The organism is Dactylosporangium aurantiacum (assembly GCF_000716715.1).
Taxonomy (GTDB): Bacteria; Actinomycetota; Actinomycetes; order Mycobacteriales; family Micromonosporaceae; genus Dactylosporangium; species Dactylosporangium aurantiacum.
In genome coordinates, this window is the sequence record NZ_JNYJ01000029.1 from 57,672 (window position 1) to 113,396 (window position 55,725).

56 protein-coding genes, 1 tRNA gene and 1 pseudogene (2 of these 58 running past the window's edge) are annotated in these 55,725 nt (G+C 71.9%); 25 read left to right on the forward strand and 33 right to left on the reverse strand.

Going from position 1 to position 55,725, the window contains the following annotated elements:
• On the reverse strand, positions 1-395 hold the 5' portion of the coding sequence (locus OP18_RS29280) for a DUF7144 family membrane protein (RefSeq protein WP_033362307.1). The gene continues 22 nt to the left of window position 1, outside the view; only the first 395 of its 417 coding nucleotides appear in the window; it begins with the start codon at positions 393-395; its stop codon lies beyond the left edge, outside the window.
• Positions 396-525: 130 nt separating this feature from the next.
• Between OP18_RS29280 and OP18_RS29285 the strand changes: the two genes are divergently transcribed.
• The 3 genes from OP18_RS29285 to OP18_RS29295 all read left to right on the forward strand — a co-directional run bounded on the left by OP18_RS29285 (position 526) and on the right by OP18_RS29295 (position 2,264).
• Positions 526-882 (forward strand): DoxX family protein, encoded by a 357-nt coding sequence (locus tag OP18_RS29285; protein ID WP_033362308.1) that lies wholly within the window; start codon positions 526-528, stop codon positions 880-882.
• Positions 883-938: 56 nt separating this feature from the next.
• Positions 939-1,439, forward strand: coding sequence for a MarR family winged helix-turn-helix transcriptional regulator (locus OP18_RS29290; RefSeq protein ID WP_052387531.1), 501 nt, complete (start codon positions 939-941; stop codon positions 1,437-1,439).
• Positions 1,440-1,562: 123 nt separating this feature from the next.
• Positions 1,563-2,264: an SDR family NAD(P)-dependent oxidoreductase gene (locus OP18_RS29295; RefSeq protein ID WP_052387532.1), complete on the forward strand. Its 702-nt coding sequence runs from the start codon at positions 1,563-1,565 to the stop codon at positions 2,262-2,264.
• 48 nt (positions 2,265-2,312) lie between these two features.
• Here the strand turns inward: OP18_RS29295 and OP18_RS29300 are convergent, their stop codons facing one another.
• A complete protein-coding gene (locus OP18_RS29300) occupies positions 2,313-3,128 on the reverse strand; it encodes an alpha/beta fold hydrolase (protein WP_033362309.1) in 816 nt (271 codons plus the stop codon).
• A gap of 103 nt (positions 3,129-3,231) precedes the next feature.
• Between OP18_RS29300 and OP18_RS29305 the strand changes: the two genes are divergently transcribed.
• A complete protein-coding gene (locus tag OP18_RS29305) occupies positions 3,232-4,737 on the forward strand; it encodes an aldehyde dehydrogenase family protein (RefSeq protein WP_033362310.1) in 1,506 nt (501 codons plus the stop codon).
• Between the two features lie 666 nt (positions 4,738-5,403).
• On the opposite strand, the gene nucS is transcribed toward OP18_RS29305, so the two are convergent.
• Positions 5,404-6,063, reverse strand: a complete 660-nt coding sequence (nucS, locus tag OP18_RS29310; protein WP_033362311.1) for an endonuclease NucS — start codon at positions 6,061-6,063, stop codon at positions 5,404-5,406.
• A gap of 88 nt (positions 6,064-6,151) precedes the next feature.
• Here nucS and OP18_RS29315 point away from each other — a divergent pair, with 88 nt between their 5' ends.
• A complete protein-coding gene (locus OP18_RS29315) occupies positions 6,152-6,781 on the forward strand; it encodes a DUF4126 domain-containing protein (RefSeq protein ID WP_033362312.1) in 630 nt (209 codons plus the stop codon).
• Positions 6,782-6,788: 7 nt separating this feature from the next.
• Here OP18_RS29315 and OP18_RS29320 read toward each other — a convergent pair whose 3' ends face one another.
• Positions 6,789-8,780, reverse strand: a complete 1,992-nt coding sequence (locus tag OP18_RS29320; protein WP_033362313.1) for a protein meaA — start codon at positions 8,778-8,780, stop codon at positions 6,789-6,791.
• Between the two features lie 78 nt (positions 8,781-8,858).
• On the opposite strand from OP18_RS29320, the gene OP18_RS29325 reads away from it, so the two are divergent.
• The 3 genes from OP18_RS29325 to OP18_RS29335 all read left to right on the forward strand — a co-directional run bounded on the left by OP18_RS29325 (position 8,859) and on the right by OP18_RS29335 (position 12,841).
• Positions 8,859-9,701: an ABC transporter ATP-binding protein gene (locus OP18_RS29325; RefSeq protein WP_156089877.1), complete on the forward strand. Its 843-nt coding sequence runs from the start codon at positions 8,859-8,861 to the stop codon at positions 9,699-9,701.
• Positions 9,698-10,483 (forward strand): ABC transporter permease, encoded by a 786-nt coding sequence (locus OP18_RS29330; RefSeq protein WP_033362314.1) that lies wholly within the window; start codon positions 9,698-9,700, stop codon positions 10,481-10,483. Before OP18_RS29325 ends, OP18_RS29330 begins: the two co-directional genes overlap by 4 nt.
• Before the next feature lie 162 nt (positions 10,484-10,645).
• Positions 10,646-12,841, forward strand: coding sequence for an ATP-binding protein (locus OP18_RS29335; protein WP_052387533.1), 2,196 nt, complete (start codon positions 10,646-10,648; stop codon positions 12,839-12,841).
• Here OP18_RS29335 and OP18_RS29340 read toward each other — a convergent pair.
• Positions 12,826-13,677 carry a 3-hydroxyacyl-CoA dehydrogenase family protein gene (locus OP18_RS29340; protein WP_033362315.1) on the reverse strand — a complete coding sequence of 284 codons (852 nt, stop codon included), beginning with the start codon at positions 13,675-13,677 and terminating at the stop codon, positions 12,826-12,828. The two genes, OP18_RS29335 and OP18_RS29340, sit on opposite strands and share 16 nt — an antisense overlap.
• 98 nt (positions 13,678-13,775) lie before the next feature.
• On the opposite strand from OP18_RS29340, the gene OP18_RS29345 reads away from it, so the two are divergent.
• Positions 13,776-14,090 (forward strand): hypothetical protein, encoded by a 315-nt coding sequence (locus OP18_RS29345; protein ID WP_033362316.1) that lies wholly within the window; start codon positions 13,776-13,778, stop codon positions 14,088-14,090.
• A 215-nt stretch (positions 14,091-14,305) separates the two neighbouring features.
• Here OP18_RS29345 and murA read toward each other — a convergent pair whose 3' ends face one another.
• Positions 14,306-15,589, reverse strand: a complete 1,284-nt coding sequence (gene murA, locus OP18_RS29350) for a UDP-N-acetylglucosamine 1-carboxyvinyltransferase (protein ID WP_156089878.1) — start codon at positions 15,587-15,589, stop codon at positions 14,306-14,308.
• 28 nt (positions 15,590-15,617) lie between these two features.
• Here murA and OP18_RS29355 point away from each other — a divergent pair, with 28 nt between their 5' ends.
• Positions 15,618-16,190, forward strand: coding sequence for a cob(I)yrinic acid a,c-diamide adenosyltransferase (locus OP18_RS29355; RefSeq protein ID WP_033362317.1), 573 nt, complete (start codon positions 15,618-15,620; stop codon positions 16,188-16,190).
• On the opposite strand, the gene OP18_RS29360 is transcribed toward OP18_RS29355, so the two are convergent.
• On the reverse strand, positions 16,187-16,642 hold the full coding sequence (locus OP18_RS29360; protein ID WP_033362318.1) for a DUF2550 domain-containing protein: 456 nt from the start codon (positions 16,640-16,642) through the stop codon (positions 16,187-16,189). The genes OP18_RS29355 and OP18_RS29360 overlap by 4 nt on opposite strands.
• 16 nt (positions 16,643-16,658) lie before the next feature.
• Entirely contained in the window at positions 16,659-16,940 is a 282-nt protein-coding gene (locus tag OP18_RS29365; RefSeq protein ID WP_033362319.1) for a F0F1 ATP synthase subunit epsilon, read from the reverse strand.
• A 216-nt stretch (positions 16,941-17,156) separates the two neighbouring features.
• Here OP18_RS29365 and OP18_RS59865 point away from each other — a divergent pair, with 216 nt between their 5' ends.
• Positions 17,157-18,047 (forward strand): calcium-binding protein, encoded by an 891-nt coding sequence (locus OP18_RS59865; protein ID WP_211273714.1) that lies wholly within the window; start codon positions 17,157-17,159, stop codon positions 18,045-18,047.
• 56 nt (positions 18,048-18,103) lie between these two features.
• Here OP18_RS59865 and atpD read toward each other — a convergent pair whose 3' ends face one another.
• From atpD to OP18_RS29410, 8 genes are all read right to left on the reverse strand, one after another.
• A complete protein-coding gene (atpD, locus tag OP18_RS29375; RefSeq protein ID WP_033362320.1) occupies positions 18,104-19,531 on the reverse strand; it encodes a F0F1 ATP synthase subunit beta in 1,428 nt (475 codons plus the stop codon).
• Positions 19,531-20,457, reverse strand: coding sequence for a F0F1 ATP synthase subunit gamma (locus OP18_RS29380; RefSeq protein ID WP_033362321.1), 927 nt, complete (start codon positions 20,455-20,457; stop codon positions 19,531-19,533). The genes atpD and OP18_RS29380 overlap by 1 nt, the downstream gene beginning before the upstream one ends.
• 3 nt (positions 20,458-20,460) lie before the next feature.
• On the reverse strand, positions 20,461-22,098 hold the full coding sequence (gene atpA / locus OP18_RS29385; RefSeq protein ID WP_033362322.1) for a F0F1 ATP synthase subunit alpha: 1,638 nt from the start codon (positions 22,096-22,098) through the stop codon (positions 20,461-20,463).
• 38 nt (positions 22,099-22,136) lie between these two features.
• Positions 22,137-22,958, reverse strand: a complete 822-nt coding sequence (locus tag OP18_RS29390) for a F0F1 ATP synthase subunit delta (RefSeq protein WP_389253010.1) — start codon at positions 22,956-22,958, stop codon at positions 22,137-22,139.
• Positions 22,955-23,506 (reverse strand): F0F1 ATP synthase subunit B, encoded by a 552-nt coding sequence (locus OP18_RS29395; protein WP_389253013.1) that lies wholly within the window; start codon positions 23,504-23,506, stop codon positions 22,955-22,957. Before OP18_RS29395 ends, OP18_RS29390 begins: the two co-directional genes overlap by 4 nt.
• A 40-nt stretch (positions 23,507-23,546) precedes the next feature.
• Positions 23,547-23,771: an ATP synthase F0 subunit C gene (gene atpE / locus OP18_RS29400; RefSeq protein ID WP_033362324.1), complete on the reverse strand. Its 225-nt coding sequence runs from the start codon at positions 23,769-23,771 to the stop codon at positions 23,547-23,549.
• Positions 23,772-23,865: 94 nt separating this feature from the next.
• Complete coding sequence (atpB, locus tag OP18_RS29405; RefSeq protein WP_033362396.1) at positions 23,866-24,636, reverse strand: F0F1 ATP synthase subunit A; 771 nt, start codon at positions 24,634-24,636, stop codon at positions 23,866-23,868.
• 32 nt (positions 24,637-24,668) lie between these two features.
• Positions 24,669-24,884, reverse strand: coding sequence for an AtpZ/AtpI family protein (locus OP18_RS29410; protein WP_033362325.1), 216 nt, complete (start codon positions 24,882-24,884; stop codon positions 24,669-24,671).
• 226 nt (positions 24,885-25,110) lie between these two features.
• On the opposite strand from OP18_RS29410, the gene OP18_RS29415 reads away from it, so the two are divergent.
• Positions 25,111-25,575, forward strand: a complete 465-nt coding sequence (locus tag OP18_RS29415) for a hypothetical protein (protein ID WP_033362326.1) — start codon at positions 25,111-25,113, stop codon at positions 25,573-25,575.
• On the opposite strand, the gene OP18_RS29420 is transcribed toward OP18_RS29415, so the two are convergent.
• Positions 25,572-25,970, reverse strand: coding sequence for a Cg1360 family ATP-synthase-associated protein (locus OP18_RS29420; protein WP_052387535.1), 399 nt, complete (start codon positions 25,968-25,970; stop codon positions 25,572-25,574). The two genes, OP18_RS29415 and OP18_RS29420, sit on opposite strands and share 4 nt — an antisense overlap.
• Positions 25,967-27,217 (reverse strand): serine hydroxymethyltransferase, encoded by a 1,251-nt coding sequence (locus OP18_RS29425; protein WP_033362328.1) that lies wholly within the window; start codon positions 27,215-27,217, stop codon positions 25,967-25,969. The genes OP18_RS29420 and OP18_RS29425 overlap by 4 nt, the downstream gene beginning before the upstream one ends.
• A gap of 43 nt (positions 27,218-27,260) precedes the next feature.
• Here OP18_RS29425 and OP18_RS29430 point away from each other — a divergent pair, with 43 nt between their 5' ends.
• Complete coding sequence (locus OP18_RS29430) at positions 27,261-28,745, forward strand: SDR family oxidoreductase (protein ID WP_033362329.1); 1,485 nt, start codon at positions 27,261-27,263, stop codon at positions 28,743-28,745.
• 388 nt (positions 28,746-29,133) lie between these two features.
• Here the strand turns inward: OP18_RS29430 and OP18_RS29435 are convergent, their stop codons facing one another.
• The 3 genes from OP18_RS29435 to prmC form a co-directional block, all read right to left on the reverse strand.
• Entirely contained in the window at positions 29,134-29,742 is a 609-nt protein-coding gene (locus OP18_RS29435; RefSeq protein WP_033362330.1) for an arsenate reductase/protein-tyrosine-phosphatase family protein, read from the reverse strand.
• 724 nt (positions 29,743-30,466) lie between these two features.
• Positions 30,467-31,105, reverse strand: a complete 639-nt coding sequence (locus tag OP18_RS29440; RefSeq protein ID WP_033362331.1) for an L-threonylcarbamoyladenylate synthase — start codon at positions 31,103-31,105, stop codon at positions 30,467-30,469.
• Between the two features lie 7 nt (positions 31,106-31,112).
• On the reverse strand, positions 31,113-31,937 hold the full coding sequence (prmC, locus tag OP18_RS29445) for a peptide chain release factor N(5)-glutamine methyltransferase (protein ID WP_245635561.1): 825 nt from the start codon (positions 31,935-31,937) through the stop codon (positions 31,113-31,115).
• 88 nt (positions 31,938-32,025) lie between these two features.
• Here prmC and OP18_RS29450 point away from each other — a divergent pair, with 88 nt between their 5' ends.
• Positions 32,026-33,564 carry a GGDEF domain-containing protein gene (locus OP18_RS29450; protein ID WP_033362333.1) on the forward strand — a complete coding sequence of 513 codons (1,539 nt, stop codon included), beginning with the start codon at positions 32,026-32,028 and terminating at the stop codon, positions 33,562-33,564.
• 111 nt (positions 33,565-33,675) lie between these two features.
• Here the strand turns inward: OP18_RS29450 and OP18_RS57710 are convergent, their stop codons facing one another.
• From OP18_RS57710 to OP18_RS29470, 5 genes are all read right to left on the reverse strand, one after another.
• The gene (locus tag OP18_RS57710) at positions 33,676-33,882 is read right to left on the reverse strand and encodes a hypothetical protein (RefSeq protein WP_156089879.1); all 207 of its coding nucleotides are present in this window, start codon (positions 33,880-33,882) and stop codon (positions 33,676-33,678) included.
• Positions 33,883-34,011: 129 nt separating this feature from the next.
• A complete protein-coding gene (prfA, locus tag OP18_RS29455; RefSeq protein ID WP_033362334.1) occupies positions 34,012-35,118 on the reverse strand; it encodes a peptide chain release factor 1 in 1,107 nt (368 codons plus the stop codon).
• Positions 35,119-35,219: 101 nt separating this feature from the next.
• Positions 35,220-35,453, reverse strand: a complete 234-nt coding sequence (gene rpmE / locus OP18_RS29460) for a 50S ribosomal protein L31 (RefSeq protein WP_033362335.1) — start codon at positions 35,451-35,453, stop codon at positions 35,220-35,222.
• 90 nt (positions 35,454-35,543) lie between these two features.
• Positions 35,544-36,218 carry a DUF998 domain-containing protein gene (locus tag OP18_RS29465; protein ID WP_033362336.1) on the reverse strand — a complete coding sequence of 225 codons (675 nt, stop codon included), beginning with the start codon at positions 36,216-36,218 and terminating at the stop codon, positions 35,544-35,546.
• Between the two features lie 87 nt (positions 36,219-36,305).
• Positions 36,306-36,962 (reverse strand): response regulator transcription factor, encoded by a 657-nt coding sequence (locus OP18_RS29470; protein WP_033362337.1) that lies wholly within the window; start codon positions 36,960-36,962, stop codon positions 36,306-36,308.
• Positions 36,963-37,047: 85 nt separating this feature from the next.
• Between OP18_RS29470 and OP18_RS29475 the strand changes: the two genes are divergently transcribed.
• From OP18_RS29475 to OP18_RS29485, 3 genes are read left to right on the forward strand one after another with little or no spacing between them, the layout of a single operon-like run.
• Positions 37,048-39,087: a sensor histidine kinase gene (locus OP18_RS29475; protein WP_033362338.1), complete on the forward strand. Its 2,040-nt coding sequence runs from the start codon at positions 37,048-37,050 to the stop codon at positions 39,085-39,087.
• Between the two features lie 42 nt (positions 39,088-39,129).
• Positions 39,130-40,191, forward strand: coding sequence for an RNA ligase (locus tag OP18_RS29480; RefSeq protein WP_033362339.1), 1,062 nt, complete (start codon positions 39,130-39,132; stop codon positions 40,189-40,191).
• On the forward strand, positions 40,191-41,087 hold the full coding sequence (locus tag OP18_RS29485; protein ID WP_033362340.1) for a phosphatase domain-containing protein: 897 nt from the start codon (positions 40,191-40,193) through the stop codon (positions 41,085-41,087). The genes OP18_RS29480 and OP18_RS29485 overlap by 1 nt, the downstream gene beginning before the upstream one ends.
• On the opposite strand, the gene OP18_RS29490 is transcribed toward OP18_RS29485, so the two are convergent.
• The 3 genes from OP18_RS29490 to thrB all read right to left on the reverse strand — a co-directional run bounded on the left by OP18_RS29490 (position 41,084) and on the right by thrB (position 44,699).
• Entirely contained in the window at positions 41,084-41,275 is a 192-nt protein-coding gene (locus OP18_RS29490) for a hypervirulence associated TUDOR domain-containing protein (protein ID WP_033362341.1), read from the reverse strand. The two genes, OP18_RS29485 and OP18_RS29490, sit on opposite strands and share 4 nt — an antisense overlap.
• 61 nt (positions 41,276-41,336) lie before the next feature.
• Entirely contained in the window at positions 41,337-43,469 is a 2,133-nt protein-coding gene (rho, locus tag OP18_RS29495) for a transcription termination factor Rho (RefSeq protein WP_033362342.1), read from the reverse strand.
• Positions 43,470-43,757: 288 nt separating this feature from the next.
• Positions 43,758-44,699: a homoserine kinase gene (thrB, locus tag OP18_RS29500; RefSeq protein ID WP_033362343.1), complete on the reverse strand. Its 942-nt coding sequence runs from the start codon at positions 44,697-44,699 to the stop codon at positions 43,758-43,760.
• 47 nt (positions 44,700-44,746) lie between these two features.
• Between thrB and OP18_RS29505 the strand changes: the two genes are divergently transcribed.
• From OP18_RS29505 to OP18_RS62640, 4 genes and pseudogenes are all read left to right on the forward strand, one after another.
• Complete coding sequence (locus OP18_RS29505; RefSeq protein ID WP_033362344.1) at positions 44,747-45,943, forward strand: MFS transporter; 1,197 nt, start codon at positions 44,747-44,749, stop codon at positions 45,941-45,943.
• A 29-nt stretch (positions 45,944-45,972) separates the two neighbouring features.
• A complete protein-coding gene (locus OP18_RS29510; RefSeq protein WP_033362345.1) occupies positions 45,973-46,824 on the forward strand; it encodes an SPFH domain-containing protein in 852 nt (283 codons plus the stop codon).
• A gap of 11 nt (positions 46,825-46,835) precedes the next feature.
• Complete coding sequence (locus OP18_RS29515) at positions 46,836-47,039, forward strand: type II toxin-antitoxin system antitoxin (protein ID WP_033362346.1); 204 nt, start codon at positions 46,836-46,838, stop codon at positions 47,037-47,039.
• A gap of 257 nt (positions 47,040-47,296) precedes the next feature.
• Positions 47,297-47,395: pseudogene (locus OP18_RS62640) on the forward strand (IS30 family transposase); the annotation flags it as partial.
• A 435-nt stretch (positions 47,396-47,830) separates the two neighbouring features.
• Here OP18_RS62640 and thrC read toward each other — a convergent pair.
• Genes thrC through argS form a run of 4 tightly spaced genes read right to left on the reverse strand, consistent with a single transcriptional unit; the run spans position 47,831 to position 53,214 of the window.
• The gene (gene thrC, locus OP18_RS29520) at positions 47,831-48,880 is read right to left on the reverse strand and encodes a threonine synthase (protein ID WP_033362347.1); all 1,050 of its coding nucleotides are present in this window, start codon (positions 48,878-48,880) and stop codon (positions 47,831-47,833) included.
• Positions 48,881-48,884: 4 nt separating this feature from the next.
• The gene (locus tag OP18_RS29525) at positions 48,885-50,156 is read right to left on the reverse strand and encodes a homoserine dehydrogenase (RefSeq protein ID WP_211273717.1); all 1,272 of its coding nucleotides are present in this window, start codon (positions 50,154-50,156) and stop codon (positions 48,885-48,887) included.
• Positions 50,157-50,164: 8 nt separating this feature from the next.
• Entirely contained in the window at positions 50,165-51,550 is a 1,386-nt protein-coding gene (lysA, locus tag OP18_RS29530) for a diaminopimelate decarboxylase (protein ID WP_033362349.1), read from the reverse strand.
• A 5-nt stretch (positions 51,551-51,555) separates the two neighbouring features.
• Positions 51,556-53,214, reverse strand: coding sequence for an arginine--tRNA ligase (gene argS / locus OP18_RS29535; RefSeq protein WP_033362350.1), 1,659 nt, complete (start codon positions 53,212-53,214; stop codon positions 51,556-51,558).
• A gap of 180 nt (positions 53,215-53,394) precedes the next feature.
• Between argS and OP18_RS29540 the strand changes: the two genes are divergently transcribed.
• The 4 genes from OP18_RS29540 to OP18_RS62645 all read left to right on the forward strand — a co-directional run.
• Positions 53,395-54,306, forward strand: a complete 912-nt coding sequence (locus tag OP18_RS29540) for a thioredoxin-like domain-containing protein (RefSeq protein ID WP_063745628.1) — start codon at positions 53,395-53,397, stop codon at positions 54,304-54,306.
• 11 nt (positions 54,307-54,317) lie between these two features.
• A complete protein-coding gene (locus tag OP18_RS29545; protein WP_052387536.1) occupies positions 54,318-54,947 on the forward strand; it encodes a DUF305 domain-containing protein in 630 nt (209 codons plus the stop codon).
• A gap of 44 nt (positions 54,948-54,991) precedes the next feature.
• A tRNA-Arg gene (locus tag OP18_RS29550) sits at positions 54,992-55,063 on the forward strand.
• A gap of 411 nt (positions 55,064-55,474) precedes the next feature.
• Positions 55,475-55,725, forward strand: the beginning of a protein-coding gene (locus OP18_RS62645) for an 8-oxoguanine DNA glycosylase OGG fold protein (RefSeq protein WP_369335519.1). 508 nt of this gene lie beyond the right edge of the window; the window shows 251 of its 759 coding nt (coding positions 1-251); its start codon is at positions 55,475-55,477; the stop codon falls past the right edge of the window.

Genomic DNA, 55,725 nt, shown 5'->3' on the forward strand with positions numbered 1-55,725 from the left:
TTCCGGTCGTACTTGGTGAGGGCCCAGATGACCGCGACGTCGGCCGCGATGATGAGCATGGACCACAGCGGGTAGTACGGCAGGAACAGGAAGTTGGCGACCGCGCTGATGGCGGCCAGGACGATGCCGAGGACTCTCGCCCACACCTGGCCGGCGAGCACCCCCACGCCGCCGGCCGCGACGATCACGCCGAGAGCCAGGTGGATCCAGCCCCAGGTCTGGACGTCGAAGCCGAAGAGGTAGTTGTCGGTGAGCACGTAGAAGGTGTCCTCGAAGATCGCGGTCAGCCCGACCACGACCTGGAAGATGCCGATGACGACCATCATGCTGCCGCCGAAGACGGCGAAGCCGGTGACCCACCCGGATTGGCGGCTCGTTGTCGATGTCGCACTCATGCGGCCACCGTGGGCCGCCCGGAGGTGAACCATGCTCACCCGCCCGGGATGCACCCCTAATTGCTTGACGCTTCAAGTACAGGTGCCGCACCATGTGCTTGAAGCTTAAACCAACTGAGGGGAAGAAGTTATGAACATCATTCTCTGGGTCCTGCAGGGCCTGCTCGGCGCCGCGTTCATCGCGGCCGGGCTCATGAAGGCGACCCAGCCGAAGGAGAAGCTGCCCGCCAACATGACCTGGACCCAGCGGCGAAGCGCCGGGACCATCACATTCATCGGCGTCATGGAGCTGCTCGGCGGGCTCGGCCTGATCCTGCCGTGGGCGACCGGCATCGCCACCGTGCTGACCCCACTCGCCGCCGTCGGCCTGCTCGTGATCATGCTGCTCGCGATCGTCGACCACGTACGCGCCAAGGAGTACGCCGTCCTCCCGGTCAACCTGGTGCTCGGCGCGATCGCGCTGGTCATCGCGATCGGCCGGTTCTGACGCGTATCGGACGTGGCGTTGGCCAGGGCGCGCGACCCCCAGGCACCATGGATGCCATGAACGACGAGACACGATGGCTGGACGACACCGAGCGGCGCGCTTGGATGTCGCTGCTGGCCATCGTGCTGGTCGGCTTCCCCGAGCTGGAGCGCACGTTCCGCCCGCACGGGCTGGTGCACGTGGAGTACGGGCTGCTGGCCGCCCTCAGCGACCAGCACGAGGGGCTGCGCCTGTCGGAGCTGGCGGCGCAGATGAACATGTCGCAGAGCCGGCTCAGCCACCGCATGCGCAAGCTCGTCGACCTCGGTTACGTCGAGGTCACCGGCGACGCGTGCGACGGGCGGGTCAGCATCGCCAAGGTCACCGAGGCCGGCCGCCGCTTCGCCGAGCAGGTCTCCCCCGCCCACCTCGCCGACGTGCGGCGGCTCATCTTCGACCACCTCGACGAGGCGCAGACCGCGGCGCTCGCCGACGCGCTCGGGGCCGTCGCCGACCGGCTCGGCTCGACCTGCCCCGGCGCCCCGAAGGGCCCGCCGGTGCCGAGAGCCAGGACCTGACGCGTCATGCGGCCGCCACGGTACGCCACCCGAACGGGCCGCCGGCACGCCGCCGGAAAGCCGTCACCGCATCGGAACCACAGAGCCTGTCGGCGCCCGGGCGGACAGGAATAGAGTGACCGCATGCGTGCCGTCGTGATCACCGGGGTGTCCCGCGGCCTGGGCGCCGCCCTCTTCGATGTGTGCAGCGCACGCGGTGACCGGATCCTGGCGATCGGCCGGCACTTCACCCCCGAGCAGCAGCAGCTGCGCGACGAGCGGCCCGGTGACGTCACGCTCTTCTCCACCGACGTGGCCGACGCGCACTGGCTGCCCGACCACGACACGCTGCGGGCGTTCCTGCGCGACTCGGACGAGGCGGTGCTGCTGCACAACGCCGCGGTCGTCGAGCCGATCGGGGCCGTCGGCAGGTTGAGCACCGAGGCGATCACGCAGGCGATCGCGGTCAACCTGACCGCGCCCGTGGTGCTGACCAACAGCTTCCTGCGCGCGGCGCCCGGCGGCGCGCGGCTGCGGGTGCTGTTCATCTCCTCCGGCGCCGCGCACCGCATCATCGACGGCTGGTCGCTGTACTGCACCACCAAGGCCGCCGGCGAGACCTTCTTCGAGGCGGTCGCCTCCCAGGTCGCCGGCGACGAGCGGGTCACCGTCGCCAGCGTCGACCCCGGGCAGATGGACACCGGCATGCAGGACAACATCCGCCGCGCGGCCGCGTCCGGCACGTACTTCCCGGGCCAGCAGCGGTGGATCGACGCGCACGCCGAGGGGCGGCTCGCCGACCCGATGACCGTCGCCGAGCGGATCATCAAGGAGCACGCGCCCTAGACAGGAGCGCACCCCTGAAAGAAGCCCCGACGGGACCGCCGGCCGGGCCTACCGCGTGAGGACCTCGCGCAGGCGCGGGGCGAAGGCGGCGACGTCGCCGTGGCCGCCGTGCCCGCCGGGGAACTCGGCGACCGGCACCCCGAGCCGCGCGCCCAGCTCCACGCCGACCCGGTGCGGCGCCTCGCCGGCGCTCGCCGACCCGACCGCCGGCACGATCCGCACGGGCCCCGAGCGCAGCGTGTCCAGGTCCGGCACCCACCCGCCGAACGGCGGCACCTCGTACCCCACGAAGAACGGCAGATTGGCCTGCATCCGGGCGATCGCGTCCGGTGAGGGCGCGCTCCCCGCCGCCGGCTCCTCCCCGGCCATCTCGATGCCGGCGGCGAAGACGCCCATCGCCGCCTCCCAGCCGTCGCGGTGGAAGGTCTCCTCGACCCGCTTGATCACTTCGCGGAAGTGGCCGCCGTCGGCGAGCAGCTCGAACGCCGGCGGCTCGTGCGCGACCACGGCGCGCACCAGCTCCGGGTGCCGGGCCGCGAGGTCCAGGGCGATCTCGGCGCCGGAGCTGTTGCCGAACACGTCGGCCGGCTCGTCCTCGGCGACCCCGACGGCGGCGAGCAGCCGGTACGCGTCGTCGCCGTGCTCCTCCACCGACTGCACGGCCGGCGGGCCGTCCAGGCGGCTGCGCGAGTTGCCCCGCCGGTCGTAGGTGACGACGGTCCGGTCCCCCGCGAGCGCCTCGGCGAGGCCGGCGAAACCCTCCGCGTCGTACACGCCGCCGCAGATCAGCAGCAGGACGGGGCCGCTGCCGCGGACCTCGTAGTGCAGGGTGGCCCCGGGAACCTTCAGCGTCTCGACCTTCATGACTGCTCCTTCTCATCTGGTGCCGGACGGTCGTGGCGGACGCGGCGTTCTCGACATGGTTTCGGGGCTACTCGTGAGTAATTTCCGGGTTTACACTCGCGCAATGACCGCCACGCGAACTCCCGGCGTCCCCGCCATCGACGAGGGCTCGCTGATCTCGACCAGCCCGGCCAGCGGCGACGAGATCGGCCGCTTCCCCGTGGCCTCCCCCGATCATGTCACCGACGCCGTCGCCCGGGCCCGGGACGCGGCGGGTTGGTGGGCGGGACTCGGGTTCGCGGGCCGGCGCAAGCGGTTGCTCGCGTTCCGCAGCGTGCTCACCAACCGTCTGGAGGAGCTCGCCGAGCTCATGCACCGCGAGGGCGGCAAGCCCATCGCGGACGCCCTCGTCGAGGCGATCGGCGCGATCGACCACATCGCCTGGGCCGCCAACCACGCGCGCAAGGTCCTCGGCCGGCGCCGGGTCGGCTCGTCCGTGCTGCTCGCCGAGCACACCTCCTACCTGGAGTATCTGCCGTTCGGCGTGATCGGCGTGATCGGTCCGTGGAACTACCCGGTGCTCACGCCGATGGGTTCGATCGCGTACGCCCTCGCCGCCGGCAACGCCGTGGTGTTCAAGCCGAGCGAGTACACGCCCGCGGTCGGCCAGTGGATCGTCGACCGCTTCGCCGAGGTCGTCCCGGAGCGCCCCGTGCTGCAGATCGTGCACGGCATGGGCGACGTCGGCGGCGCCCTGTGCCGCTCCGGCGTCGACAAGATCGCGTTCACCGGCTCCACGGCGACGGGCAAGAAGGTCATGGCGGCCGCCGCCGAGTCGCTGACCCCCGTGCTGCTCGAGTGCGGCGGCAAGGACGCCATGATCGTCGCCGCCGACGCCGACCTGGACGCGGCCGCCGACGCCTGCGTCTGGGGCGGGCTGACCAACGCCGGCCAGACCTGCGTCGGCATCGAGCGCGTGTACGTCGCCGACGGCGTCTACGACGCCTTCCTGGGCCGGGTGGTCGCCCGCGCCGCGAAGCTCACCGTCGGCGAGGAGGGCACCGCCGACGTGGGCCCGATCACCATGCCCTCGCAGATCGACGTCATCCGCCGGCACATCGAGGACGCCCTGACCCGCGGCGGCCGCGCGGTCCTCGGCGGTGCCGAGGCGGTGCGCCCGCCGTTCGTCAGCCCGACCATCCTGGTCGACGTGCCCGAGGACGCCGCCGCCGTGCAGGAGGAGACCTTCGGGCCGACGCTCACCATCGCCCGAGTCAAGGACGCCGACGAGGCCGTCAGGCTCGCCAACGGCACCGGCTACGGCCTGGGCGGCGCCATCTTCTCCAAGTCCCGGGGCCTGGAACTGGCCCGCGGCGTCCGCTCCGGCATGACCTCGATCAACTCGGCCCTCACCTTCGCCGGCATGCCGTCGCTGCCCTTCGGCGGCGTCGGCGGCTCAGGCTTCGGCCGCATCCACGGCGAGGACGGCCTGCGCGAGTTCACCCGCGCCAAGGCCATCGTCAAGCGCCGCGGCCCGAGCCTGCTGGCCATCACCACCTTCGACCGCGCCCCGAAGACCATGCGGCAGGTTCTGAAGATCGTGAAGCTCGTCCACGGCCGCTCCAAGTAACCACACCCGACCGTCGAACCGCGCCGAGCAGGGGATCCGTCCCCGGCTCCGCGGTTGACGGGGACCTCAACAGTTCCGCACACGGCGGCCCGGCACGCCGCACGCGCGAGATTCACGGCCGGCCCAACCTCCGCTACAGCCACCTGCACGGCGCCATCGACGACCGCAGCCGCGTGGCCCGCAGCGAGATCGTCGAGTCTGGCGGCACGACGCCGCGGTTGCGTTCGATCCGGTTTGATGCCGCACTCCACGGCGTTGCTTGCAGGTCTCCTGATCGAGGCAGGTGGCGTCGCAGGTAGCGACGGTCGGCACGGGACATATACGTTTTGTCGGACAGGACCCGATCCGGGCGGATCCTGTGCTGGCCGCCGGGCAACCTGGGCACCGGATGCCGTCCAGCATCACCGTGCGCTGCGGGCTGTCGCCGCGCGGCCCGGCGGCCAGCACGATCGACAATGACTTCTGCTTCCCCGGTCGGCGGACGGTTGGGGGCACCGCCGGAGCGGTATCCGGGTGGGCAAAACGGGCGCGACGACGGACGGTGACCGGGTCGATGCGCGCGCACGCGCACAAGCTGCCGCGCGCAGCGCAGGCAGTGCGAACGCAGCGAGCATGGGGGCCGCGGGTGGGAACCCCCGCCGCCGCAGCTTCGCTGCGGCAGCTAGCTCAGAACAGCGTCAGCTCGTCCTTCACCACGCCGCGCAGGGCGTTGTAGTCCAGCACGACGCAGCGGATGCCGCGGTCCTCGGCGAGGACCCTGGCCTGCGGTTTGATCTCCTGGGCGGCGAAGATGCCACGGACCGGGGCGAGCAGCGGGTCGCGGCCCAGCAGCTCCAGGTAGCGGGTGAGCTGCTCGACGCCGTCGATCTCACCGCGCCGTTTGATCTCGACCGCGACCGACGCGCCGTCGGCGTCCTTGCAGAGCAGGTCGACGGGGCCGATGGCGGTCATGTACTCGCGGCGCACCAGGGTGTAGCCCTCGCCGAGGGTCTGCGGGGCGGCCGCGAGCAGGACCTGCAGGTGGGCCTCGACGCCGTCCTTGACCAGGCCGGGGTCGGTGCCGAGGACGTGGGCGCCGTCGTGCAGGATCTCCTCGACGGTGATCTGCAGCTCCTCACCGCCCTTGTTGACGACCCTCCACAGGCCTTCGGACTCCTCCAGGCGGCAGGGCGGGGTCATCCACATCAGCGGCTTGTAGCCACCGGTGTCGGAGTGCACCAGCACGGAGCCGTCGGACTTGACCATGATGAGGCGGGTGGCGGGCGGCAGGTGGGCCGTGAGCCGGCCGATGTAGTCGACCGAGCACTTGGCGATGACGAGACGCACCGCGACAGCCTAGCCGCAGCCGCCGGTGATGCCGGACCGACACCCGCTACGCAGCGCCGATGTGGCGCGTCGATGTCATGCTAGGCATGTGCTGGAGTCATTGACGGGCCTCGGCCTGGCCACATCGGCCGGGTTGAACGCCTACATACCCTTGCTCGCCATCGGCGTACTGGCGAGGTACACCGATCTCATCACGCTGCCCGACAACTGGGCGTGGATGGAGAACGGGTGGACCCTCGCGATCGTCGCGGCGCTGCTGGCGATCGAGTTCGTCGCCGACAAGGTGCCGGTGGTCGACCACGTCAACGACGTCATCCAGACGTTCGTGCGGCCGACCGCGGGCGGTCTCGCCTTCGGCGCGGCGTCGAGCTCCGAGACGGTGACCGTGACCGATCCCGGGTCGTTCTTCACCAGCCACCAGTGGGTGCCGATCGTCGTCGGCGGGGCGATCTCGCTGGGCGTGCACGGGATGAAGGCGGCGTCCAGACCGGTGATCAACGCGAGCACGGCGGGCTTCGGCGCGCCGGTGGCGAGCACGATCGAGGACATCGCGAGCGTCGCGATGTCGCTGGTGGCGATCATCCTGCCGGTGCTGGTGCTGCTGTTCATCGTGCTGCTGTTCGTGGCGTTCTGGTGGATGATGCGCCGGCGCAGGCGCCGCAAGGAGGAGAAGGCCGCCGCCAGGTGGGCGCAGGCCCAGGGGTACCGGCCGACATAAAGGGGCCTCAGGGCAGCTTGTGCGCCTCCCGCACGACGGTGACCAGCTCGTCCACGACGTCGGTGATGGCGAAGTCCTTCGGCGTGAAGACCCGGGCGACGCCCGACGCGCGCAGCGTCGCGGCGTCCTCGGGCGGGATGATGCCGCCGACCACGACCGGCAGGTCGTCGAGGCCCTCGGCGCGCAGCCCGGCCAGGACCGACGCGACCGCGGCCAGGTGCGAGCCGGACAGCACGGACAGCCCGACGAGGTCGACGTCCTCCTCGACCGCGGCCGCGACGATCTGCGCCGGGGTGAGGCGGATCCCCTGGTACACGACCTCGAAGCCGGCGTCGCGGGCGCGCACGGCGATCTGCTCGGCCCCGTTGGAGTGCCCGTCGAGGCCGGGCTTGCCGACCAGCATCCGCAGCCGGCCGGCGCCGAGCTCCTCGGCGGTGCGCCGGACCCGTTCGCGCACCGCCGCCAGCGCGGTGCCGGGCGAGCCGGCGGACACGGCACCGGTGAGGCCGGTCGGCGCGCGGTACTCGCCGAAGACCTCGCGCAGCACCGAGGCCCACTCGCCGGTGGTCACGCCGGCGCGGACGCAGTCGAGGGTGGCCTCCATGAGGTTGCCGGTGCCGGCGGCGACCTCCCGCAGCCGGGCGAGCGCGGCCTCGGCCTCGCCGGCGGGGCGGGCGGCGCGCCAGGCGACGACGGACGCCACGGCCTGCGCCTCGACCGCCGGGTCGATCTGCTCGATCGCCGCGGCACCGGCCGCGACCAGCGGCGACGGCTCGGTCTCGACGAAGCGGTTGACGCCGACGACGACGTCCTCGCCGCGCTCCATCCGGCCGCGCCGCTCGGCGAGGGAGGCGACGAGCGCGCTCTTGAGGTACCCGGACTCGACGGCCGCGACGACGCCGCCCATCTCCAGGACCCGGTCGAGCTCGGCGGACGCCCCGGCGACGAGGTCGTCGACGAGGGCGGTCATGACGTGCGAGCCCTCGAACAGGTCGGGGTACTCCAGCAGGTCGGACTCGAAGGCGAGGACCTGCTGCATGCGCAGCGACCACTGCTGGTCCCACGGGCGCGGCAGGCCGAGCGCCTCGTTCCACGCCGGCAGCTGCACGGCCCGCGCCCGCGCGTCCCGTGACAGGGTCACGCCGAGCATCTCCAGCACGATGCGCTGCACGTTGTTCTCGGGCTGCGACTCGGTGAGGCCGAGGCTGTTGACCTGCACGCCGTAGCGGAAGCGCTGCGCGGCCCGGTCCGTGATGCCGTACCGGTCGCTCAGCAGCGTGGCCCAGAGCCGGCCGAACGCCCGCATCTTCGCGGTCTCCTCCACGAAGCGGACCGAGGCGTTGACGAAGAACGAGATCCGGGCGGCGACCTGCGTGAAGCGCTCCGGCGGCACCTGGCCGCAGTCGCGGACCGCGTCCAGCACGGCGATCGCGGTGGCCAGGGCGAACGCCAGCTCCTGCACGGGCGTCGCGCCGGCCTCCTGCAGGTGGTAGGAGCAGATGTTGACCGGGTTCCACTTCGGGCAGTTCGCCACAGTCCACGCGATGGTGTCGGCGGTCAGGCGCAGCGACGGCCCCGGCGGGAAGATGTGCGTGCCCCGGGACAGGTACTCCTTGACGATGTCGTTCTGCGTGGTGCCGGCCAGCGCGTCCAGCGGCGCCCCCTGCTCGCGCGCGATGGTCACGTACAGGCCGAGCAGCCACATCGCGGTCGCGTTGATGGTCATCGACGTGTTGGCGAGGCCGAGGTCGATGCCGTCGAACAGCGTGCGCATGTCGCCCAGGTGCGACACCGGCACGCCGACCCGGCCGACCTCACCGCGCGCCAGCTCGGCGTCGGGGTCGTAGCCGGTCTGCGTCGGCAGGTCGAAGGCGACCGACAGGCCGGTCTGCCCCTTGCCGAGGTTGCGCCGGAACAGCGCGTTGGACGCGGCGGCCGAGGAGTGGCCGGCATAGGTGCGCATGACCCACGGGCGGTCGCGCTCGGGGAGCTTCGCCATACGAGCACCTTACTGAACGGTAATTTGGTCAGGTCGGTGAAAATCCTCACCGGCCATCAGGTGCCTATAGTGAACGCCGTGACGGAAGCGATCACCGTGCGCGGGCTACACAAGCGGTACCGGGGGCATGTCGCCGTCGACGGCATCGACCTCGACGTGCACCGCGGCGAGGTGTTCGCCCTCCTCGGGCCCAACGGCGCGGGCAAGACGACCACCGTGGAGATCCTCGAGGGGTTCCGGCACCGCACGTCCGGCGAGGCCAGCGTCCTCGGCGTCGACCCCCAGCACGCCGACGCGGCGTGGCGGCAGCGGGTCGGCATCGTGCTGCAGAGCACCGGGGAGTTCGACGACCTGACGGTGCGTGAGGTCGTGCACCATTTCGCGCGGTACTACCGCAACGCCGACGACCCGGACGCCGTCATCGAGCGGGTCGGCCTGGCCGAGAAGCGCGGCGCCCGCACCCGGGTGCTGTCCGGTGGTCAGAAGCGCCGCCTCGACGTGGCGCTCGGCATCATCGGCCGGCCTGAGCTGCTGTTCCTCGACGAGCCGACGACCGGCTTCGACCCGGAGGCGCGGCGGGAGTTCTGGGGCCTGATCCGGCAGCTCGCCGCCGCCGGCACCACGATCCTGCTCACCACGCACTACCTGGACGAGGCGGAGCAGCTGGCCGACCGGGTCGGCGTGCTCGCCGCCGGCCGGCTCGTCGCCGTGGACACCCCGGCCCGGCTCGGCGACCGGGGCACCTCCGCCGCCACGGTCGGCTGGCACACCCCGGACGGGACCCGCCAGGAGCAGACCGACACCCCGACCGCGGTCGTGGCCCGGCTCGCCGAGCAGTTCGGCGGCGAGATCCCCGGCCTGACCGTCACCAGACCCAGCCTCGAGGACGTGTACCTGCGGATGATCGGCGCCGGCGAATGACCACCCTGCGGCTCGGACTGGCCCGTGGCGGGCTGGAGATCAAGCAGTTCCTGCGCAGCCGGGAGTCGGTGATCTTCACGCTGTTCTTCCCGCTGCTGCTGCTCGTCATCTTCGGCTCGGTCTTCGACGCCGAGATCGCCCCCGGCGTGTCGTTCACGCAGTACTTCGCCGCCGGCATCATCGCCGCCGGCCTGCTGACCACCGGCTTCCAGTCCCTGGCGATCCAGATCCCGATGGAGCGCGAGAAGGGCATCCTGAAGCGGCTGCGCGGCACGCCGATGCCGCGCACGGCGTACTTCATCGGCAAGGTCGTCATGGTCATGGCGATCGGCGCGGCCGAGACCGTGGTGCTGGTGGCGACCGCCGCGGCCTTCTACGACCTGCCGGTGCCCTCGACCGCCGAGAAGTGGGTGACGTTCGGCTGGGTGGCGCTGCTGGGCATCAGCGCGTGCACCCTGTGCGGGATCGCGTTCTCCTCGCTGGCCAGGAGCGGCCGCGGCGCGCCGGCGATCGTGACCCCCGTCGCCCTGGTGCTGCAGTTCATCTCCGGCGTGTTCTTCCAGTACACGACGATCCCCGAGTGGATGCGCAGCGTCGCGTCGCTGTTCCCGCTGAAGTGGATGACCCAGGGCATGCGCTCGGTGTTCCTGCCCGACTCGTTCGCCGTGCGCGAGGTCGGCGGCGCCTGGCAGCTCGGGCACGTCGCGATCGTGCTCGGCGTCTGGGTCGTGCTCGGCCTGGCGCTGTGCGTGTTCACGTTCCGCTGGACCGACCGGGGCTGAGCCCGCCGGACCGGCGCGACGGCCAAGCCGGCCGGACCGACCGCGGCTGAGCGTGCCGGACCGGCGCGACGGCCGGACCGACCGGGACTCAGCGTGCCGGGCCGGCCGGACCGACCGGGGCCAAGCCCTCAGGAACGCGCGCAGCCCGCCGATCAGGGCAGGGTGACGGGTCGGCTGCGCAGGGCCGTCCAGCATGCCGGCGCGATCGGCATCCTGGCCATCCTGCTCGTGCTCGTCCTCGGCCTCACCGCGTCCTGGCACGCCGCCGGCTCGCTGCGCGACAACCAGCGGGCCCGCGCCGACGCCGTCATGGACCGGGACGCGTCCCTCGCCGAAACGGCGGTCCGCACGGAGGTCAACCGGTACCTCGACACGCTGCGCACCGTCGCCGCGGCGGTCGGGTCGCACGAGACGCTGACCTTCGACGACTTCGCCTCGACCACGGCGCCGCTGCACGACGCCGGCCTGCCCGGGGTTACGTCGCTGGTCTTCGTGGTCGCCGCGCAGGACGCGCAGCTCGGCGAGGTCGAACGGTACTGGCGCGACCGCGGCGTCGCCGGGCTCGACCTGGCCGTCAAGGGCAGCGGCCGGGAGCACCTGTTCGTCATCTTCTCCCGGCCGCTGGACGGCGCCGCCACCACCACCGCCGGCACCGACCTGTCGCAGTCCGCCGAGCCGACCGCCGCGCTCAACGAGGCCCGCCGCGCCGGCCGGCCCGCCGTCTCCGACACCTTCGTGCTGCTGCGGGACCGTGGGCTGCCCGCGCCGCGGCAGCAGCTCTCCTTCGCCCTGGCCGCGCCGGTGTACGGCAACCCCACGCCGTCGGGCACGAAGACGTTCAAGGGCTGGGTCGCCTTCGGGCTGCGCGGCCAGGACTTCGTCGGCGGGGTCCTGGACGCGGCCACCCAGGGCAAGGTCGACGCCGACCTCTGGGCCGGCAACGGCGGCGGCCAGGACACCCGGGTCGCGTTCCTGCACCGGGTCGCCCACCCGGACCTGCGCCGCCAGGTGACCATCCCGATCGCGAACCGGCAGTGGCGGCTCGAGCTGAGCGCCGACTCCCGGCAGCTCGCCGGCCTGCACGGCCCCGCGGACACCGCGCCCCTGGCGATCGGCACCGGCGGCACGCTGCTCACCCTGCTGGTCGTCGGCATGCTGTGGGCCCTGGCCGGCGGCCGGGCCCGCGCCGAGGCCCGGGTCGTCACCGCGACCGCCGGGCTGCGGGAGGCCGAACGCACCGCACACCGGCAGGTCGCGCTGCTCAACGGCATCCTCGACCGGATCAGCGACGGGGTTGGCGTCGTCGACGAGCACGGCGCCTTCCTGGTGCACAACCCCGCCGCCCAGGCGATGCTCGGCGTCGACGCCGACCTCGACGGCGTCAACGGCTGGCAGGAGCACTACGGCATCTTCCGGCCCGACGGCGTGACCCCGTTCCCCGTCGAGGAGCTGCCGCTGGTGCGGGCCCTCGCCGGCGAGTCGACCGACCGGGTCGAGATGGTCATCCGCAACGCCGCCCGGCCCGAGGGCACCCTGCTGTCCGTCAGCGGGCGCCCGCTGGACGTCGACGGCCGGCGCGGCGCCATCGCGGTGTTCCACGACATCACCGAGGTACGGGAGCGCGAAGGCGACCTGACCGCCTTCGCCGGCATCGTGGCGCACGACCTGAAGAACCCCCTGGCCGTCATCGCCGCGCACGCCGAGATGGCCCGCGACATCCTCGCGCCGGCCCTGCCGCACTCGCCGGAGGCCCGGGAGGCCACCGCCAGCGTCGAGCGGGTCAGCGCCGGGGTGGTGCGGATGCGGCGGCTCATCGACGACCTGCTCGCCTACACCACCGCGCGCGACGCGGCGCTGCGGTTGCGGCCGCTGGACCTGGCCGCGCTCGTCGGCGAGGTCATCGCCGAGCGCATCAACCACCTGCCGGTCCGCCCCGACATCTACGTCGGGCCGCTGCCCTGGGTCGAGGCCGACCCCGCCCTGCTGCGGCACGTGCTGGACAACCTCATCGGCAACGCCCTCAAGTACGTCCACCCCGGCCGCGTGCCGAAGATCGACGTCAGCGCGGCACCGGCCGGCCCGGGCTGGGTCCGCGTCGAGGTCGCCGACCGGGGCATCGGCGTGCCGGACGCCGACAAGCCGCACGTCTTCGAGTCGTTCCACCGCGCGCACGCCGGCCAGTCCTACGGCGGTACCGGCCTGGGCCTGGCGATCTGCCGCCGCGTCATCGACCGCCACGGCGGCTCGATCACCGTCGTGGACAACCCCGGCGGCGGCAGCCGCTTCAGCTTCACCGTGCCGGGGGCCACGCTCCCCGCGGACGCCCCAGCCGGTGCCACCGCTCACGAGTACGTGTAGAACCCCTTGCCCGACTTGCGCCCCAGGTCACCGGCGATGACCATCCGCGCCAGCAGCTCCGGCGGGAAGAACTTCGGGTCGGCCGTGTCGGTGTGGATGTTCTTCGCCGCGTGGTACAGCACGTCCACGCCGGTCAGGTCGGTGGTCGCGAGCGGACCCATCGCGTGGCCGAACCCCAGCTTGCAGGCCAGGTCCAGGTCCTCGGCGCTCACCACGCCGCTCTCCACCAGCTTGACCGCCTCGACCACCAGCGCGGCGATCAGCCGCGTCGTGACGAACCCGGCGACGTCCCGGTTGACCACGATGCAGGTCTTGCCGATCTCCTCCGCGAAGCTCCTGGCCGTCGCCAGCGTCGCGTCGCTCGTCTTGTACCCGCGCACCAGCTCGCACAGCTTCATCACCGGCACGGGGCTGAAGAAGTGCGTCCCCACGACCTGCTCGGGGCGCTGCGTCGCGGTCGCGATCTGCGTCACCGGGATCGCGGACGTGTTCGTCGCCAGCACCGCGTCGGCCCGGCAGATCTTGTCCAGCGTGCCGAACAGCTCCTGCTTCACGTCCAGCCGCTCGAACACCGCCTCGACCACGATGTCGGCCTCGGCCGCCGCGTCGAGGTCCGTGGTGGTGGTGATCCGCCCCAGCGCAGCCTGGACGTCCCCGTCGGCGATCACGCCCTTGCTCGCGAACTTGGTCAACGACTGCTCGATGGCCGCGACGCCGCGGCCGACCGCCTCGTCCGTCAGGTCCCGCAGCGTCACCTCCCACCCGGCCTGCGCGGCGACCTGGGCGATGCCAGACCCCATCAGCCCCGCTCCGATGACCGCCAATCGACCCGCCATGTGACTCCCTTTCCCTGAGACCGCTTCGTCTCGACCCCGCTGACCTTATCCGGCTCCGGAGGGTGATCTTCTAGTGGCAAACTGTGAGAGTGCCCCTCATGTACCTCGCGGGATGGGCGGCCTCCGCCGGCGCACTCGCCACGCTCATCCTCATCATCAGGCTGCTCCGCTTCGGCGAACGCCGGGCCTGCTCCCCCGCCGGCGTGCATCCGGCCGCCCCCGACGGCGACCTCGACTACGGCCTGCTGCGCTGCGTGTCCCGGGTCGGCGACCTGGCGTTCGCCCGCGACGTGCGCGACCGCCTCCGCCGCAACGGCGTCAGGGCCACCCTCGCCACCGGCCACGACGGCATGGTCCGCGTCCTCGTCTTCGCCGACGAGTACGACCGCGCGAGGCTGTTGCTGGCGCCGTAGGGGGCTCCGGCGCCACCGTCACCGTTGCGGTTCCGGCACGCCGTTCAACACCCCGCGCCGCAGCCGCATCCTCCGTGCTCACGATCCGGCTCCACCCGCCGCCGCACGCGCCGGCAGTGCGAGGGCCAGCGAGCATGGAGGCTCCGGGGTGGGAACCCCCGGGCCGGCCCCGGCGGGAGCCGCCCGAAGCCAGAAACTGCCGAAGCTAGGAACAGCTAAAAATCGAACTGGTCCGGGGGTGCGACGGCGCGTTCGACCTCGACGCCGAGGCCGCGCAGGTCGGACTCGAAGCTCGGGTACCCGCGGTCGATGTGGTGCACGTGGCGGACCTCGGTGACGCCGTCGGCGCACAGGCCGGCGATGGCGAGGCCGGCGCCGGCGCGGATGTCGGTGGCGGTGACCGGGGCGCCGGAGAGGCGCGCGACGCCGCGGACGACGGCGTGGTGGCCGTCGGTGCGGATGTCGGCGCCGAGGCGGGACATCTCGTTGATGAACATGAAGCGGCCGTCGAAGATGTTCTCGGTGATGAGGGACGAGCCCTCGCTGACGGACGCGAGGCCGACCGCCATCGGCAGCAGGTCGGTGGCGAAGCCGGGGAACGGCAGGGTGACCACGTCGACGGCCTTCGGGCGGTCGGCCATCCGGACGCGGAAGGAGTCGGCGGCCGTGTCGACCTGGCCGCCGGCGGTCGCCACCTTGTCCAGGGCGATCTCCAGGAAGCTCGGGTCGATGCCGTGGACGGTGACGTCACCGCGGGTCATGGCGGCGGCGAAGGCCCAGGTGCCGGCGACGATGCGGTCGCCGACGGTGCGGTGCTCGACCGGGCGGAGCTCCGTGACGCCGTCGATCACGAGGCGGGAGGAGCCGGCGCCGGAGATCTCGGCGCCCATGTCGGTGAGCATGCGGCAGATGTCGACGATCTCGGGCTCGCGGGCCGCGTTGTCGATCTCGGTGCGGCCGTTGGCGAGGACGGCGGCCATGAGCAGGTTCTCGGTGGCGCCGACGCTGGGGAAGTCGAGCCAGATGGTGGCACCGTGCAGCTTCGGCGCGGTGGCGATGACGAAGCCGTGCTCGCCGGAGATGTCCGCGCCCATCCGGCGCAGGCCCTCCACGTGCATGTCGAGGCCGCGGGAGCCGATCGCGTCGCCGCCGGGGTGCGCGACGCGGACGTGGCCGCAGCGGGCCACCAGCGGGCCCAGCACGCAGATGGAGGCGCGCAGGCGGCGCACCAGGTCGTAGTCGGCCTCGGTGCCGAGCCGCTCGGGCACGTCGATGACGACCCGGTCCTCGTCCTGCTCGACCTCGCAGCCGAGCCGGCGCAGCACCTCGGCCATGATGGCGATGTCGGTGATGCGGGGCACGTTGGTGAGCACCGACCGCCCGGTGGCCAGCAGCGCCGCCGCCATGAGCTTGAGCGCGGAGTTCTTGGCCCCGACGACCGACACGTCTCCGGCGAGCCTGGCCCCGCCCGTCACACGGATCACGTCCACGTCGGTCATCGTAGGGGCATTCCGTACCGTGAAAACCATGGCCATTCACCTCACCCGCATCTACACCAAGACCGGCGACACCGGCACGACCGGATTGGGCGACTTCTCCCGGGTCCCGAAGACCCATCCGCGGATCGGCGCCTACGCCGACGTCGACGAGGCCAACGCCGCGCTCGGCGTCGCCGTGGCCATGGGTGGCCTGGACGAGGAGCTGCGGGCGGTGCTGACCGTGGTCCAGAACGACATGTTCGACGTCGGCGCCGACCTGTGCAACCCGGTCGTCGCCGAGCCGGAGTATCCGCCGCTGCGGGTCACCGAGGAGTACCTCACCCGCCTGGAGGGCTGGTGCGACGAGTTCAACGAGCGGCTGCCGAAGCTCGACTCGTTCATCCTTCCGGGCGGCACCCCGGGCGCGGCACTGCTCAACGTGGCGAGGACGGTGACGCGCCGGGCGGAGCGCAGCGCGTGGGCGTTGATGGAGCACGACCCGGAGCACACCAACGAGCTGGCCGTGAAATACCTCAACCGGCTGTCGGATCTGCTGTTCATCCTGGGCAGGATCGCCAATCCCGACGGCGACGTGAAATGGGTGCCCGGCGCGAACCGCTAGTTGGTGCGGTACCGGTAAGGCCGGGTCTCCGGGGTCGACTCACCCGGAGGCGCGGCCTCCACCCACGACAGGAACCCGGTCAGTGCCCGCTCCGCCATGGCGATCTCGACCGGCGACTGGCGGCTGACGCACCGCACGATCACCCAGTCGGGCGGCAGGACGAGCAGCTCGGCCGCGTCCGGGCTGCGGCGACGGTCGACGGAGAGCCCACGCCGGGAAAGGACCCGGCGCGGGCCGGGCCAGAAACTGAAGATGCGATACCACCGCAGGTCGTCGCCGGCGAAGCGGGCCAGGCCCGCGGACCAGCCCCGGCCGGGCACCATGGTGCTCAGCCGGACCCCCAGCTCGATCGTGCCGCCCTGCCGGGCGATGACGACGCGGCGCAGGAACAGCAGCGCCAGCGCGGCGAGCAGGATGAGGACCCCGATGCCGATTCCCTCGACGATCCTCACCGACGCCGCCCTCGAGTCAGTGCGCGGCTTGGGCGGTGGCGGGGGTGCACGACTCGGCGAGCACCGTCACCCCGGTCGCCGTGACGGAGAGGAATCCGCCGGAGACGTCGAAGGCGATCTCCTGGCCGCCGTGCTTGATGCGCACCTGACCGGGCTCGGCCAGCTGACCGAGGAGCGGCGCGTGGCCGGGAAGCACACCGAGCTCGCCCTCCGTCGTGCGCGCCAACACCATGTCGGCGTCACCGGACCAGACTTTTTCCTCGACGGCTACGAGCTCGACGTGCAGCTGCCTCGCCACGCTAGTTACTCCTCGTGTGCGCGATTCGGTTTTGCCGAGTGTAGTCAATGATCCGACGAGCGGAGCAGTGGGCCTCGCCACGTTGGCACAACACCTGAAATGCCGATGAAGTGGCGGACCGAGAACCGGCAGGAGATGGGTTTCCGACACTCCAGAGCGTGACGCACGTCACCCTGTCACGGTGGGCTATTCCCTGAAATGACGGAGGTGATTTTCATGCACGTACGGATCGCGGCGGTGCTCGTCCTGGCCGCCGCCGCGGTGGCGGTCCCGCGCCCGGCCCACGCCGACCCTCCCTCGGCGCAGGTCTGGTTCAACGGCGCCGAGGTCGTCTACCAGGCCGCCGACGGGCAGGTCAACGCGCTGGTCCTGACGGCGGTGGGCGGCAATGTGTACCGGCTCGACGACATCGTGCCCATCACGTCGGACGAGGAGGACTGCGTCCACCCGATCGACGGCGACGACACCGTCATGGACTGCGAGCGCAACCTGTCGTTCTGGGACGTGGACCTGCGCGACCTCGACGACAGCCTCGACAACCAGACCACCCGCCCCGGGCACCTCAACGTCGGCGCCGGCAACGACGTCGTGCGGACCGGCGGCAACGCCGGCTCGGTCCAGGAGGTCGCCGGCGGTGACGGCGACGACCTCATCTACTCCGGCCCCGGGCAGGACTGGGTCGCCGGGGGCGCCGGCACCGACACCGTGTCCTACGAGGGCCGCATCGGCGCCGTCGTGGCGTCGGTGGCGACCGGCGGCGCCGAGGACACCTACGTCAGCGGCGTGGAGAACCTGACCGGCGGCGCCGGCAGCGACTCCCTCACCGGCAACGGCTCCGCGAACGTCCTGGACGGCGGCACCGGCACCGTCTGCCTGTTCATGGTCTGCTTCCTGACCTCCGGCAACGACACCCTGCACGGCGGCAACGGCAACGACCTGCTGCGCGGGCAGGGCGGCAACGACACCCTGTACGGCGAGGGCGGCATCGACACGCTGCGCGGCGGCGCCGGGTTCGACACCCTCGACGGCGGCCCCGCGTCCGACTGGTGCTACACCGAGGCCGACGGCGGCACGACCGTGAACTGCGGCCTGGTCGTCATCCCCTGAACAACGCCGAAGGGCGCCCCCGCCGCGGCAGGGACGCCCTTCGTACGTGAGGAACGTCAGTCCTTCATGAGCTCGTGCGCGTTGCGCTCGAGGTCCTCGAGACCGCCGCACATGAAGAAGGCCTGCTCGGGGAAGTGGTCGTACTCACCCTCGGAGATCTTCTTGAACGACTCGATCGTCTCCTTGAGCGGGACGGTCGAACCGGGGACGTTGGTGAACTGCTCCGCCGCGTAGGTGTTCTGCGACAGGAACCGCTCGATGCGCCGGGCGCGGCCGACGGTGACCTTGTCCTCCTCGGACAGCTCGTCCATGCCCAGGATGGCGATGATGTCCTGCAGGTCCTTGTACTTCTGCAGGATCCGCTGCACCTCGCGGGCGACCGTGTAGTGCTCGACGCCGACGTACTCCGGCGCGAGGATGCGCGAGGAGGACGCCAGCGGGTCGACGGCCGGGTAGATGCCCTTGTCCGAGATCGACCGCTCGAGGTTGGTGGTCGCGTCGAGGTGGGCGAACGTGGTGGCCGGCGCCGGGTCGGTGTAGTCGTCGGCGGGCACGTAGATCGCCTGGAGCGAGGTGATGGCCTTGCCCCGCACGGAGGTGATGCGCTCCTGCAGCTGGCCCATCTCGTCGGCCAGGGTCGGCTGGTAACCCACGGCGCTCGGCATACGGCCGAGCAGCGTGGAGACCTCCGAGCCGGCCTGCGTGAACCGGAAGATGTTGTCGATGAAGAGCAGCACCTCCTGGTTCTGCACGTCACGGAAGTACTCCGCCATGGTCAGCGCGGCCAGGGCGACCCGCAGACGGGTGCCGGGCGGCTCGTCCATCTGGCCGAAGACCAGCGCGGTCTTGTCCAGGACGTTGCCCTCGGCCATCTCCAGGATGAGGTCGTTGCCCTCACGGGTGCGCTCGCCGACGCCGGCGAACACCGAGGTGCCACCGAAGTTCCGGGCGACCCGGATGATCATCTCCTGGATGAGGACCGTCTTGCCGACGCCGGCACCGCCGAACAGGCCGATCTTGCCACCGCGCACGTACGGCGCGAGCAGGTCGAGGACCTTGATGCCGGTCTCCAGCATCTCGGTCTTCGGCTCGAGCTCGGCGAACGCGGGAGCCTTGCGGTGGATCTCCCAGCGCTCGTTGATCTCGAGCTTCGACTCGTCGGCGTTGAGCACGTCGCCGAGGGCGTTGAACACGTGCCCCTTGGTCACGTCACCGACCGGCACCGAGATGCCCTTGCCGGTGTCGAGGACCTCGGCGCCGCGGACCAGGCCGTCCGTCGGCTGCATGGAGATGGCGCGCACCATGTTGTCACCGAGGTGCTGCGCGACCTCGAGCGTCAGCTTCTTGGTGCCCTCGGAGAGGGTCACCTCGACGTTGAGCGCGTTGTAGATGTCGGGCATTGCGTCGCGCGGGAACTCGGCGTCGACGACCGGGCCGATGACCCGGACGACGCGGCCGACCGCGGTCTTCGCTGGTGCAGTCATCACACATCACTTCCCGCCGCCGCCAGCGCGTTGGCGCCGCCGACGATCTCACTGATCTCCTGGGTGATCGCCGCCTGCCGGGCGGAGTTCATTTCACGGGTGTACCGCTTCAGCAGGTCGTCGGCGTTGTCTGAGGCACTCTTCATGGCGCGGCGGCGGGCCGCCGACTCGCTCGCCGCCGAGTCCAGCAACGCCGCGAAGATCCGCGTGTTGATGTACTTCGGCAGCAGCGCCTCGAGCAGCTGCTCCGCCTCCGGCTCGAACTCGTATGCCGGCAGGGGTCCGGTGACCTCCTGCTCCTGGACCTCCATCGGAGCGACGATGCGCGCGACGGGGGTCTGCGTCATGAGCGAGCGGAACTGGGTGTGGACCATGTACAGCTCGTCGACGCCGAGGATGCCGTCCGGGCCGGGACCGTCCTCCGTGTCGTCCGCCCCGTTCACGAACGCCTGGATCAGCGTCTCGCCGATCTCCCGTGCGTTCTCGAACCGCGGCTGCTCGGAGAAGCCCGTCCAGCTGCCGGCGATCTCGCGGCCACGGAACCGGTAGTAGGCCACGCCCTTGCGCCCGGAGACGTAGAGGGCGACCTGCTTGCCGTCGGCGCGCAGCCGCGCGATGAGCTGCTCGGCCTGGCGGATCGCGTTGGCGTTGTAGCCGCCGCAGAGCCCCCGGTCGCTGGTGACCAGCAGCACCCCGGCCCGGCGGACCGGGTTGCGGGGCACCAGCAGCGGGTGGTCGACGTTGGTGTTGGTCGCCAGTGCCGTCAGCACGCCCGTGATCGCCTCGGCGTAGGGCAGCGACGCGGCGACCCGCTCCTGCGCCTTACCGATGCGGCTCGTGGCGACGAGCTCCTGCGCCTTGGTGATCTTCTTGGTCGACTTGACCGTGCGGATCCTCCGGCGCAGTGCCTGTACCTGACCGGCCATGGCTCAGCCCGACTTCCGGACCTGGCGGGTCACGGTCTCGCGGGCCTGCTCACCCTGCAGCGCCTTGGCCGGCGCCTCATTGATCGGGGCCTCGGCGCCCTTGGCCGTGAAGACCTGCTTGAAGCTCTTGATCGCCTCGGTCAGGCCGTCGATGGAGTCCTGCGGCAGCTTCTTCGACTCCGCGATGGCGCCGATGAGGTCCTTGCGGTTGCTGTGCAGGTACTGCAGGAACTCGCTCTCGAAGCGGCGGATCTCACCGACCGGCACGTCGTCGAGCTGGCCGGTGGTGCCGGCCCACACCGAGACGATCTGGTCCTCGACCGCGAACGGCGAGAACTGCGGCTGCTTGAGCAGCTCGACCAGGCGGGCGCCCTTGTCCAGCTGGGCCCGCGACGCCTTGTCCAGGTCGGAGGCGAAGGCCGAGAAGGCCTCCAGCTCGCGGTACTGGGCGAGGTCCAGCCGCAGCCGGCCGGCGACGTCCTTCATGCCCTTGACCTGGGCCGAGCCGCCGACGCGGGACACCGAGGTGCCGACGTTGATGGCGGGCCGCACGCCCTGGTTGAACAGGTCGGACTCGAGGAAGACCTGGCCGTCGGTGATCGAGATGACGTTCGTCGGGATGTACGCCGAGATGTCGTTGGCCTTGGTCTCGATGATCGGCAGACCGGTCATCGAGCCGCCGCCCAGCTCGTCGGACAGCTTCGCGCAGCGCTCCAGGAGCCGGGAGTGCAGGTAGAAGACGTCGCCCGGGTACGCCTCGCGGCCCGGCGGGCGGCGCAGCAGCAGCGACACGGCGCGGTACGCCTCGGCCTGCTTGGTCAGGTCGTCGAAGACGATCAGGACGTGCTTGCCGCCGTACATCCAGTGCTGGCCGATCGCCGAACCGGCGTAGGGGGCCAGGTACTTGAAGCCGGCCGGGTCGGACGCCGGGGAGGCGACGATGGTGGTGTACTCCATCGCGCCCTGCTCCTCGAGGATCCCGCGGGTGGCGGCGATCGTCGAGGCCTTCTGACCGATGGCGACGTAGATGCAGCGGACCTGCTTCTTCGGGTCCCCGGACTTCCAGTTGTCGCGCTGGTTGATGATCGTGTCGAGGGCGACCGTGGTCTTGCCCGTCTTACGGTCACCGATGATCAGCTGGCGCTGGCCCCGGCCGATGGCGGTCATGGCGTCGATCGCCTTGATGCCGGTCTGCAGGGGCTCCTTGACGGGCTGGCGGGCCATGACGTTCGGCGCCTGCAGCTCCAGCTCGCGGAAGCCCTCGTTGGCGATCTCGCCGCGGTCGTCGATCGGCTCGCCGAGCGGGTTGACCACGCGGCCCAGGAAGGCGTCGCCGACCGGGACCGAGAGCACGCGGCCGGTCCGCTTGACCTGCTGACCTTCCTCGATGCCCTCGAAGTCGCCGAGGACGACGACACCGATCTCGCGGACGTCCAGGTTGAGCGAGACGCCGAGCGTGCCGTCCTCGAACTCGAGCAGCTCGTTGGCCATCGTCGAGGGCAGGCCCTCGACCTGGGCGATACCGTCGCCGGCGTACGAGACGACGCCGACCTCCTCGCGGGAGATCCGTGAATCAACGGACGACACGTAGCGCTCGAGTGCGCCCCGAATGTCGTCCGAGGAGATGGTCAGCTCGGCCATTCCTCAACCTTCTATCTAGATAAATCAAGCTTCGGGGATTATTTGGCGAGCGCCGTCTTCGCCTCGGCGAGACGACGTGACACCGTGCCGTCATAGAGGTCCGAACCGACCTTGACCCGCATGCCTCCGATGATGCGCGGATCGACGTCGATCTTCAGGGAGACCTCTCGACCGTACAGCGCGGCAAGGCGGGCTGCCAGGCGCTGCTCCTCACCGTCGGTGAGCGCGACCGCGGTGGTCACGTAGGCCACCGAGTGGTCGCGCTGCTTCGCGGCCAGCTCGATGAGGCGGGTCAGCGAGCTGTCGAAGCCTCGGCCGCCGAGCCCGGCGACCGCCAGCTCGGCCAGCCGGACCGTGGCGGGCCTGGCCTTGCCCTCCAGCAGGTCCCGGATCAGCTGGGCCCGGGTGCCGGCCGGCACGGTGGGGTCGGCGAGCGCCGCGGCGAGCCGGGGATCGCCGGAGACGATCTGGCCGAACCGGAACAGCTCGTCCTCCACGTCGCCGAGGTCGCCCGCACGGTCGACGCCGGACAGCTCGGCGGTGACGCCGAGCAGCTCGACGCCGTCGAGCATCGCGCCCGGCCCGGACCAGCGGCCCGAGACCAGCGTCGCGAGGATCTCCAGCGACTCGTCGCTGACCTTGCCCGACAGGACCGACCGCAGCAGGGCGGCGTGGTCGTCGCTGGAGCGGCCCGGGTCGGCCAGCGCGCGGCGCAGCCGCGGCTCGCGCCGCAGCAGGCCGGCCACCGAGAGGATCTCCCCGGCGACCGCACCGATCCGCTGAACGTCAGCGCTCGCCGCGAATGCGGCGAGCTTGTCGGCAGCGGCCCCGTAGGCCTCCCGGTTGATGGTGTCCATCAACGCCGCCCGGCGGTGCCGGCGGCACCGTCACCGATCTCGTCGAGGAACCGCTCGACCGTGCCACGGCGGCGGGCCTCCTCTTCGAGGGACTCCCCGACGATCCGGCCGGCCAGGTCGACCGCGAGCGAGCCGATCTCGGCGCGCAGCTGGCGCACGATGGTCTGCCGCTCGGTCTGCAGGGCCTCACGGCCGGCCGCGATGATGCGGTCGCTCTCCTCACGGGCCTTGGCGAGGATGTCCTCGCGGATGCCCGTGGCGTCGGCGCGCGCCTCGTCACGGATGCTGGCCGCCTCGGTGCGGGCCTCGGCGAGCTGCTGCTTGTACTGCTCCAGCAGCCGGTTGGCCTCGGCCTGCGCCTCCTCGGCGCGCTTGATGCCACCCTCGATCGCGTCGACCCGTGCGCGGAAGGTCTCCTCCATGCGCGGGAAGACGTACTTCATCAGCACGAAGCACAGGATGCCGAAGGCGACGAGGCCGACGACGATCTCCTGCCAGATCGGGATGATCGGGTTGTGTTCAGCTCCCTCTTCAGCCAGGAACTGCAGCATGGGAAACCTCCCGCTTCAGGTGTAGGTGGAGGCGGGTGGCTTACTTGAAGACGAAGCCGAAGGCGATGCCGAGCAGGGCGAGCGCCTCGACCACGGCGAAGCCGAGGAACATGTAGGTGCGGGTCAGGCCGGCCGACTCGGGCTGACGGGCGGTCGCCTGGATGTAGGACGCGAAGACGATACCGACACCGATGCCGGGGCCGATGGCGGCGAGGCCGTAGCCGATGGCGCTGAGGCTGCCGTTGACTGCTGCCAGGTGGTCCATGTGGATATTCCTCCTGAGATCTCGCGTGACGTTCACGCGGGACAACTGAAAAAGGGTGGTGCGTTCGCTGTCGATTCCGAAGCGGGGGAGCGGCTCAGTGCTCGTCGGCGAGGACGCCCGCCAGGTAGTTGGCCGTCAGCAGCGTGAAGACGTAGGCCTGCAGCGCCGCGATCAGCAGCTCGAAGAAGGTCAGGCCGATCGTCATCGCCCACGAGACCAGCGAGATCGGCTTGAGGAACAGGCTCTCCGCGTTGAGCAGCGCGAAGCCGCCGAGCGTGAAGACCAGCAGCAGCATGTGCCCGGCGAACATGTTGGCGAAGAGACGCAGGGCGAGCGTGACCGGCTGGAGGACGAAGGCCTGCAGGAACTCGATCGGGATCAGCAGGAACTGCATGTACCACGGGGCGGGCAGGTAGACGGCGTGCTTGATGTAGCCGGCGAACCCGTGCTTCTTGAAGCCCTGGTACAGGTACAGCACGTAGGTGCACAGCGCCAGCGCGGCCGGGAACGAGATGTGCGCCATCGGCGAGACCTGGATGAACGGGACGATCGAGAAGACGTTGCCGACCAGGATGAAGCAGAACAGCGACGCGAGGTATGGCGCGAACCGCAGCCCGTCGTGGCCGATGACGTCCTTGGCGACGCCTTCCCGCACGAATCCGTAGATCGACTCGGCGAGCCACTGCTTCTTGGTCGGGACGATCTTGGGGTCCCGGTAGGAAACCAGGAAGTAGATGAGCACCAGCGCCATGGCCAGCCACAGGAACAGGCTGAACTTGGTCAGCCACTCCACACCGAGGTGAGGAGGGAAGATGTCTTCCACGCTGGGCGGGAAAGGCGTCTCCGCCAGAACCAGACCGCTCACCACGTCCCTCTCGTTATCAATTCAACCAGTCGTCAGGCGCCGAGGCGCTTGACGACCAGGTAGATGCCACCAGCGGCGCCGAGCACACACCCGATCGCCGTGACGATGCCTCCGGCGTTGAGCCATTCGTCGACCAGCCAGCCGACGAAGCCCCACACGGCGATGCCCGAGATGAGGTATCCGACGGCGGCCCAACCTTCGTTGGCGCCACTCGATCCGGACTGCTTGGGTGTCTGGTTACCGGCCATGACGCGGTGACCATATCAGCCTGCCGGGAGCACCCGTGCATCGACCCCCGCGTGCCTGTCGCGCGGGGGTTGCTCTAGGGGCCGGGTGCCTTCAACCGACGGCCGTCAACGTTACTACGCCTAACGCTCGGCGAACGTCAACTACACGACTGATGCGTGAGTGAATGTTGCGCACGGTCACCCCCAGAGGGTTTGCTGAACACCCAGGATAACAATGCGTGTGGGGATGATGACCTTGCGCAACACCGTCATCGCGTTTTTCTTGATTCTGGCCGCGATCGTGGTCACCAAGACCGGGACCGGCGACACTCCACGGACCACCTCGGGCGGTGGCAGCGGCAGCGGCGGGCGCGTCGTGTGTTCGGTCTCACCGCAGCGGCCGGCGGAGAAGGACGGCAGGATCGTCGCCGCCACCCAGTTCCGCTGCGACTCCCCCGGCCCCGACGGCCTCACCGTCACCGTCCACCTGCAGCGCAGCGACGGCGGCGGATGGACGACGGTGGCGAAGGACACCTTCGTCAGCAACTCCGTCAACACGACCCGCGAGAAGTCCGCGGAGTCGCGGACCAGGCGGGTCAGCGCCGCCTGCGCCGGCGGCACGTTCCGCACCCTGGTCGAGGCGTCGGTGTACGACGACAAGCGCAGCACCCCGCTGTCGAAGGTCAGCGGCGAGCGCAGGAACCCCTGCTAGGAGGGCTCGATCTCCACGTACGGGATCTTCGCCCGCCACACCCAGACGGCCTGCGCGGCGACCCACACCAGGGTCCCGGCGATCACCAGCGCGCCCAGCCAGGGCAGGCCGGCCCACTCGGTGCCGGCCACGAGCCACATGACCACGCCGATGACCGCGAACTTCAGGATGTACGTGCCGAGCGCCACCGGCATCAGCAGGTGCCTGGCCCGCAGGTCGGTGACGGCGATGACCAGGCTCGACAGCGTGTAGCTCACGGCGACCAGGCCGACGCCGGCGAGCGCGCCGAGCGCGCCGGTGGCGCCGTCACGCCACCCGGCCAGCGGCGCGGCGACCACCAGCAGGATGCCCATCGCGAGCAACGCGGTGCGCAGGTGCTGCAGTCGCTTCTTCACAATGGAGCAGGATACGCCGGGAACCGCGCGACCAGGTCGCTCACCCGGTCGCGCACCGGCTCGCCGCGCACGGCCGCGCCGATCAGCTCGGCGATCCGCGCCATCTCCGCCTCGCCCATCCCCTGCGTCGTCACCGACGGCGTGCCGACCCGTACACCCGACGCGGTCATCGGCTTCTCCGGGTCGTACGGGATGGCGTTCTTGTTGAGCGTGATCCCGGCGGCGTCGCAGCGCTCCTCCGCCTCACGGCCGGTGATCCGCAGCCCCCGCAGGTCGATCAGCGCGAGATGGGTGTCGGTGCCGCCGGACACCGGGCGCATCCCCTGCTCCTGCAGCCCGGCCGCCAGCGCCCGGGCGTTGCGCACGACCTGACCGGCATAGTCGGCGAACGCCGGCTGTGCCGCCTCGTGCAACGCGACCGCCTTCGCCGCGACCGCGTGCATCAGCGGGCCGCCCTGCGTGAAGGGGAACACCGCCTTGTCGATGCGCTGCGCGAGGCTCTCCCGGCACAGCAGCATCCCGCCCCGCGGGCCGCGCAGCACCTTGTGGGTCGTGCAGCTCACCACGTCGGCGTGCGGCACCGGCGACGGGATCGCCCGCCCGGCGACCAGGCCGATGAAGTGCGCCGCGTCGACCATCAGGTAGGCGCCGACCTCGTCGGCGATCGCGCGGAACCTGGCGAAGTCGATCAGCCGCGGGTACGCCGTGGCCCCGCAGATGATCATCGCCGGCCGGTGCGTGAGGGCCAGCTCGCGCACCCCGTCGTAGTCGATCAGCTCATCGTCGCGGCGCACCGGGTAGCCGACGGTGTTGAACCACTTCCCCGAGAAGTTGACCTTGCTGCCGTGGGTCAGGTGCCCGCCGTGCGGCAGCTCCATCGCCAGAACCGTGTCGCCCGGCATGAGCAGCGCCGCGTACGCCGCGAGGTTCGCGCTCGCGCCGCTGTGCGGCTGCACGTTGGCATGCTCGGCGCCGAACAGCGCCTTGGCCCGCTCGATCGCCAGCTCCTCGGCCCGGTCGACGGCGGCGCAGCCACCGTAGTATCGCCGGCCCGGGTACCCCTCGGCGTACTTGTTCGTCAGCGTCGAGCCGAGCGCGGCGAGCACCGCCGGGGACGTGAAGTTCTCGCTCGCGATGAGCTGCAGCCCGCCGCGCAGGCGCTCCAGCTCGTCGAGGACGACGTCGGCGATCTGCGGGTCCGTCTCGCGGAGCGCGTCGAAGTCCGGCCCCCAGTACGTATCGCCCATGAAACGAGTCTAGGGCGCATCAACGCAGGGTAAGCATGAAGTCATGCGATGCCTGGTGACCGGTGCGACCGGATACGTCGGCGGGCGGCTGGTGCCCCGGCTGCTCGCCGCGGGCCACGAGGTCCGGTGCCTGACCCGTGACCCGCGCCGGCTGCGCGACGTGCCGTGGGCGGACCGGGTCGAGATCGCCACCGGCGACGTCGCCCGCGACGAGGGCCTGGCCGACGCGGTGCGCGGCGTCGACGTCGTCTACTACCTGGTCCACGCGCTCGGGCAGGCGTCCTTCGAGGACGTCGACCGGCTCAGCGCCCTCAACCTCGCCGTCGCCGCGCTCGACGCCGGGGTGGGGCGCATCGTGTACCTCGGCGGGCCCGACCCGGACGAACGCGCCTCGGCGCACCTGCGCTCCCGCGGCGAGGTCGGCGACATCTTCCTGCGCAGCGGCGTGCCGACCGTGGTGCTGCGGGCCGCCGTCATCATCGGCTCCGGCTCCGCGTCGTTCGAGATGCTGCGGTACCTCACCGAACGGCTGCCCGTCATGGTCACCCCCCGCTGGGTCCGCAACCGTCTCCAGCCGATCGCGATCCGCGACGTCCTGCGCTACCTCGTCGCCGCCGCCACCGTCTTCCCCGTCCAGCTCAACCGGGCCTTCGACATCGGCGGACCCGACGTGCTCACGTACGCCGACATGATGCACCGCTACGCCCGCGTCGCCGGCCTGCGCCGGCGGATCCTGCTGCCCGTACGGCCGCTGACGCCATGGCTGTCGTCGCACTGGGTCGGCCTGGTCACGCCGGTGCCGAACGGCATCGCCCGCCCGCTCGTCGGCAGCCTCATCCACGAGGCCGTCTGCCACGAGCACGACATCGCCCGCTACGTGCCCGACCCGCACGACGGCCTCACCGGCTTCGACCTCGCCGTGCGGCTCGCCCTGCGCAAGATCCGCGACGCCGACGTGGAGACCCGCTGGGCCAACGCGGCCCTGCCCGGCGCGCCCAGCGACCCCCTGCCGACGGACCCCGCGTGGTCCGGCGGTTCGGTGTACTGCGACGAACGCCGCCGTCCCGTCGCCGCCCCACCCGCCCAGCTCTGGCGGGTCATCGAGGCGATCGGCGGCCAGAACGGCTGGCACTCCTTCCCCCTCGCCTGGTCCGTGCGCGGCTGGCTGGACCGCCTGGCCGGCGGCGTGGGCCTGCGCCGCGGCCGCCGCGACCCGCAGCGCCTCCACGTCGGCGAGGCGCTGGACTTCTGGCGGGTCGAGGAGATCGAGCCGGGCTCGCTGCTGCGCCTGCGCGCCGAGATGAAGCTGCCCGGCCTCGCCTGGCTGGAGATGCGGGCCACCGTCGACGCCCACGGCCGCACCGTGTACGAGCAGCGCGCCGTCTTCCTCCCGCGCGGCCTGGCCGGCCACGTGTACTGGCTGGCCGTGGCCCCGTTCCACGCGTTCGTCTTCGGGGGGATGGCCCGCAACATCGCCCGCTCCGCGGAACGCATGCCGGCGCTGTCCCCGGAGACGGTCAGCGGCTAGGTCACCACCTGCAGTCCACCGCTGCCGCTGCCTGGCGGAGGGCCGGCCGCCACCCGCTCGCGACGGACGAGGGTGCCGCGAGACGTGCGGCTGGCAAGATGGCTGCTGCACACGGCCGGCTGGTAGGCCGGACAACTGGCGAACCGCTGCGGGCGACCACCGCTGGTGGCCCGCGCGGCCTGTTCGAGGTGTCTCCACCGCCGACGGTCAACCACCACGGCGTGTCGCTCATGCCACCCCGGCAGCGTCACCGTCGGTGATGACTCCGGATGGCGGTTAGGTGGCATGAGCTACCGTGCTAGTGAGACGGAACGGCGGCACCGGTCAACGGCCGAATCGGTCAACGGCCGGGCAGGTCCAGGGCCGGGCAGGTCAACGGCCGGACCGGTCAACGGCCGGACCGGTCAACGCCGAGCAGGGCGGCGCCCAAGGGTCTGGTGAGCGCCTGGATCTGGTCGGCGACGACACCGAACACGTCGTCGGGACGCCCCCACGGGTCGGCGAGGTCGTCCTCGTCGCGCGCCTCGTCGCCCGCGTCGGCGCGCGCCTTGTCGACCAGGTCGACCAGCGCGACCCCGCGCGCGTACACCGAGTCGGCGTCGCGACCCGCCGGCGGCAGCCCGGCGGTCACCGTCCGCAGCAGGCGGGCGAACTGCCCCCAGACGAACGTCCTGGCCGCCGCATCGGGGCGCAGCGACACGACGAAGTCGACCTGTTCGGCGGTCGCGGTCAGCACCAGATCCGACGCGTCGACGTGCTCGCCCAGCAGCTTGCGGGCACGGAAGCCGGCCGTGTCGCCGCCGCGGGCGAGCACCTGGCGGGCGGCCTGCGGGTCCATCGGCTCGCCCGCGTGCCAGCCGCCGGTGCCGGCGCCGTGGACGTAGACCAGGTCGGGCTCTGCGCCCAGGGCCACGAGGTCGGCGACGAGCAGCCGCTCGGCCATCGGCGAGCGGCAGATGTTGCCCATGCAGACGCACAGGATGCTGAAGGGTGCCATGCCATTCGTCATCAGAACCCCCGGGGTCGGTTGCCATCACGAGGCCTCGTCAGTCATCGAGGCCCCTCACACATCGAAGCCGCGGGCGGACGTGAGCCCACGGCGAGCCTGCCACCACGGGCCTGAACTGCCACAACTGGCCCGGACAGCCACCCAGCGGCCTGGCCAGCCACCGCGGCCAGCCACCGCGGCCAGCCACCGCGGCCAGCCACCGCGGCCAGCCACCGCGGCCAGCCACCGCGACCAGCCACCGCGACCAGCCACCGCGACCAGCCACCGCGACCAGCCACCGCGACCAGGGCCAGCACGCGACCAGCCACCGCGACCAAGGCCAGCACGCGACCGCAGCCGTCCACAGCGACCGTCGCCCACAGCCGCGAGCTTGCCGCCCGCCGTCAGGCCGACCGGGTCCCTGCACAAAGCCGTCGGTGCCTGCGCAAAGCCTCAGCTCCTGCCAAACCGCCAGGTCCCGCCTCACCGTCAGCGCCGCGAAGCGTCAACGTCCGAGACTGTCAGCGCGCGAATCTTCGGTGCTCGCGAAAGCCGGCGTCGCTCGCCGAGCCGCCGCCCCGAAAGCCGCGCACCAAACGCCGCAGACGACAAGGCCCCGCACGACAAGGCCCCGCACGACAAGGCCCCGCACGACAAGGCCCCGCACGACAAGGCCCCGCACGACAAGGCCCCGCACGACAAGGCCGACCGTGAGAGGCCGCTCGTCGCCCAGTCAGTCGTCGAGACCGATCAGCGTCGGCACGACCTCGCGCAGCTTCTCGATCGGGATCGCGCCGGCGCGCAGTACCCGGTGCTCGCTGTTGGTCACCGAGATGATCGTGCTGGCGACCGGCTCCGGGCACGGGCCGCCCTCCAGGTAGACGCTGACCGCGTAGCCGAGCTGGTCGCGGGCCTCGGCGGCCGTCTCCGCGGCCGGCTGGCCCTGCTTGTTGGCCGACGACACCGCCATCGGGCCGGTCTCGCGGAGCACCTCGAGGGCGATCGGGTGCAGCGGCATGCGCACCGCGACCGTGCCGTCGCCGCCGCCCAGGTCCCACTGCAGGCTCGGGGCGTGCTCCACGACGATCGTGAGCGCGCCCGGCCAGAACGCGTCGACGAGGTCGCGGGCCGCCTGTGGCAGGCCGAAGACCAGGCCGTCGAGGGTGTGCCGGGAGCCGACCAGGACGGGCACCGGCGCGGTGCTGCCCTTGGCGTTGTTGAGCGCGGTGACCGACCAGGACTTGAACGCGTCGGCGCCGATGCCGTAGACCGTGTCGGTCGGCAGGACGACCAGGTCGCCGCGGCCCACCGCCTCGATCGCGGCGGCGATCCCGCGATCGCGCTCGGCAAGCTGGCTGCAGTCGTAGAGCATCACGCGGCTAGTCTGCCATTCGCCGCGCGGTGACGAAGCGCGGGCGCCCGGCCAGATCGCGGTGGTCGGTCACGTCGGTGAAGTGGCCGGTGGCGCGGATCAGGGCGGGCAGCGACTCGCCGTGGCTGTCGTCGTGCTCGATCCCCAGCCACCCGCCGGGGCGCAGCAGGCCCGCGGCCCTGGCGACGAGGCCCGGCATGAGCGCCAGGCCGTCGGCGCCGGCGAACACGGCGTCGTGCGGGTCGTGCGCGGCCACCTCGACGTCGACGGGTGCGCCCTCCGGCACGTACGGGGGGTTGCTCACCACCAGGTCGACCGTCCCGTCCAGCGAACGCAGGGTGGCCGGGTCGGTCACGTCGCCGTCGACCACCCGGACGTCCGGCGCCAGGCGCGCGACGTTGCGCCGCAGCCAGCGCAGCGCGGCGGGGTCGCGCTCCACGCAGTACACCTCGAGGTCCTCGCGCCACAGGGCGATCGCGATCGCTCCGGATCCGCCGCAGAGATCCACGATCGTTGTCCGCGGCGCCTGTACCACCGCAGCCGCCCACTCCACGAGCAGCTCCGTCTCGAAGCGTGGGACGAACACGCCCGGGCCGACCGCGATCTCGTGGCCGTGGAACGGCGCCGTGCCGGTCAGGTGCTGCAACGGAATCCGCGCCGCGCGCCGGGCGACGAGCGCGTCGAGCTCGGCGCGCTGCCGCGGGTCCGGCGGCGGGGCCGTGAGCAGGCGTGACCTGGGTACGCCGAGCACGTGGGCGGCGAGCAGCTCCGCGTCGACCCTCGGCGAGGCCACCCCGGCGCCGTCGAGGACACGGGCCGCGGCCGTGATCACCGTCGAAAGCGTGGGCAACTGGGGTCCGGGCATGTCATCTTCGGTGCTGTGCACCCCATAATCATGGGGCGCGCGAAAGGAGGGCCCGATGGCGGTGGCAGACCGCACGTCGGAGCTGACCCGCGCCCGGCGGCTGATCTTCGACGACCAGCTCGGTGAGGCGATGACGGTCATCGACCGTGTCCTCGCGGGCGACCAGTCGCCGCACGACCGCGTCGAGGCGTTGACGCTGCGGCTCATCGCGCTGATCAACCTGGGCCGGTCCGACGACTACCCCGCCGCGCTCGACACGGCGCTGGCCGCCGCCCGTCAGGTGCAGGATCCCGCGCAGTACGGGGAGCTGCAGGCTCTCGCCGCGATCGTCGCCCTGCGCGCCGGCTCCCTCGACCGCTGCGTGCGTGCCCTGGTGCACGGCTCCCGGGCGCTCGGCGCCGTGGAGCTGACCGACGAGACCACCGCGTGGGGCTGGCACAACCTGGCGATGGCGTATTCGTACACGGGCTTCCACGAGCACGCGAACGCGGCGATGGAGAAGGCCCGCGAGGTCGCCGCCGAGGTGGGTGTCGAGACCGCCAACACCGACTTCGCCACCCCGCAGATCCGCCTGCTGCACGCGGTCGAGCTGGACCACCGCGGCGACAGCGAGGGCTGCCAGCGCATCCTGCGCGACGTCGTGATGGACCTGGAGCGCAAGCACAAGGACAACGACCTCGACAAGCTGCGCCCGATCGCCCGCGGCGCCCTCGGGTATGCGGTGCTGCGCCTGGGCACCCTCGGCATCCAGGGGCTGGTCACCGACGTCGACCCGTGGCCGCTGCTGGAGTCCGCCGGCATGTCCACCCGCGCCCAGGACCTGCGGACCCTCGGCGCGGTGTGCAAGGCGATCGCCGAGCGCCGCCCGATCGAGGCCGTCGCCCGGCTGGAGACCGCCCACGTCCGCGACGACTCCCTCGGCGCCGCCGAGCAGCACCGCCTGCGCGCCCTCGCGCACCTGGGCACGGGTGACTACCGGTCCGCGTATCACGCCGACCGCAACGCCTTCCGGGTCGCCAACCACCAGCCGGACCGGCTGCGTGACCTGTTCGTCGAGGGGGTCGCCGCGCTCCTGGACCACGAGGACCTGGTCCGGCGGGTCGACTTCCACCGCGGTGAGGCGCAGACGGACCCGCTCACCGGCCTGCCCAACCGCCGGTACCTGGAGGAGCACGTCACCAAGCTCGTCTCCGCCGGTGGCCACGCCGTCCTCGGCGTCTGCGACCTGGACGGTTTCAAGCAGGTCAACACCCGCCACGGCCACCTGTCCGGTGACCTCGTCCTGCAGCGCGTCGCCGGCGTGCTCAACCGTGTCATGCGCAAGGGCGACTTCGTGGCCCGCTACGGCGGCGACGAGTTCGTCGTCGTCCTGCCCACCACGTCGGCCGCCGAGGCCCGCGAGATCCAGCGCCGCATCGTGGCCGCCGTCGCCGCCGAGGACTGGCACGCCCTGGTCCCGGGCACGCCGGTGGGCGTCACGATCGGCTGGGCCGGCCTGTCGGGCGAGGACTTCCAGACGGTCGCCGAGGCGTTCGAGGCCGCCGACCACGCCATGCTGCGCGCGAAGACCCCGAGGCCCCGCGCGGCCTCCTGACGGCGCACGACGCCGCGGCGCGGCGGACCGCTGTCCGACCGTGGCGCAGCGAAAAGGGTGAACGACGTGGTCGGGACCACCGCGTTCACCCTCGAGCGGGGAAAGGGACGTTCAGCGCACGGAGTGCAGGATGCGGGCGTTCTCCTCGCGGATGCGGGCGCGCTCCTGGTCGGCGCAGACCGCCGCCCACGCGTTGGCCTTCGCGGTGGGGACGCGATCGGCGCCCAGCATCGACAGTCCGACCTTGTAGATCAGGTCGGCGGCCGTGCCGACCACGACTCGAGGAGCTGCGGACAGGTCGACGGGCGACGATGGCATGGCGTCCCTCCGGTTGATCGGGTCGGCAGCGGTGATCACGATCGGTAAGCTCGTTCGGGTCGAAACGCTACCTGAATCCAGCTTGCCGGTGCATCGTTTCCGCTATGTGACGTCTGCGTTAGACCCGCGTCACCCTCGGCTGAGCTGGTCCTCACCCGCGAGACGGGCCTTGCGGTCGGCGTCTGCCAGGGCGTCCAGGACACCGTCGAGGTCGCCGGCCAGGGCAAGGTCCAGGTTGTACGCCGTGTAACCGATCCGATGGTCGGAAATCCGATTCTGCGGGAAGTTGTACGTCCGGATGCGCTCGGACCGGTCGACCGTGCGCACCTGCGAGCGGCGGGCGTCGCCGGCCGCGGCGGCCGCCTGCTCCTCGGCGAGGGCGGCCAGCTTGACCTTGAGCATCCGCATCGCGCGGTCCTTGTTCTGCAGCTGGGAGCGCTCGTTCTGGCAGGACACGACGATGCCGGTCGGCAGGTGGGTGATGCGCACCGCCGAGTCGGTGGTGTTGACGCTCTGCCCGCCGGGGCCGGAGGAGCGGAACACGTCGATCCGCAGGTCGTTGGCGTCGACCTCGATCTCGCCGGCCTCCTCGATCTCCGGGGTGACCAGGACACCGGCGGCGCTGGTGTGGATGCGGCCCTGGGACTCGGTGGCCGGCACCCGCTGGACGCGGTGGACGCCGCCCTCCCACTTGAGCCGGGACCAGACGCCGTTGCCGGCCTCGGGGATGCCTCGGGTCTTGATCGACACGGCGACGTCCTTGAAGCCGCCGAGGTCCGACTCCTGCGAGTCGAGCACCTCGGTCGTCCAGCCGTGACGTTCGGCGTACCGCATGTACATCCGCAGCAGGTCGCCGGCGAACAGCGCGGACTCCTCGCCGCCCTCGCCGGCCTTGACCTCCAGGATGATGTCCTTGGCGTCGTTGGGGTCGCGGGGGGCGAGCAGCTCGGCGAGGCGCTCCTCCAGGTGCGGGATCCGCGCCTCGAGCTCGTCGGCTTCCCCGGCGAACGCCGGGTCCTCGGCGGCCAGCTCGCGGGCGGCCGCGAGGTCGTCGCGCGCGGCGTCGAGCTCGCCGGCCGTCTTCGCGATCGGCGACAGCTCGGCGAAGCGCCGGCCGGTCTTGCGGGCCAGGGCCTGGTCGGCGTGGATGCCCGGGTCGGCGAGCTTCTGCTCGAGCTCCTGGTATTCGGCGAGCAGGCTCTGCAGGCGCTGCCCGGAGGAGGTGTCGGTGCTCATGTCTCGCGCGCCCCAAACAAGGAAGAAACAACGGCCGAGGACGAAGTCGGCGCCCGCACCGAACCCCGTCGAGTGGGGTGGTGCGGGCGCCGGAAGTGCGGCTACTTGGCGGTTTCGGCCTTCTTGGCCGCAGCCTTCGCGTACTTCTGCTGGAACTTCGCGACCCGGCCGGCGGTGTCGAGGACGCGCTGCTTGCCCGTGTAGAACGGGTGGCAGACGGAGCACGTCTCCACGTGGATCGTGCCGCCCTTGGCGGTGCTGCGGGTGGTGAACGCGTTGCCGCAGGAACAGGTGACCTCGGTCGTCACGTACTGCGGGTGGATGTCCGGCTTCATGGCCGCGGTCCTTTCGTCAGTGGTCGCCGGGTCGCCGTGTGGCGTGAACCGGAACCGGGATGGCCGTCGGTCAAGTCTGCCATGAGCGGGTCACGGCACCTCAACCGGTGTCTGCAACGCCGCGCCGGGGTCCGGCATTCCCGCCGCCCGGGCCCGGGCCGCGAGCGGCGCCACGGCGACGATCCAGCCGAACAGCACCAGCAGGAACAGCCGCTGCAGCAGCCCGGGTGCCGCCGGTACGGCGCCGGTGACCAGCGCGGCGAGGGTGACGCACGACACCAGGCCGACGGCCAGCGACGGCCACGCGAGCCGGCGGGCGCCGTTGCGGGCCAGGCCGCGGGCCAGGGTGAGCACCGCGGCGATGAGCAGCACGAACACCAGCGGCGACACCAGGTTGTGCACGACGTGGCGCAGTGGCAGGGTGCCGGCCCGCTCGGCCGCGGTGCACGCGCCGATCCAGTCGGAGCAGGCCGGGCGGGCCAGCCCGGCGACGACCAGCAGCGCGCCGGCGACGACCATGAGCGCGCCCGCGGTCCGGCCGGCGGCACCGGCCGGCAGGAGCCGCCGCAGCGCGAGCCCGGCGGCGACGGTGCCGGCGGCGAGGGCGAGGAAACCGACGATCATGACGGGGGCGCCGGGCGAGCCGGTGGCGGCGAGCTGGCTGACCGCCTCCCGCTGGTGGCTGTAGCCGGGGTAGAGCGCCCCGGCGATGACGGTGGCGGCCGCGAACACGGCGGCGCCGGCGGAGGAGATTTTGGCGAGCACGCCATCGAGCGTCGGCCATCGCGGCGGCCCGGCCCAGGATGCGGCCCGGTCGGTCCGGGGTGATGCCAGCACCACCCCGGGCGGGCCTCAGCCGGCGGCGAGGTGCAGCAGCACGGCCTTGACCCGCTTGTGGACCTCGCGCTCCTCGGCGAGGCCGAGCTTAGCGAAGATGCCGTTGATGTGCTTCTCGACCGCGCGGACGGTGAGCACGAGCGCGGCGGCGATCGCCGCGTTGTCCTTGCCGGTCGCCATCTGCGCCAGGACGTCGTGCTCCCGCGGTGTCAGCAGGGCCAGGGGCGAGCGGGTGCCGCGGCCGCGGACCAGGGCGTCGACGACCTTCGGGTCGACGACGGAGCCGCCGCGGCTGACCTCGACGACGGCGGAGACCAGCTGCGCCGGGTCCGACATGCGTTCCTTCAGCAGGTAGGCGCGGGCCCGGGAGCCGTCCTCCAGCAGGGCCAGGGCGAACTCGGGGTCGTCGTACTGGCTGATCACCACGACCCCCATCGACGGGTGGGTGCGGCGGAAGCGGGCCGCGGCGCGCACGCCCTCGTCGGTGCTGGTCGGTGGCATCCGGATGTCGGTGAGCACGACGTCGGGGCGGTGCTCGTCGACGGCGGCGAGCAGGTCGTCGTAGGCGTCGACGACCGCGATGACGGTGAGCTGCGGCGCCCGGTCCAGGATGCTGCGCAGCCCTTCGCGGGCGAGCAGGTTGTCCTCGGCGAGCACGACGCGGACGGTCATGCGAAGCAGGATAGATGCGGGCACGGGCCCGCAGAGGGGTGCTGGCACCCCTGTCCGCGGCCGCCGGCGACCGCAGAATGCCGTCATGAGGACACGTCGCCGCGCGGTCGTCACGGGGTACACGCTGCTCGCCCTCGTCGGGCTGACGGCGGTGGTGTCGCTGCTGGACCACGGTGCGGCCGGCAGGGGTGTCGGGGTCGGTTTCTGGCTGCAGTCGGTGCTGGCCGGGCTGGCGTTCGCGTTCGTCGGCGCGCTGCTCGTCGCGCTGCGCCCCGGCAACCTCCTCGGCCCGGTCCTGCTGACCGGGGGCGGGGCGCTGGTGCTGGAGTTCTCGGCGCGCGAGTACGCCTTCCGCGGCCTGGTGCTGTTCCCCGGTTCGCTGCCGGGCGCGGCAGCGGCCGGCTGGTGCGGGCTGCTGCTGGATCCGGTGTTCTTCCCGCTGACGATCGCGTTGACGCTGCTGCTGTTCCCCGACGGGCGGCTGCCGTCGCGCCGGTGGCGGCCGGTGGTGGCGGTCGGGCTGCTGGCGACGGCGGCGCAGGTGGTGCTGCACGCGGTGGCGGACGGGCCGCTGCGCGACGAGACCTACCACTACGACATCCCGTGGCGCGGGCCGGTCGGGGCCGGCTGGTCCGCCGCCGCGCAGGAGCGGCTGACGCAGGCCGGGCTGCTGATCCTGCTGGCGAGCGTGGTGCGGTTGCTGCTGCGGTACCGCACGCTGCGCGCCGAGGACCGCCAGCCGGTCAAGCCGCTCGCGCTGGTCGGCAGCGCGGCGGTGGTGTCGCTGGCGCTGCAGTTCGCCCCGCCGCTCGCGCAGACGGGCCGGGCGCTGCTGGTCGCGGTCGTCTGCGCGGGACTGCCGGCGGCGCTGGCGGTGGGGGCGCTGCGGCACCGGGTGTGGGAGTTCGACCGGGTGCTGGTCGGCACGTTCGTCTACACGGCGCTGACCGTCCTGATCACCGCCACCTACGTCGGCGTCGTCGTCGCGGCGGGCCACCTCGCCGGGCGGGGCGGTGACCGGCCGGCGCTGCTGCCGTCGGTGCTCGCCACGGCGCTGGTGGCGGTCGGCGTGTCGCCGGTGAAGTCGGCGCTGGAACGCGCCGCGCGCCGGCTGGTGTACGGGGTGCGCGCCACCCCGTACCAGGCGCTCGCCGCGTTGCCGCGGCAGCTGGCGGAGGCGCCGGTCGTCGACGAGGTGCTGCCCCGCACGGCGCGGGCCCTCGCCGACGGGCTCGGCGTGACGGCGGCCCGGGTCCGGGCGTTCGTGCCGGGCGCCGCGCCGCTGGTGTCGTGGTCGTCGCCGCCCGCCGGCCCGGGCGACGAGGACGGGCTGCTCGTCGTCGCGGTCCGGCACCTCGGCGAGGAGGTCGGCGACGTCGCGGTGCGCCCGCCGGTGGACCGGTCGCTCAGCGGCGCGGACCGGCGGCTGCTCGCCGACCTCGCCGCGCAGGCCGGGCCGGCGCTGCGCGGGGTCGCCCTCGCCGCGGAGCTGCGGGCGCGGCTGGAGCAGCTGACGGAGAGCCGCACCCGCCTGGCCACCGCCCAGGTCGAGGAGCGGCGGCGGCTCGAACGCGACATCCACGACGGCGCGCAGCAGCAGCTCGTGGCGCTGGCCGTACACCTGCAGCAGGCGGAGGAGCTGGCGGGCACCGAAGCGGCCCGGGCGGCCGTCGCCGCCTGCCGGGAGGAGCTCGGCCGGTGCATCGACGAGCTGCGTGAGCTGGCCCGCGGCATCTACCCGCCGGTGCTCGCGGCCCGGGGGTTGACCGCGGCGCTGCGGGGCCGGGCCCGCTCCGGCGCGGGCAACCTGCGGGTCGCGGTGCGCTCGACGGTGGACGGGCGGCGTTTCAGCCCCGCGGTCGAGCTGGCCGCGTACTTCACGGCGCTGGAGGCGTTGCAGAACGCGGCGAAGCACGCGCCGGGCTCGACCGTCACCGTGTCGCTGGACGAGCGGGACGGCCGGCTGGCGCTGTGCGTCGCCGACGACGGGCCGGGCTTCACCGCGCCCGCGGGCGGCGGGACGGGGCTGCTGGGGATGGCCGACCGGATCGGCGCGGCCGGCGGCGCGTTCGCCGTCGACTCGACACCGCGCGGCACGACGGTGACCGCCCTGCTCCCGTATTAGCGTCGCGGTCGCGAGCGCGGCTCACCTACGCTGGCCCGTGCTATGAGCCTGCACATCGACGCACTGTGTGACCCGGCACTGCTGGCCGAGATGGCCCGCGGTGGATACCTGCGCACCCAGCGCCACCCGTCGCTGCCCCTGCTGATCCACAACTACACCGAGAAGGCGCAGTACGAGAACGTCTGGAACGCGGCGACGCTCGCGTGCCGGGGCCTCGTCGTGCACGCCGAGACGGGCGAGGTGCTGGCGCGGCCGTTCACGAAGTTCTTCAACCACGGCCAGCCGGGCGTGCCCGAGATGGACTTCGACGGGCCGGTGCGCGTCACCGACAAGGCCGACGGCTCGCTGGGCATCATGTACCCGACGCCGGACGGTTGGGCGTTCGCGACCCGCGGCTCGTTCGACTCGGAGCAGGCGCGGCACGCGACGGCGGTGTTCCGCGACCGGTACGCGGCGCGGTTCACGCCGCCCGCCGGCCTCACGGTGCTCGTGGAGATCATCTATCCGGCGAACCGGATCGTGCTGGACTACGGCGGCCTCGACGACCTCGTGCTGCTCGGCGCGGTCGACATCGCCACGGGGCGCAGCCACGGCCCGGAGGCCGTGCCCGGCTGGCCCGGCCCGGTCGTCGACACGTTCGAGCACGCGACGCTCGCCGAGGCGCTCGCCGCGCCGCCGCGGGACAACCGTGAGGGGCTCGTCGTGCACTTCACCGTCCCCGACACCCGGCTGAAGATCAAGTATTCGGAGTACGTGCGGCTGCACCGGATCGTCACCGGCCTCAACGCCCGGGTGGTGTGGGAGGCGGTCGGCGACGGCACCCTCGACACGCTGCTGGAGCCGCTGCCCGACGAGTTCCACGCGTGGGCCACGAAGATCGCCGACGGGCTGCGCGAGGAGGCGGCGGCGCTCGCCGCGGAGGTCGAGGCCGCGTACGACACGACGGTCGCGTCGCTGCGGGACGGCTGGGGCCGCAAGGAGTTCGCGATGGCGGTCGCGAAGCACCCGGCGCGCAGCTTCCTGTTCCTGCGGCTGGACAACCGGGACTACCGGGGCCTGCTGTGGCAGCGGGTCCGGCCCAAGGTTTCGGAGGAGGAGCACTGATGGCGTCGCTGACCGTCACCCGGGGTCTGCCGGCGTCGGGCAAGACCACCTGGGCCAAGGAGCAGGGGCTGGTCCGCGTCAACCGCGACGACCTGCGCCGCATGATGCACGGCGGCCGGGTCGCCGACGACGCGCTGCGCGGCCGGGCGGAGAAGGAGGTCACCCAGGCGCACCACGCGGCGATCGACGCGCTGCTGCTCGGCGGCGCCGACGTGGTCTGCGACGACACGAACCTGCGCGGCCGGGTGGTGCGGGAGCTCGCCGAGCTGGCCGCGAAGCACGGCGCGTCGTTCGTGGTGCGCGACTTCACCGACGTGCCGGTCGACGAGTGCGTGCGTCGCGACGCGCTGCGCGAGGGCGACAGCCACGTCGGGGAGGAGGCGATCCGGTCGATGCACCAGCGGTACCTGGCCGGGCGCGCCCTGCCGCTGCCGCTGCCGGTGCTGGACACGGCGGGTGTCACGTACGAGCCGCCGCCGGACGCGCCGCGGGTCGTGCTCGTCGACATCGACGGCACGGTCGCGCTGATCGACGACCGCAGCCCGTACGACGTCAGCCGGGTCCGGTTCGACCTGCCGAACGTGCCGGTCATCGCGGCCGTCCGGGCGATGCACGCGGCCGGGCACGAGATCGTGTTCTGCTCCGGTCGTACCGACGACTGCCGCGACGACACGGCGGCCTGGCTGGACGAGCACGTAAGCGTGCCCTACGCGGGCCTGTTCATGCGCGCGACCGGCGACCAGCGCCGCGACAGCATCGTGAAGCAGGAGATCTTCGACAAGGAGATCCGCAGCCGCTACCACGTGGTCGGTGTCTTCGACGACCGCCAGCAGGTGGTGCGGATGTGGCGGGCCCTGGGCCTGACCGTCTTCCAGGTCGCGGAGGGCAACTTCTAGTGCAGTGACTCCGGCTTGTGCACGGCCTCCCGGCCGGTCTTGTCGCTCTTCACGACGAACTGCGGCTCGTCCTCGCTCGCGGCGACGGTCCGGCCCGCGGCCCGCGTCCGGCTGGTGATCTTCCGTACGACGGTGCCGTTGACGGTCTTGCCGTGGGACCGCCAGCGCACCTTGTCTCCACGTCTCATATGGCTCTGGGTACCCGAAAGCCCCCGCGGGACACGTCCTGCGGGGGCTTTCGCGGCTGCCTTACTCGCCCGGCGTGGTCTGGGCGATCTGCATGAGGAACTCGACGTTGGTCCGGGTCTTCTTCAGCCGGTCCAGCAGCAGGTTGAGCGCCTCCTGCGAGTCGAGGGCGTGCAGCACCTTGCGCAGCTTGATGACGATCGCGAGCTCGTCGGGCGCCAGCAGGATCTCTTCCTTGCGGGTGCCGGACGGGTCGATGTCGATCGCCGGGAAGATGCGCCGGTCGGCGATCTTCCGGTCGAGCTTGAGCTCGGCGTTGCCGGTGCCCTTGAACTCCTCGAAGATGACCGTGTCACCGGTCGAGCCGGTCTCGACGAGCGCCGTGGCGATGATCGTCAGCGAGCCGCCGTTCTCGATGTTGCGGGCCGCGCCGAGGAACCGCTTCGGCGGGTACAGCGCCGTCGAGTCGATACCACCGGACAGGATGCGGCCCGAGGCCGGCGACGCGTTGTTGTACGCGCGGCCGAGCCGGGTGATCGAGTCGAGCAGCACGACCACGTCGTGGCCCAGCTCGACGAGCCGCTTGGCCCGCTCGATCGACAGCTCCGCGACCGTGGCGTGGTCCGTCGGCGGGCGGTCGAACGTCGAGGCGATGACCTCGCCCTTGACCGACCGCTGCATGTCGGTGACCTCTTCGGGCCGCTCGTCGACCAGCACGACCATCAGGTGGCACTCGGGGTTGTTGCGGGTGATCGCGTTGGCGATCGACTGCAGCACCATCGTCTTGCCGGCCTTCGGCGGCGACACGATGAGCGCCCGCTGCCCCTTGCCGATCGGCATGACGAGGTCGATGACGCGGGTGGTCAGGATGTGCGGCTCGGTCTCCAGCCGCAGGCGGTCCTGCGGGTAGAGCGGGGTCAGCTTGTAGAACTCGGGGCGGCGCTTGGCCTCCTCCGGATCCATGCCGTTGACCGTGTCGAGGCGCACCAGCGGGTTGTACTTGTCGCGCCGCTGCTCGCCGTCGCGCGGCTGCCGCACGGCACCGGTGACCGCGTCGCCGCGGCGCAGCCCATACCGCTTGACCTGCGACATGGCGACATACACGTCGTTGGAGCCGGACAGGTAGCCGGTGGTCCGCACGAACGCGTAGTTGTCGAGCACGTCGAGGATGCCGGCGACCGGCACCAGGACGTCGTCCTCGCTGACCTGCGGCTCATTGCCGCCCCGCGCGCCGGCCGCACCCGTGGGCTGCAGCTGGTCGCCGTCGCGGTCACGGCCGCGGCGGCGGTCCCGGAACCGGCTGCGGCGCCCGCGCCGGCCGGTGCCGTCGTCGTCGCCGTCGTCCTCGGCCTGGTTGAAGCTGCCGCGCTGGTTGCGGTCGCCGCCGGCGCGCTCGCCCCGGTCGCCGCTGTTGCGGTCGGCGCGCTCGCCACCCCGCTCACCGCGGTCGTTGCGCTCGCCCCGCTCGGCCCGGTCGGTCCGCTCCGCGCGGTCGGCCCGCTCGGTGCGGTCGGCCCGCTCGGTGCGCTCGCCGCGCTCGGCGGTGCGCTCGGCGCGCTCCGCCCGGTCGGTGCGCTCGACCCGCTCGGTGCGCTCGGCCCGCTCCGGGCGCTCGGCGCGCTCGGTCCGCTCCGCCCGGTCGGCGGTGGCCGCGGCCCGCTCGGCACGGCTGGCCCGGGTCGGACGCTCGGTCTTCTCGGCCGCCGGCTCGGCGGCCTTCTCCACCGTGGCGGACTTCTCGACCGCGGCGGGTGCCTGCTCAGCGGCGTGCGCCTCGGCGGCCGGGGCGGCCGCGGCGGCGCGCGGCTCCGGCGGCCCGGCGGCCCGGGTGGCCCGGCGAGGGGAACGGGCGACCGGCGCCTCGGCGGCGCCCTGGGTGGCGGACGGCCACTCCTGCTCCGGCGCCTCGGTGCGCGCCTCGGCCCGGGCGGTGGTCCGCGCCGGCGCCGCCGCGGCGGCCGGGCGCGACTCGCCGGACTGACGCTCCTGGATCGCCGTCACGAGCTCGCCCTTGCGCATCCGCGCGGTGCCGGAGATGCCCAACGAGGCGGCCAGGCTCTGCAGCTCGGGCAGCAGCATGCCGGACAACCCGGTGCCCGAGCGGCGCCGACGCGTCGCCCCGGCCTCGGCGCCGTCGGCCTCGACCGCGGCGCGGTCGCTCGAGACATCCGACGTGACGTCGGTGGTGTCGCTCAATGGATTCCTTCCCTCGTTAGGCCGGGATGCCCGGAGACGAGACACGGTGGCCGGGCGGCCCGGGGGCTCCTGCCTCGCTGCGTCAGCGGAGCGGGAGGTGTTGCAGCGCTGTGCGGTGAGCCGGGCGCCACCATCTGCGGCCTGGCCCAGCCGTGCGCGCGCGATCACTGGAGACGCGGGTTGGCGGCCGGGCGTGCGCAAGGGGTGCCACGGAAATCGGAGCACGCCGCCCCGCATGAGATCGCCGCACGGAGCGGCTGCTGTAGGACTAGAGAGTAAACAACTCGCCTAGCCAGCGGCAACAGGGTCCCGATCGGCGTGTTCCAGCGTACCCCACTCCAGGTCAGCCCCGACGAGCGCACCCACCAGATCGACATCGAGCGGCAGCACCCGCCAGCCGGGCACCGGCGACGGCGCCCAGTCGCCGCTGGTCAGGGCCAGGACGCTCGGTCCGGCGCCGGAGACGACGGCCGCGACGCCCTCGGCCCGCAGCGCCGCGACGAGCTCCGCGCTGCCGGGCATGGACGGCGCCCGATACGCCTGGTGCAGCCGGTCCTCGGTCGCGGCGAACAGGTGCGCCGGATCGACGGTGATCGCATGGACGAGCAGCGCGGCCCGGCCGGCGTTGAGCGCGGCGTCCGCGTGCGGCACGGTCGCCGGCAGCGCGGCCCTGGCCACCTCCGTCAGGCCGCGCTCCTGCGGTACGAAGACGAACGGGCGGATCCGCTCGGCGGGCTCCAGCCGCACCGCGGCGGCGCCCGACGCCTCGGTCCAGGCGATGGTCATGCCGCCCAGCAGGCACGGTGCCACGTTGTCGGGGTGCCCTTCGAGCTCGGCGGCGATGCGCAGCAGCCCGGCGTCGTCGAGCCGCTCGGCGCCGCCGGTCACGAGGGCCCGGGCCAGGGTCACCCCGGCGACGATCGCGGCCGACGAGGAGCCCATGCCGCGCGCCTGCGGGATGTGGTTGCGGCAGCGCAGCGCGAGGCCGGCCGGGTGCTCCCCCAGCTCGTCGAAGACCCGGGCCATCGCCCGGACGACCAGGTGGCTGCCGTCGGTGGGCAGGTCACCGGCGCCCTCGCCGCTCACCTCGACGCTCACCCCGCCGCCGGTGACGCGGGCCTCGACCTCGTCGTGCAGCGACAGCGCCAGTCCGAGCGCGTCGAAGCCGGGTCCGAGGTTCGCGCTCGTCGCGGGTACCCGGACGGTCACCGGAGTGAACTGCAGAGCCATGCCGTTCATGAGATCACGCTCCCCGATGCGCCGCCTAAGGTGGGCCGGTGCCGCCCACACTGCAAATTCTGGTCCGCAACCGCGACTTCCGCCGCTTGTTCTCCGCCGATCTGATCGGGCTCGGCGCCGACTGGTTCGTGCAGATCCCGCTGCTGTCATTGCTGCTGCAGCTGACCGGGTCCGGGGTCTGGGGCGCGCTGGTCCTGGCCGCCGACGTCGGCGTGATCGCGCTGCTGCAGCCGTACGCCGGGGTGATCGCCGACCGGTTCGACCGCCGCCGGATCCTGATCACCGCCGAGCTGGCGATGGCCGTGGCGACCCTCGCGCTGCTGCTGGTGCGCACCGGCGAGGCGGCCTGGGCCGCGGTGGCCGCGATCGGGGTGATCGCGGTGGCGAAGGCGTTCTTCGTGCCGGCCGCCTCCGCCGCCCTGCCCAACGTGGTCGACGCCGAGGACCTGCCGGCGGCCAACGCGCTGTCGGGCTCGGCGTGGGGCACGATGCTGGTCGTCGGCGCGTCGCTGGGCGGGATCTCGTCGGCGGTGGTCGGGCCGTACTGGTGCTTCGCCTTCTCCAGCGCGTTGTGCTTCCTGTCCGCGGTCCAGGTGGCCCGGGTCCACCGCCCGCTGCAGGCCACGATCGCGGCGGTGAAGCCGCAGATCGGCGAGGCGGTGCGCTACATCCGCCGCCACCCCCGGGTCGCCTCGCTGGTCACGGTCAAGGCGGCGGTCGGCCTGGGCAACGGCGTGCTGACCACGTTCCCGTTGCTGGCCGCGGTGTACGGGGTGGGCCCCCTCGGCGTGGGCCTGCTCTTCGCGGCCCGCGGGCTGGGCGCGCTCATCGGCCCGTTCGTGCTGCGGCGCGTGCTGACCCACCCGTCGTGGCTGCTGCCGGGCCTGGCGGTGTCGATGTCGGTGTACGGCCTGACCTACCTCGCCGCCAGCGCCGCCCCGTGGTTCCCGCTGCTGCTCGTCGGCGTCGTCGTGGCGCACCTGGCCGCCGGCGGCAACTGGATGATGTCGAACTTCGCGCTGCAGACGGAGGTGCCCGACGCGCTGCGCGGCCGGGTCTTCGCCACCGACGTCATGCTCGCGCTGCTGTCGGTCGGGGTGTCGCAGCTGATCGTCGGCGGCTTCGTCGACCGCGTCGACCCGCGGCTGCTGACCGCGGTGTGCGGCGGTGTGACGCTCGTCTACGCGGCCGGCTGGGCGGCGGTCACCCGGCGGCTGCGGCGTGCGGTATCGTAGTGATATCACTTCGATAGCTGGAGGATGTCATGGAGCGTTCCGCGTTCCGCCTGCCCGGGTTCCTGGTCCTGCTCGTGCTGCTGGCGCTGGTCGGCGGGGTCATCGCCGTCGTCGCCGGGCAGCCCGAGGACACCGCCGGCGGCCTGGTCGCCGTCGCGGTCACCGTCGCCGTGCTGCTCATGACCGGCTTCACCGTCGTCAACCCGAACGAGTCGCGGGTGGTGCAGTTCTTCGGGCGGTACGTCGGCACCATCCAGACCGCCGGCTTCCACTGGACCGTGCCGTTGAGCTCGAAGCGCCGGGTGTCGCTGCGGGTGCGGAACTTCGAGACGGCCCGCTTGAAAGTTTCCGACGCCGACGGCAACCCGGTCGAGATCGCGGCCGTCGTCGTCTGGCGCGTCGTCGACACGTTCAAGGCCTCCTTCGGCGTCGACGACCACATCTCCTACGTCGCCGTCCAGGCCGAGGCCGCCGTGCGGCACCTGGCCACGAGCTACCCCTACGAGGCGCACGACGACGGCCGCACCAGCCTCCGCGAGGGCACCGCGGTCAGCGAGGAGCTCACCACCGAGCTGTCCGAGCGCGCCGCCCTCGCCGGCGTCGAGGTGCTCGAGTCGCGGATCACCCACCTCGCGTACGCCCCGGAGATCGCCCAGGCCATGCTCGCCCGCCAGCAGGCCAGCGCCATCGTCGGGGCCCGCTTCAAAATCGTCGAGGGCGCCGTCGGCATGGTGCAGAGCGCCCTGGACCGCCTGCGCGAGCTGGAGGTCGTCGAGCTGGACGAGGAGCGCAAGGCCCAGATGGTGGCCAACCTGCTCGTCGTGCTCTGCGGCGACCGCAACGTCCAGCCGGTCGTCAACACCGGTTCGCTGTACAGCTGAGGATCCCCCTCGTGGCCGAACGCAAGAAGCTGCTCCTGCGCCTGGACCCGCAGGTCTACGACGCGGTCGCCCGCTGGGCCGCCGACGACCTGCGCAGCGTCAACGCGCAGATCGAGTTCGCCCTGCGACTGGCCCTCCGCCAGGCCGGCCGCACCCCCCGCCCCTCTACCACCCCGGACCCGGACGACCCGGACGCCTCAGACGCCTCGGACTGACCCGGGGACGTGTTTGACCTTGGACACTTCGCCCGCCTACGACCGGCCAAAGTGTCCAAGGTCAACGCGCGCTCACCCCGCGGGCCCTGTCCGCAGTACCTCCGTGCCGCGCCCCGACCGTCCACGCTTCGCGCCACCATCAACGGACCCGACAGAGCCGCGACCAGCAGGAGCCCCAGCCGACACCCGGCGGGCAACAGCCCGGACCACCGCCGACCCGGACTGCCCCCCATCGCGGTTGACCTTGGACACTTTGTCCGGCCGAGGCCACCGACCGGGCGGTGCCGGGGCACTGGGAAGGTCACCTGCTCATCGGCAAAGACGGCGGCTCAGCCGGCGCCACGTGCTCGCGGCGGCGCCCGGTCGAAGGTTGGCGGCTTGCCCGTCCGCGCTGGCCGATCCTGTCGTCGGGCACGCGCCGGTTGTTCGGCCCGCGATCCTTCGGAGAAGTTGCCCGGGGGCGGCGCTGTTCGAGACCGGGCCACGTCGCGTGCTCGTGGCAGCACCGGTCGGCGGCTGCCAGACGAGGTCGGTTGGCCTGCTTCCCGAAGGCGCGGCGGGACCAGTTGGTTGTGGCGATGGCGGGCAGCACCCTTGGTGCGGCGGGCGTGGTCCAGCCCTGCGACAGGTACAGGTCGCGACCGCCAGGTCGCGTCGCGGCCGTTCGCGGCCGCGGGGGACGCAACTATCGGCGGACCTGGCAGGGCCAGGGCCAGCGGAAGCTGGGCCCCGGCCCGGTGGCTGGCGGGAGCGACGGCCCGGACCACCGCGGACCCGAGCCGTCACGAGCGTCAGGCCAGGTCGAGGGCCTTCGCGGCGGCGAGGGCGTCGGCCGGGATCGTCGTGGGGGCCGGCGCGGTCGAGATGGCCCACTCGGGGTCCTTCAGGCCGTGGCCGGTGACCGTGCAGACGACCGTCTGGCCCTGCTCGACGAGGCCCTGGGCGCTCGCCTGCAGCAGGCCCGCGACGGAGGCGGCGCTGCCCAGCTCGACGAAGACGCCGACGGAGCGGGCGAGCAGCCGGTACGCCTGCAGGATGTCGCGGTCGGTCACCGCCTGGATGACGCCGTCGGACTCGTCGCGGGCGTCGACGGCCTTGGTCCAGCTGGCCGGGTTGCCGATGCGGATCGCGGTGGCGATCGTCGAGGGCTCGCGCACGACGGCGCCGTTGACGATCGGGGCGGCGCCGGAGGCCTGGAAGCCGAACATGCGCGGGCGGCGGGTGGCGAGCCCGCGCGCGAAGTCCTCCTGGTAGCCCATCCAGTAGGCGCTGATGTTGCCGGCGTTGCCGACCGGCAGGCAGTGGATGTGCGGGGCGTCGCCGAGGCCGGCGACGATCTCGAAGGCGGCGGTCTTCTGACCCTCGAGGCGGTCGGGGTTGACCGAGTTGACCAGGGAGACCGGGAAGTCGAGGGAGAGCTTCGAAGCGAGCGCCAGGCAGTCGTCGAAGTTGCCGGAGACCTGCAGCAGGCGGGCGCCGTGCACGAGGGCCTGGGCGAGCTTGCCGAGGGCGATCTTGCCGGTGGGGACGAGGACGGCGCAGGTGATGCCGGCGCGGGCGGCGTACGCGGCGGCGGAGGCCGACGTGTTGCCGGTGGACGCGCAGATGATCGCCTTCGCGCCCTCCTCGACGGCCTTGGAGACCGCGACGGTCATGCCGCGGTCCTTGAACGAGCCCGTCGGGTTCGCGCCCTCGACCTTGAGGTACACGTCGCAGCCGGTGCGCGCGGACAGCTCCGGCGCCGGCAGCAGCGGGGTGTTGCCCTCGTGCAGGGTCACCACCGGGGTCTGCGGCCCGACCGGTAAGCGGTCCCGGAACTCTTCGATCAATCCACGCCACATGGCGCTACTCCCCTTCGACACGCAGGACGCTCGCCACGGCGCGAACGATGTCCAGGGCCCGCAGCTCGGCGACGGTGGCCGCGAGGGCCCGGTCCGCCGCGGCGTGCGTGACGATGACCAGCACGGCCTGGTTGCCGCGGCCCGACTGGTTCACGGTCGCGATGCTGACCCCGTGCTTGGCGAAGACGCCCGCGACGGCGGCGAGCACGCCGGCCTTGTCCGCGACGTCCAGCGAGATGTGGTAGCGGGTCAGCGCGTCGCCGATCGGGCGGACCGGCAGGTCGGCATACGCGGATTCCGACGCGGCGTGTGTACCGGCGAGCCGGTTGCGCGACACGGCGACGAGATCGCCGAGCACGGCGCTCGCGGTGGGCGCGCCGCCCGCGCCACGGCCGTAGAACATGAGCTGACCGGCGGCCTCGGCCTCGACGAACACGGCGTTGAACGCGTCGCCGACCCCCGCGAGCGGGTGCGTGCGAGGGATCATCGCCGGGTGCACGCGCACGGAGACCGCGTCGTCGAGCTTCGTCGCGATGCACAGCAGCTTGATCGTGCAGCCCATCGCCTTGGCGCTGGCCACGTCGGCGGCGGTGACCTCGGTGATGCCCTCGCGGTGCACGTCGGCGGCGGTGACCCGGGTGTGGAACGCCATGGACGCCAGGATCGCGGCCTTGGCGGCGGCGTCGAAGCCCTCGACGTCGGCGGTCGGGTCGGCCTCGGCGTAGCCGAGCGCGGTGGCCTCCTCGAGGGCCTCGGCGAAGCCGGCGCCGGTGGCGTCCATGGAGGACAGGATGAAGTTGGTGGTGCCGTTGACGATGCCGGTGACGCGGGTGATGCGGTCGCCGTGCAGCGAGTCGCGCAGCGGGCGCAGCAGCGGGATCGCGCCGGCGACGGAGGCCTCGTAGTACAGGTCGACGCCGGCCTCGGCGGCCGCCTTGTGCAGCGTGGCGCCGTCCTCGCCGAGCAGCGCCTTGTTGGCGGTCACCACGCTCTTGCCGCCGCGCAGCGCCTCCAGCAGCCAGGTGCGGGCCGGCTCGATGCCGCCGACGACCTCCACGACCACGTCGACGTCGTCGCGCTTGACCAGGCCGAGTGCGTCGGTGGTGAACAGCGCCGGGTCGATCGGCAGGTCACGGGTGCGTCCGGCGCGGCGCACGGCGACGCCGACGAGCTCCAGCGGCGCGCCGATGCGGGCCGTCAGGTCCCGCTCGTGCTCGTGGAGCAGCCGGACCACTTCCGCGCCGACGGTCCCGCAGCCAAGCAGCGCCACCTTCACACTCATGGTCACCCCACGTCCAGTTTGAGCAGGTCGTCCTCGGTCTCCCGGCGGACGATGACCCGCGACTCCCCGTCAACCACCGCCACGACCGGCGGACGGGGGACGTGGTTGTAGTTGCTCGCCATGCTGCGGCAGTAGGCCCCTGTGCCCGGCACCGCAAGAAGATCTCCGGCCTGAACGTCGGCCGGCAGGAACTCATCCTTCACGATGATGTCCCCGGCCTCGCAATGTTTTCCCACCACGCGGGCGAGAATCGGCGGTTCGGTGGACGTCCGGCCGGCCACGGTCGCGGAGTAGGCCGCGTCGTAGAGCGCGGTGCGGATGTTGTCGCTCATGCCGCCGTCGACGCTCACGTACGTGCGGATCCCGTCGACGTCCTTGACGGTGCCGACCTCGTACAGGGTGAACATCGCCGGCCCGACGATCGCCCGGCCCGGCTCGATCGACAGGTGGGGCACGCTGAGCTGCAGCGCGGCGCACTCCTGCTTGACGATCCGCATCAGGTTCGTGGCCAGGTCCGCGGGCTCGGCCGGGGTGTCCTGCGTCGTGTACGCGATGCCGAACCCGCCGCCGAGGTCCAGCTCGGGCAGCTCGATGCCGTGCTTGTCGTGGACGGCGGCCTGCAGCGACAGCAGCCGCCGGGCGGAGACCTCGAACCCGGACGTGTCGAAGATCTGCGAGCCGATGTGCGAGTGCAGGCCGCGCAGGTCCAGCACGTCCTCGGCGAGGATCCTGTCGACGGCCTCCGCGGCGGCGCCGCCGGACAGCGAGAAGCCGAACTTCTGGTCCTCGTGGGCGGTGGCGATGTACTCGTGGGTGTGGGCCTCGACGCCGACGGTGACCCGGACCATGACCTTCGGCCTGGTCGCCGTCCGCCGGGCGATGGCGCTCAGCCGGTCGATCTCGTCGAAGGAGTCGACGATGATCCGGCCGACGCCCGCCTCGACGGCCCTGGTCAGCTCCGCGACGGACTTGTTGTTGCCGTGCAGGCCGATCCGCTCGGGCGGCATGCCGCCGCGCAGCGCCACGGCGAGCTCGCCGCCGGTGCAGACGTCCAGCGACAGGCCCTCCTCGACGAGGATCCTGACGATGTGGGTGGCGATGAAGGCCTTGCCCGCATAGAAGACCTCGGCGCCGCCGAAGGCCTCCTTGAACGCCCTGCACCGGCTGCGGAAGTCCGCTTCGTCGAAGACGTAGGCGGGCGTGCCGTGCTCCTCGGCGATCTTCCGGATATTTACGGATCCGACCTCGATCGCGCCGGTCGCACCGCGTTTGACCGTTTTCGGCCAGAGCTGCGGGACGAGGGCGTTGACGTCGTCCGGCGTGCGCAGCCAGGACGGTCCGGTGGAGCCGAGGTCGCCGTGCAGGGCGCCGGCCTCATGTGCGCGCATGTCGCTTACATCCGTTCCGGTGCTGAGACGCCGAGCAGGTCGAGCCCGTTGACGATGACCTGGCGCGTCGCGTCGTTGAGCCACAGCCGGGCCCGGTTGGTCTCCGTGATGGGCTCGTCGCCCTGCGGCAGGACCCGGCAGTTGTCGTAGAAGCGGTGGTAGGCCCCCGCCAGCTCCTCCAGATAGCGTGCCACGCGGTGCGGCTCGCGCAGCTCGGCCGCGGTGGCGACGACGGCCGGGAAGTCGCCGAGCGCCTTGAGCAGGTCGAGCTCCTTGTCGTGCACGAGCAGGCCCGCGTCGAACGTGTCGGTGCGGTGCAGCCCCAGCTCGGCGGCGTTGCGGGCGACCGAGGCGGTCCGCGCGCCGACGTACTGGACGTAGAAGACCGGGTTGTCGTTCTTCTGCCGCGTGATGACCTCGATGTCCAGGGTCAGCGGCGAGTCCGTCGAGGAGCGCGCGAGAGAGTACCGGGCGGCGTCGACCCCGACGACCTCGATCAGCTCGTCGAGCGTGATCAGGGTGCCGGCGCGCTTGCTGAGCCGCACCGGCTCACCACCGCGCAGCAGGCTGACCAGCTGGCCGATCAGGACCTCGATGTTGCGCTGCGGGTCGTCGCCGGCGCACGCCGCGATCGCCTTCAGCCGGCCGATGTAGCCGTGGTGGTCGGCGCCGAGCATGTAGATGCAGCGGTCGAAGCCCCGCTCGCGCTTGTTGATGTAGTACGCGGCGTCGGCGGCGAAGTACGTCTTCTCCCCGTTGGACCGGATCAGCACCCGGTCCTTGTCGTCGCCGAAGTCGGTGGTGCGCAGCCAGATGGCGCCGTCGGCCTCGAAGACGTGGCCCTGCTTGCGCAGCTCGTCGAGGGCGTGCTCGACCGCGCCGCCGTCGTGCAGCGTCTTCTCCGAGAACCAGACGTCGAAGTGGACGCCGAACCGCTCGAGGCTGTCCTGCATCTCCTTGAGCATCGCCTTGTAGCCTTCCTGCTGGAAGGCGATCTGCTGCTCTTCATCCGTTTTGTTCAGTATATCGGGGTTCTCCGCGACGACCTGGCGCGCGATGTCCTGGATGTACTCGCCCGGGTACCCGTCCGGCGGCGTCGGCCGGTTGTTGGCCGCGGCCTGCACGGACTCGCCGAACCTGGCCATCTGCACGCCGGCGTCGTTGATGTAGTGCTCGCGGGTCACCTCGGCGCCGGCCGCGGCCAGGATCCGGCCCAGCGCGTCGCCGACCGCGGCCCAGCGGGTGTGCCCCAGGTGGACCGGCCCCGTGGGGTTCGCCGAGACGAACTCCAGGTTGATCTTCTCCTTGGCGAGGGTGTCGCTGCGTCCGTACGCCCGGCCGGCCTCCACCACGATGCGCGCCAGCGCGCCGGCGGCACCCGCCGACAGCCGGATGTTGAGGAACCCCGGACCGGCGATCTCCACCGCACCGATCCCGGGAGTTTCCTGCAAGTTTTTCGCGACCGCGGCGGCCAGCTCGCGCGGGCTCAGCCCGACCTTCTTGCCCAACTGCAGGGCGATATTCGACGCATAGTCACCATGCTCCGGGTTTCGCGGTCGCTCCACGCTGGTCGTCGCAGGAAGAACGGACGCGTCGAGGTCACGCTCAGTAAGCGCCGCCCTGGCGGCTTCGAGGACTGCTACGGCGAGTTCAGCGGGAGTCACCGACAAATGCTATCGGGGGTAGACTCCGGTACTTGGCGGCGGCCCGTTCTGCTGGTCACAATGCGGGACGGCCGCTTCCGGCGGTGTCACCGAACCCCGCACGTCCCGCCCGACCCCCCGACCGTTGACCAGACGAGGCCCGATGAGCGAGCACCACGCTGAGCGTTGCGAGGCGACGACATGAGCATGAGCACCCAGCACGGCGGCGGCAACCGCAAGCCGTCGACGAAGCCCGTGGCCGGCGCCAAGCCGAAGCAGGGCGGCGACGAGGACGCGGTCGACGAGGTCGACGAGGTCGAGGAGTCGGCGCCGGTCTCCTTGGGCAAGCCGAAGGCCAGCCCGCGCAAGTCCGCCCCGGCCCGCAAGACCACGCCCGCCGGCAAGCGCGCGCCCGCCGGCCGCCCGGCGGCCCGCAAGGTCGCCCCGGTCAAGGTGAAGCAGGGCGCCGCGTGGGGCCCGATCATCCTGTTCTCGGTGGTGGGCCTGCTGGCCCTCGGCATCGTCGGCTTCGCCGTCTGGCAGGTCAACGAGAACGGTCTGACCGTGCGCGAGCGCGCCGACCGGATCGACGGCATCAAGGACTACTTCAAGATCAACAAGGCGTACACCGAAGAGCGCAGCCACGTGTGGGGCCCGCAGAAGTACGACCTGAGCATCGCCAACCCGCCGGTGTCCGGCAACCACAACCAGAACTGGCAGCGCTGCCTCGGCGACGTGTACACCGCCCCGATCGCCACCGAGCACGCCCTGCACGCCCTGGAGCACGGCTCGGTCTGGATCACGTACCAGCCGAACCTGCCGGCCGACCAGGTCGAGGCCCTCGCCAAGAAGGTCCGTGGCAAGGACTACATGATGATGAGCCCCTACGAGGGCCAGGCCAAGCCGATCTCCCTGCAGGCGTGGGGCTTCCAGCTCCAGGTCGACAAGGCCAGCGACGGCCGCATCGACGAGTTCATCAAGGCGCTGCGCCAGAACGCCAGCCTTGAGCCCGGCACCCCCTGCTCCAGCGGCGACATCATCACCGAGACCGGCACCGTCCCCCGCGACCTGGGCAAAGACGGCGGCAACACCGGCATGACCTCGGGCGGCTGAGTCACCACACCATGTTCGGACAACTCACGGCGCGGGCACGCCTGACCCTGGGCGTGCTCGCCGCCGTTCTCCTGCTCGCCGTGGGCGTCTCGGTCGGGTACCTCATCCCGACCCTGCGCGCCCCCGGCGACGGCTCGGTCGACGCCGGCTTCGCCCGCGACATGAGCGTCCACCACACCCAGGCCGTCGAGATGTCGATGTTCGCGTACCGCCTCGGCTCCACCGACGACATCCGCACCCTGGGCTATGACATGGCCACCAGCCAGCAGTGGCAGATCGGCCAGATGCAGACCTGGCTGACCCAGTGGCACCTGTCCCCCAACACGGACAAGACCCCGATGGCCTGGATGCCCGACGGCGCCAACGCCCTGCAGCCCGACGGCCGCATGCCCGGCATGGCGTCCCAGGACGAGCTCAAGAAGCTCAAGTCGCTCACCGGCAAGGAGTTCGACACCATGTGGTGCCAGCTCATGCTGCGCCACCACCTGGGCGGCATCCACATGTCGGAGACCGCCGCCGCCAAGGCCTCCACCGCCGAGGTCCGCGACGCCGCCGAGAAGATCCGCGTGTCCCAGCAGTACGACATCACCGCGCTGACCGAGAAGCTCCAAGACCTCGGCGCGCAACCCCTCCCCTCCTGACCCAGGCGCCACAGCGGATCTGTTATCCTTTGCGAGGCCGCAAGGCCCCCGTAGCTCAGGGGATAGAGCACCGCCCTCCGGAGGCGGGGGCGCAGGTTCGAATCCTGCCGGGGGCACACTTCTCGAAGTGGCTCTGATCAGCGAAAACGAAGCCCTTGACCAGCGTGTATGCGGTCAAGGGCTTCGCTCGTATGTCCGGCTGTCACTGGCCAAATCTCGCCATGATCGGCGGTCCACCCCCAATACGCCCCCAAGCGGGGGCGCCTCTAGGCGTCAGTACCCCAGCGCCCCGCTCGCCCGTCGGCGCAGGATCTCCACGCTCTTGTCGAGGCAGACGGCGTACAGGTACGCGGTGACGACCACTCGGCCGCCAGACTTGTCGGCGGCGGCACGAACCCGGCGACCTGCGCACGCATGGAAGCCGGCGCCGAACGCCATCAGTCCCACATGGATCGGAGACCATTCAACGAGGCATATGTGCGACTCGACGGCTGGCGGCGAGTCTCATCAGCGGCACAATCGATGCTGTGGCAGATCCTACCTGGACGGCAAGGCTGACTGACGTCGTTCGGAGACGGGCGGCTTCTCGACAGCCGGCGCCCGCAGCAGTACTCGGGATCCTCAAGGAGATCGTCGGACATTGGGCAGAGCCCACCGACCAGCATGGCGTTTGCTGGGACGTAGCGGCGTGGCGTAACGGCCTGGCTGGGACACCGTTGGTCGCCGTTGTCGATCGCATCGCGGACGGGCTGACGCTCTTGTCCGGTCGAACTTTAAT

Excerpts from the sequence above, each read along its gene's own strand:
- OP18_RS29285 (WP_033362308.1), top strand. The coding sequence starts at position 526 with ATGAACATCATTCTCTGGGTCCTGCAGGGCCTGCTCGGCGCCGCGTTC.
- OP18_RS29290 (WP_052387531.1), top strand. The coding sequence starts at position 939 with ATGAACGACGAGACACGATGGCTGGACGACACCGAGCGGCGCGCTTGG.
- OP18_RS29295 (WP_052387532.1), top strand. The coding sequence starts at position 1,563 with ATGCGTGCCGTCGTGATCACCGGGGTGTCCCGCGGCCTGGGCGCCGCC.
- OP18_RS29300 (WP_033362309.1), bottom strand. The coding sequence starts at position 3,128 with ATGAAGGTCGAGACGCTGAAGGTTCCCGGGGCCACCCTGCACTACGAG.
- OP18_RS29305 (WP_033362310.1), top strand. The coding sequence starts at position 3,232 with ATGACCGCCACGCGAACTCCCGGCGTCCCCGCCATCGACGAGGGCTCG.
- OP18_RS29320 (WP_033362313.1), bottom strand. The coding sequence starts at position 8,780 with ATGGCGAAGCTCCCCGAGCGCGACCGCCCGTGGGTCATGCGCACCTAT.
- OP18_RS29330 (WP_033362314.1), top strand. The coding sequence starts at position 9,698 with ATGACCACCCTGCGGCTCGGACTGGCCCGTGGCGGGCTGGAGATCAAG.
- OP18_RS29340 (WP_033362315.1), bottom strand. The coding sequence starts at position 13,677 with ATGGCGGGTCGATTGGCGGTCATCGGAGCGGGGCTGATGGGGTCTGGC.
- OP18_RS29345 (WP_033362316.1), top strand. The coding sequence starts at position 13,776 with ATGTACCTCGCGGGATGGGCGGCCTCCGCCGGCGCACTCGCCACGCTC.
- murA (WP_156089878.1), bottom strand. The coding sequence starts at position 15,589 with ATGACCGACGTGGACGTGATCCGTGTGACGGGCGGGGCCAGGCTCGCC.
- OP18_RS29355 (WP_033362317.1), top strand. The coding sequence starts at position 15,618 with ATGGCCATTCACCTCACCCGCATCTACACCAAGACCGGCGACACCGGC.
- OP18_RS59865 (WP_211273714.1), top strand. The coding sequence starts at position 17,157 with ATGCACGTACGGATCGCGGCGGTGCTCGTCCTGGCCGCCGCCGCGGTG.
- atpD (WP_033362320.1), bottom strand. The coding sequence starts at position 19,531 with ATGACTGCACCAGCGAAGACCGCGGTCGGCCGCGTCGTCCGGGTCATC.
- OP18_RS29380 (WP_033362321.1), bottom strand. The coding sequence starts at position 20,457 with ATGGCCGGTCAGGTACAGGCACTGCGCCGGAGGATCCGCACGGTCAAG.
- atpA (WP_033362322.1), bottom strand. The coding sequence starts at position 22,098 with ATGGCCGAGCTGACCATCTCCTCGGACGACATTCGGGGCGCACTCGAG.
- OP18_RS29395 (WP_389253013.1), bottom strand. The coding sequence starts at position 23,506 with ATGCTGCAGTTCCTGGCTGAAGAGGGAGCTGAACACAACCCGATCATC.
- atpE (WP_033362324.1), bottom strand. The coding sequence starts at position 23,771 with ATGGACCACCTGGCAGCAGTCAACGGCAGCCTCAGCGCCATCGGCTAC.
- OP18_RS29410 (WP_033362325.1), bottom strand. The coding sequence starts at position 24,884 with ATGGCCGGTAACCAGACACCCAAGCAGTCCGGATCGAGTGGCGCCAAC.
- OP18_RS29415 (WP_033362326.1), top strand. The coding sequence starts at position 25,111 with ATGATGACCTTGCGCAACACCGTCATCGCGTTTTTCTTGATTCTGGCC.
- OP18_RS29425 (WP_033362328.1), bottom strand. The coding sequence starts at position 27,217 with ATGGGCGATACGTACTGGGGGCCGGACTTCGACGCGCTCCGCGAGACG.
- OP18_RS29430 (WP_033362329.1), top strand. The coding sequence starts at position 27,261 with ATGCGATGCCTGGTGACCGGTGCGACCGGATACGTCGGCGGGCGGCTG.
- OP18_RS29435 (WP_033362330.1), bottom strand. The coding sequence starts at position 29,742 with ATGGCACCCTTCAGCATCCTGTGCGTCTGCATGGGCAACATCTGCCGC.
- OP18_RS29440 (WP_033362331.1), bottom strand. The coding sequence starts at position 31,105 with ATGCTCTACGACTGCAGCCAGCTTGCCGAGCGCGATCGCGGGATCGCC.
- OP18_RS29450 (WP_033362333.1), top strand. The coding sequence starts at position 32,026 with ATGGCGGTGGCAGACCGCACGTCGGAGCTGACCCGCGCCCGGCGGCTG.
- OP18_RS57710 (WP_156089879.1), bottom strand. The coding sequence starts at position 33,882 with ATGCCATCGTCGCCCGTCGACCTGTCCGCAGCTCCTCGAGTCGTGGTC.
- prfA (WP_033362334.1), bottom strand. The coding sequence starts at position 35,118 with ATGAGCACCGACACCTCCTCCGGGCAGCGCCTGCAGAGCCTGCTCGCC.
- rpmE (WP_033362335.1), bottom strand. The coding sequence starts at position 35,453 with ATGAAGCCGGACATCCACCCGCAGTACGTGACGACCGAGGTCACCTGT.
- OP18_RS29470 (WP_033362337.1), bottom strand. The coding sequence starts at position 36,962 with ATGACCGTCCGCGTCGTGCTCGCCGAGGACAACCTGCTCGCCCGCGAA.
- OP18_RS29475 (WP_033362338.1), top strand. The coding sequence starts at position 37,048 with ATGAGGACACGTCGCCGCGCGGTCGTCACGGGGTACACGCTGCTCGCC.
- OP18_RS29480 (WP_033362339.1), top strand. The coding sequence starts at position 39,130 with ATGAGCCTGCACATCGACGCACTGTGTGACCCGGCACTGCTGGCCGAG.
- OP18_RS29485 (WP_033362340.1), top strand. The coding sequence starts at position 40,191 with ATGGCGTCGCTGACCGTCACCCGGGGTCTGCCGGCGTCGGGCAAGACC.
- OP18_RS29490 (WP_033362341.1), bottom strand. The coding sequence starts at position 41,275 with ATGAGACGTGGAGACAAGGTGCGCTGGCGGTCCCACGGCAAGACCGTC.
- thrB (WP_033362343.1), bottom strand. The coding sequence starts at position 44,699 with ATGGCTCTGCAGTTCACTCCGGTGACCGTCCGGGTACCCGCGACGAGC.
- OP18_RS29510 (WP_033362345.1), top strand. The coding sequence starts at position 45,973 with ATGGAGCGTTCCGCGTTCCGCCTGCCCGGGTTCCTGGTCCTGCTCGTG.
- thrC (WP_033362347.1), bottom strand. The coding sequence starts at position 48,880 with ATGTGGCGTGGATTGATCGAAGAGTTCCGGGACCGCTTACCGGTCGGG.
- lysA (WP_033362349.1), bottom strand. The coding sequence starts at position 51,550 with ATGCGCGCACATGAGGCCGGCGCCCTGCACGGCGACCTCGGCTCCACC.
- OP18_RS29540 (WP_063745628.1), top strand. The coding sequence starts at position 53,395 with ATGAGCATGAGCACCCAGCACGGCGGCGGCAACCGCAAGCCGTCGACG.
- OP18_RS29545 (WP_052387536.1), top strand. The coding sequence starts at position 54,318 with ATGTTCGGACAACTCACGGCGCGGGCACGCCTGACCCTGGGCGTGCTC.